The sequence below is a fragment of the Rathayibacter sp. VKM Ac-2857 genome, assembly GCF_013205025.1.
In the GTDB taxonomy this organism is placed as follows: Bacteria; Actinomycetota; Actinomycetes; order Actinomycetales; family Microbacteriaceae; genus Rathayibacter.
On sequence record NZ_JABMLE010000002.1, the window covers coordinates 669,656 to 726,269 of the forward strand.

Genomic DNA, 56,614 nt, shown 5'->3' on the forward strand with positions numbered 1-56,614 from the left:
CAGCGACGGCTGTGCTCCCGAGTGCTCGTCGCGCAGCGACGGCCCTGCCGCGAAGGCTCGTCGCGCAGCGACGGCTGTGCTCATCAGGCTCGTCGCGCAGCGACGGCCCCCTCCCCCGTCAGTACCGATCTGCGGGTGCTGGTGGGTGTGATCGCAAGGCGGAGGAGGGGTGCGTAGCGGGAGCTACGGACCCCGACGACAACGCCGCGAGCGCGCCCGCCAGCGCCCGCAGATCACATGCCGGTGTCGAGGCCGGAGTAGGCGTGGAGCCCCTTGAAGAAGACGTTGACGACGCCGAAGTTGAACATGACGGCGGAGAAGCCGATGATCGCGAGCCAGGCGGAGGGCGTGCCGCGCCAACCGCGGGTGGCGCGGGCGTGGATGTAGCCGGCGTAGATGGTCCAGATGATGAAGGTCCAGACCTCCTTGGTGTCCCAGCCCCAGTAGCGGCCCCACGCCTTCTCGGCCCAGACGGCGCCGGCGATGAGGGTGAAGGTCCAGAGGATGAAGCCGATGATCGTCACGCGGTAGGCGAGGTTCTCGAGCGTCAGCGAGCTGGGCAGGGTGCGCAGGAAGCGGAGGACCGAGGGGGCGCTCTCGCCGCTGGTCTCCCTCCGCGACTGGAGCAGCTGGGTGACGGAGAGGGCGAAGCCGAGGGCGAAGAAGGCGGTGCCGAGGATCGCGACGAGCACGTGGATGACGAGCCAGTAGGACTGGAGGGCCGGCGGCAGCGGGACGACGGCCACGTAGTAGTTGACGGTGGCGACGCCGAGCAGCACCAGGACGAGGCCGGTGATGAACGCGCCGAGGAAGCGGAGGTCCCAGCGCAGCTGCACGGCGAGGAAGACGCCGATGATGAGGACGGTCCCGGTGATCGAGAACTCGTACATGTTCGCCCACGGCACGCGGCCGGCCGCGATGCCGCGGAGCACGGTGGCGCCGAGGTGCAGGACGAAGGCGAGGAGCGTGAGCGAGAAGCCGATCCGCATCGCCTTCGAGCGCGACGGCGCGTTGTAGACCTCGTCCTCGACGCGGCTGCCGAGGCGGGAGAGCGTCGCGGTGCGGCCGTTGCCCCCGGCCGAGGCGGAGGCGACGGTGGCCCGTCCGCTCGCCGCGCGGTCGGCGGCGGCACTGGAGGCGACCCGCTCGGCCTCGCGGACGACCTCGATCGATTCGCCGTCGGCGACCGACGAGCGCCGGGCCAGGTCGATGGCGAAGAAGATGAAGGCCAGGGCGTAGATGCCCATGGCGGAGTAGAGGCACAGCACGGAGTACTGCGAGAGGGTCTCGATCACCCCTCCAGGGTAAGCGACGGCGCCGCGAGGCGCCCCTGCACACATGCACAGGTTGGATCACTTGACCGCGGCCGCCGCGGAGTCCGGTGCCGGCCGGTGTCAGGACCGGCCGGCGGCAGGACCGGCCGGCGTCAGGGCTGGTCGAGCGGGGCGTGCCGATCGGCGATCGTCCGGACCGCGCGCGTCAGCTGCGGGTCCTCGCCGCGGGCGAGCCCGGCGTACTCGAGCGTCAGCCCGCCGTCCGCCCCGCTCGTCGCCTTCACCCACACCCGGCGCCGCGGCACGAACAGCGAGGTGAGCAGCCCCGCGAGCACGAGGATCGCGAAGAGCAGCACCCAGCCCTGGGTCGCGTCGTGGTGGATGTCGAACGAGGCGAAGCGCTTGACGCTGTCGGTGCCGACGACGGAGGTGTCCGCTCCGACGTTCTCGAAGGTCACCGTGCCGAGGCCGTTCGGCAGGTCGGCGGAGTCGCCCGGCTTGAGCGTGATCGACGCCACCCCGGTCGTGCCGCCGGTGAGCCGGGTCAGCGTGTCGGTGTTCAGCACGTAGACGGAGGTCGGCACGCCGCCGTCGAGGCCGAGGTCGCCCTCGAACACGTTGAGCGAGAGCACCGGGTACTGCAGGTCCGGGAAGATCGATGTCGATGCTCCGGAGGGCAGCTCGTCCTGCGTCGGGTAGAAGAAGCCGGTGAGGCCCACCTGCTCCGCGAGGCCGTCGGTCACCTTGACGACGCCGACCGAGGTGAGGTTCGCGTCCTGCGGGAGGAACGGCACGGAGTCGGTGAAGATCGCCTTCCCCGAGGGGTCGCGCACCGTGATCGTCGGCGCGTAGCCGTTGCCGAGCAGGTAGACGTTGGTGCCGCCGACCGCGAGCGGGTCGTTGACCTTGATCGTCTCGTCGGAGGAGTCGCCGTCGCGCTGGGTGGTCGTCACGTGCGCCGTGAAGTCGACCGGCTGGCCGAGTGCCTGCTGGTTCCGCTCCTCGTACTCCACGTCGAGCGAGTCGAGGGTCAGCTGGTACGGGTCGAGCTGGCTGCTGTCGAAGAACCGGCCCGGGTTGAACGAGTCGTAGCCGGCCAGGTTGTTCGCGAAGCCCTGCGAGCCCTCGACCAGCACGCGCTGGCCGCTGTAGCCGAAGCCACCGCCGATGCCCACGGCGACGAGGATGCCGACCAGGGCGGAGTGGAAGACGAGGTTGCCGGTCTCGCGGAGGTAGCCGCGCTCGGCCGAGACGCTCGACCAGCGGCCGCGCGGGTCGTCGTGGCGCTCGGTGCGGTAGCCCGCCCGGCGCAGGACGGCCTGCGCGGAGGCGATCGCCTCCTCCTCGCTCGCACCGCCGACCTCGCGGACGGTGTAGCCGGCCAGGCGCTGGAGGCGGGCGGGAGTGCGCGGCGGGCGCGAGCGCATCGCCTCGAAGTGGTGCTTCGTCCGCGGGATGATGCAGCCGATCAGCGAGACGAACAGCAGCAGGTAGATGCTCGAGAACCAGGCCGAGGTGTAGGTGTCGAAGGCCTGCACCTTGTCGAGCAGCGGCGCGAGGTCCGGGTTGTCGACGAAGTACTGGGTGACGCCGTTGGGGTCGGAGGAGCGCTGCGGCACGAGCGAGCCCGGCACCGCCGCGATCGCGAGCAGCAGCAGCAGGAACAGCGCGGTGCGCATGCTGGTGAGCTGGCGCCACATCCAGCGGACCCAGCCGGTGAAGCCGAGGGTCGGCTGCGTGATCGAGCCGTCGGAGTCGAAGTGGTCGGCCGGGCGGAAGGACGCGTCCGCCTTCTGCTGGGTCGCGTCGGCGCCGGCCGAGGCGTCGGCGCTCGAGCCGGACTCGGTGCTCGAGCCGGGCTCAGAGCGCGGGCTGGAAGCCATTGATCACCTCGAAGAGGGCGCCGTACACGAGGGTGTTCCACAGGCCCGTGACCATCAGGACTCCGATCAGGACGAGGGCGACGCCGCCGGCGATGTTGATCGCGCGGATGTGGCGCTTCACGAACGCGAGGGTGGTGGTGACCCAGCTGAAGCCGAACGCCACCAGGAGGAAGGGGATGCCGAGGCCGAGGCAGTAGACGACCGTCAGCAGCGCGCCGCGCCAGGGCGAGCCGGCACCGTAGCTCAGGGCGAGGATCGAGGTCAGCGTCGGGCCGAGGCAGGGGGTCCAGCCGACGCCGAAGACGATGCCGAGCAGCGGTGCGCCGATCAGCCCGGTCGCCGGGCGGAACCCGGGCCGGACCGTGCGCTGCAGGAAGGAGAGCTGGCCGATGAAGACGAGCCCCATCGCGATGACGAAGACGCCGAGCACGCGGGTGATGACGTCGGCATAGGCACGCAGCCAGAAGCCGATCGAGCCCGCGGCGACTCCGAAGAGCACGAAGACCAGCGAGAAGCCGAGCACGAACAGCAGCACGCCCAGCACGACCCGGCGGCGGCCCCGGGCGGCGCGCTCGCCGGCGTCGGTGAAACCGCCGACGTAGGCGAGGTACCCCGGGACGAGCGGGAGCACGCAGGGCGACGCGAACGAGACCAGCCCGGCCAGCAGCGCGATCGGCACCGCGAGGAGGAGCTGGCCGCTGATGACGACCTCGCTCACCGCGCTACTCCGACTCCGCGAGCGTGTCGCCCACGAGCGTCGAGAGGATCGACGCCTCCTGCAGCTGGCCGAGGATGCGCGAGGCGACCCGGCCCTCCTTGTCGAGGACGATCGTGGTGGGCACCGCGTTCGGCGGCACCTCGCCGGTGAAGGCGAGCTGCACCGAGGAGTCGGTGTCGACGATCGAGGGGTAGGTGAGTCCGTAGTTGGCGGAGAAGGCGGCGGCCGTCGGCGCCTGGTCGCGCACGTTCACGCCGACGAACGAGACGTCCTGGTCGGCGAACTCGGTGTTGACCGTCTCGAGATCGGCCGCCTCGGCACGGCAGGGAGCGCAGCTGGCGTACCAGAAGTTGACCACCACGACGCGGCCGGCGAGGTCGGCGGAGTCGATGGTCGCGCCGTCCTCGTCGGTTCCGGTAAACTCGATCGCCTCGCCCCGCTGGTCGACGGGGACCTCCTTGATCGTGCCGTCGCCGGAGATGAAGCCGTTGTTCGTGCCCTGGCGGTAGTCCTCGGCGAGCTTGTCGCGGGTGCAGCCGCTCAGCGCGAGGGCGCCGACGAGCACGAGCACGCCGAGCGCGCGGGTGCGGCGCATCAGACGGCTCCGACGTCGGTCGCGAGGCCCTGGAGGCCGGCCGCCGGGTCGGAGTAGCCGACCTCGACGAAGCGGTCGCCCCGGCGCTCGAAGGTGGTGATGCTCGAGAGCGCGCAGCGGCGCTTGCGCGGATCGTGGAAGAGCTTCTCCCCCGCGATCGCGCGGTGGGTGGTCCAGATCGGCAGCTGGTGGCTGACGAGCGCGGCGTCGCCGGAGGCGGTGCCCTGCCAGGCGGACTCGAGCGCCGCGTACATCCGCGCCGAGATGGAGAGGTAGGGCTCGCCCCAGCTGGGCTCGAACGGGTTGCGGAGCAGCGGCCAGCTCCGCGGATCCTTCAGCGCCGAGTCGCGGGAGCCGACGCGCTTGCCCTCGAAGCGGTTGGTCGGCTCGATCAGGCGCTCGTCGATCGCGATCTCGAGCTCGAACGCCTGCGAGATCGGCTGGGCCGACTCCTGGGTGCGCTGCAGCGGCGAGGCGAAGAGCGCGGTGACGGGGCGGCGGCGCTCGAGCAGGTCGTCGGCGGCGGCGCGCGCCATCCGGTGCCCGAGGTCCGAGAGCCGGAAGTGCGGGAGTCGCCCGTAGAGGACCCGGTCGGGGTTGAACACCTCGCCGTGCCGCACGAGATGGATCTGATCGGCAACCACGAGCGTCAAGTGTACGGAACGCCGCGTGGAGGAACGCCGGGAAAGGGACGACCGGTCCGCACCTGTGCCGATGCTCACCCGGCGGTCAGCGCCGTGCGGTCAGCGCCGTGCGGTCAGCGCCGTGCGGTCAGCGCCGTGCGGTCAGCGCCGCGCGCTCACCGCCGCGGAGAGCCGCCGCACGAGGGAGCCGGGCAGGTGGCGCACCACCGAGATCGGCACGCCGAACCGCCAGGACGGGATCGAGACGACCGAGCCGCGCGCGACGTCGCGCAGGAACTCCTCGACTACCGCGTCCGCGTCGAGCCAGAGGAAGGAGGGGATCGAGGCGGTGTCCATCGCCGCGCGCTCGTGGAACTCGGTGCGCACCCAGCCCGGGCAGAGCGCCGCGACCCGCACGCCGGTGCCGCGCAGCTCCACCGCCAGCGACTGGGTGAAGGCCGTCGCCCAGGCCTTGATCGCCGAGTACGGCCCGAGGTGCACGAAGCCGGCGACGCTCGACACGGTGAGGATCGCCCCGCGCCCCCGGCCGACCATTGCCTGCGCGGCGGCGCCGGACAGCACGGACACGGAGCGGACCATCACCTCGAACGCCTCGTCCTGCGCCGCGACGTCGGGCTCGGCGAAGCTGCCGTCGATCCCGAAGCCGGCGTTGTTGACCAGCACCCGGACGGGCCGCTCGGGGTCGACGAGCCGGACGCGCACCCGCTCGACGTCCTCGCGGTCGGAGAGGTCGGCGGGCAGCACCTCGACGTGCGGGGCGCCGAGCGCGCGGAAGGCGGCGGCCGCCTGCTCGAGCCGGCCCCGGTCGCGGGCGACGAGGACGAGGTCGAAGCCCCGGCGGGCGAACGCGCGCGCGAAGGCGGCGCCGATGCCGGTGGAGGCTCCGGTGATCAGTGCGGTGCTCATGCGGGCGACGCTACCGCGCCGCGGACCGCCGACCGGCCGGCACGTCCGCGCTCGGCTCGCCGGTCGACAGCCGGCCGTCCCGCATCGTCGCGACGCGGTCCAGCCGTGGGAGGTGCGCCTCCTCGTGGGTCACCAGGAGCGTGGCCGTGCCGCGCTCGCGGGTCAGGCGGACGATCAGATCGATGATCGCCGCGCCGCGCTCGGTGTCCAGGGCGCTCGTCGGCTCGTCGACCAGCAGCACCGACGGCGCGTTCATCAGCGCGCGGGCGATGTTCACCCGCTGCCGCTGGCCGCCCGAGAGCTGCGCCGGGCGGGCGTGGGCGCGGTCGGCCAGACCGACCTCCGCGAGCAGCTCGTCCGCCCGCGCCGACGCCGAGCTCCGCCGACGGTCGCCGAGCCGGTCCATCACGAGCAGCTGCTCGCGAGCGGTCAGCGCCGGCAGCAGATTGGCCTGCTGGAAGACGATGCCGATCCGCGAGCGGCGCAGCCGGGCCGCCCCCGACCGGGACAGGCGCGACACGTCGTCGCCGTCGATCAGCACCCGGCCGGAGTCCGGGCGGATCAGCGTCGCCGCCAGGGCGAGCAGGCTGGACTTGCCGGAGCCGCTCGGCCCCGTCAGCCCGGTCACGGTGCCCGGCCGGCAGTCGAGGTCGGCCCGGTCGACCGCGGTGAGCCGCGAGCCGCCGTCGTCGAAGGTGAGGGTGGCGTCCTGCAGTTCGATCATCGTGCACTCCCGAGGGCGGTGAGGGGGTCGGTGGAGACGACGGCGCGCAGGGCCGCGGCGGCGCCGAGCAGTCCCAGCGCGATCATCAGGGCGGCCGGCGCCAGCGTGGTGACGGGGCTGAGCAGGAACGGGAGGGCGGAGCCGGCGAGGCTCCCGAGCCCGACCACGGCGAGCAGCCCCGCTCCCGTCCCGGCGATCAGGACGACGAGGGCCTGGCCGAGGGAGTCGCGGAGCAGCGAGCGGGTCGACGCGCCGAGGGCCTTCAGCACCGCGATGTCGCCGGAGCGCTGCATCGTCCAGACCGTGAAGAACGCTCCGACGACGAGCGCGGCGATCCCGAAGAGCATCGCGACCATCAGCAGCAGCGAGCCGATCTCGGACCGGAACGAGCCGATCGCGGTGAGCGCGGCGAGCGGGGCGCGGGAGATCGTGCCGGTCGCCGCCTCCCCCGCCGCCCAGTCCGGCGAGCCGCGCACTGCGAGGACGGTCGCGTCGGCGGGCGTGCCGAGCGAGGCCGCGAGCGCCTGCCAGGCGGCGAGCGGGAGGCGGACGACGGGCGTGTGGCTGTACCAGTCGTCGCCGCCGATCGAGGAGACGACGGCGGAGGTCCCGGCGATGCGCACGGTGTCCCCGACTCCGACGCCGAGCGCTCTCGCCGCCGGGGCCGAGAGCGCGATGCCGCCCGGATCGGCGGGAGCCCCGAGCGCCGCGTCGACGCCGAGGACGGCGACCGCGACCCGCGCCCCGCCCGCCTCCGCCCGCGCCTGCAGCACGCCGAGCGGCTCGACGGACGCGATGCCCGGCAGCGCCGCCCACTCCGCCTCCTGCTGCGCGGTGACCGAGGAGTCGGCGAACGAGGGCGCGTCGTCGCCGGCCGAGAAGACCAGGCGGTCGGCGGGGACGCCGAGCACCGCCGAGACGTTCTGCAGGGCCAGCCCGCCGGTCAGGCCGGAGAGGAACCCCACCAGGAGGGTGAGCAGCGCGACCACCGCCCCGATGAGCAGGAATCGGCCGCGTGCGGAACGCAGCTCGCGCCAGGCGACGAACACGGGGACCTCCAGGGAGTCGATGCCGCGGGATCGGCGGCCCCTCCAGCCTGGAAGCGCGACGGATCCGGCGCATCGTGCGGCCGATCGGGGCCGCCGCCCGTTCTTCGAGGGACGACCGCCTCCTCCTTTCGCACGATGACAGGCAGCCCCGCGGTGCGTAGCGTTCCCCCGTGCCGCACACCCCGCTCGCCCCCGTCCTGGCGGGACTGCGCGCGGGACTGCACCTCCTGGTCGGCGGCCTGCTCGCCCTGGTCGCCGTGCGCACGCTCGTCGAGCCCGGCCCGCGCACCCCCGCGGTGCTCCTGCTCTGCCTCGTGCTGCTCGCCGCGTACCTCGCCGGGCCGCGCTGGACCGCCCGCTCGCCACGCCGCGGAAGGCTGTGGCTCGCGGGCGTGACGGTCGCCTGGGCCGCGCTCGTCCTGCTCGAGTCCGACGCCGCCTACCTCGCGTTCCCGCTGTTCTTCCTGGCGATGCACGTGCTCCCGCCGCGGACGTCGGTCGCGGCGGTGCTCGGCCTCACCGGCATCGCCGTCGCCGCCCTCGGCTGGAGCGACCGCTGGAGCATCGGCGGAGTCGTCGGCCCGGTGATCGCCGCCGGCATCGCGATCCTGATCGGCCTCGCCGCGCGCGCCCTCGCCCGGGAGGCGCGCGAGCGGGAGGAGCTGCTCGCCGAGCTCCTCGCCACCCGCGACCGGCTCGGTGCGAGCGAGCGCGCGGCCGCCGTCGCCGAGGAGCGCTCGCGGCTGGCCCGCGAGATCCACGACACCGTCGCGCAGGGCCTCTCCAGCATCCAGATGCTGCTGCACGCGGCCGAGCGCGCGGACCCCGGACGGCCGGGCATCGAGCACGTCCGGCTCGCCCGGGAGACGGCCGCCGCCGATCTGGACGAGACCCGGCGCTTCATCCGCGAGCTCGCCCCGCCCGCGCTCGACGACGAGAGCATCGACGGAGCGCTGCGGCGACTGGCCGCGACGCACTGGGAGCGCTCGGGGGTCGCGGTGACGGTCGACGCCGAGGACGGTCGCGCCCTGTCGATGCAGACGCAGACGGCGCTGCTCCGGCTCGCCCAGGGCGCGGTCGCGAACGCGCTGCAGCACGCGGGGGCGAGCACGGTCGCGCTGACGCTGCGCAGCGACGGGCACACCGCCCGCCTCGAGATCGCGGACGACGGGACCGGCTTCGATCCCGAGGCGGCCGCCCCCTCGGCCCGGCCGGACTCCTTCGGCCTGCGGGCGATGCGCGAGCGCGCCGAGCAGCTCGGCGGGCGGCTGGACGTCGACTCCTCGCCGGCCGGGACGACGGTCCGCGCCGAGCTCCCCGCGGGAGGCGCCCCGTGATCCGCGTGCTGCTCGTCGACGACCACCCCATCGTCCGCGCCGGGCTGCGCGCGCTGATCGGCGCGGAGGACGGGCTGACCGTGGTCGGCGAGGCCGGCTCCCCCGCGGAGGCGATCGACGCCGCCGCCCGCCTGCACCCGGACGTGGTGCTGATGGATCTGCGCTTCGGCGCCGACCGCGAGACCGGCGTCGACGCGACGCGGGCGCTGCGGTCCTCCGCCGAGCCGCCCTCCGTCCTCGTCCTGACGACCTACGACACCGACGCGGACATCCTGGGCGCGGTGGAGGCCGGCGCGAGCGGCTACCTGCTCAAGGACGCGCCGCCGGAGGAGCTGCTCGCCGCGATCCGGGCGGCCGCCGCCGGCGAGAGCGCGCTCGCCCCCGCCGTCGCCGCGCGATTGTTCGAGCGCCTCCGCTCCCCGGTCGCACGGCTCAGCGCCCGCGAGACCGAGGTGCTCGCCCTCGTCGCGCAGGGCTTCAGCAACACCGAGGTCGCCGCCCGGCTGTTCGTGACCGAGACCACCGTCAAATCGCACCTCGCGCACGTGTTCGCGAAGCTCGGCGTCGCCTCCCGCACCGCGGCGGTCTCGGCCGCGCGCCGCTCGGGCGTGCTGCGCTGACCCCCCGGCGGACCCCGCGGGTAGACTCCCCTACCGTGACCGACGAGACCCGCCTCCCCCGAACCACCGTCAGCAAGCTCGCCGCCCTCGAGGACGGCCCGGTGCGCGTCGCCGGCTGGGTCGAGACCGTGCGCGATCAGAAGAAGGTGCAGTTCGTCGTCCTCCGCGACGAGTCCGGTGCCGTGCAGCTGGTGAACCCGGCCGTCCGCGAGGCGGTCGAGGGCGACGACGCCTCCGCCGCGAAGCTCGCGATCACCGAGGCGATCTCCGGACTCGCGCAGGGCTCGTTCGTGAGCGTGACCGGTCAGCTCAAGCACGACGAGCGCGTCAAGCTCGGCGGGCTCGAGGTCAAGCTCGAGACGCTCGAGATCGTCAGCGCGTCGATCCCCGAGGCGCCGATCGCGCCCGACTCCGGCATCGACAAGCGGATGGACTGGCGCTTCCTCGACCTGCGCCGCCCCGAGCAGAACCTCATCGCCCGGGTGCAGACCACGTTCGAGCACGCGCTGCGCACGTACTGGATCGAGCACGACTTCATCGAGATCCACACGCCGAAGCTGATGGCGAGCGCCTCCGAGTCGCGCGCCGAGCTCTTCGAGGTCGAGTACTTCGAGACCAAGGCGTACCTCGCGCAGAGCCCGCAGTTCTTCAAGCAGATGGCGCAGCCGGCCGGCTTCGGCAAGGTCTTCGAGGTCGGGCCCGCGTTCCGCGCCGACCCGAGCTTCACCTCGCGGCACGCGACCGAGTTCACCAGCGTCGACGCCGAGGTCTCCTGGATCGACTCGCACGAGGACGTGATGGAGCTGCACGAGCAGCTGCTCGTCGCCGGCCTCACCGCGGTCGTCGAGAAGCACGGCGAGGCGATCAAGGCCCTCTTCGACATCGACCTGCGCGTGCCCACCACGCCGTTCCCGCGCATCCCGCTCGCCGAGGCCAAGCGGATCGTCGCCGAGCGCGGCTACGAGGTTCCCCGCGCGGACGACGACATGGACCCCGAGGGCGAGCGCCGCATCGCGGCCTACGTGCAGGAGGAGTTCGGCCACGACTTCGTCTTCCTGACCGACTACGCCTCGAGCATCCGGCCGTTCTACCACATGCGCCGCGAGGGCGACGGGACGATCACCAACAGCTACGACCTCATCTACAACGGCGTCGAGATCTCCACCGGAGCGCAGCGCGAGCACCGCGTCGACGTCCTCGTCGAGCAGGCGCGCGAGAAGGGCCTGGAGCCGGAGGAGCTCGAGTTCTACCTCGACTTCTTCCGCTACGGCGTCCCCCCGCACGGCGGCTTCGGCATGGGCCTCTCCCGCGTGATCATGCTGATGCTCGGCCAGGCCAACCTCCGCGAGGTCACCTACCTCTTCCGCGGCCCGACCCGCCTGCTGCCGTAATCCCTGGCGGAGCGGGGTCTCGATACGCCGCTGCGCGGCTACTCGACCAGCAAGAAGGAGCGCGTGCGCCCGCTTCATTTTGTGCGGGAGCGCCCGCTCCATAGTGCGCGCGGGCGTCCGCTCCACAGTGCGCGCGAGCGCCCGCCCTCACTGCGCGGGCGTCCGCGCCATGCCGCACGCGGGCGTCCCTTTCATGCTGATCGAGTAGCCCTCGCAGAGGGCGTATCGAGATCCACCACCGTCAGGACGCTGAGTCTGCAGACCCGTCCTGCTGGTGACGGCGGGTCTCGATACGCCCCTGCGAGGCTACTCGACCAGCATGACGCGGCGCAGCCGCGTCCTTTCCCTGACCACCGAACGACGGTGGGTCTCGCTACGCCGCTGCGCGGCTACTCGGCCAGCATGCGGACGCGCGTCAGCGGGGCAGGCGCTCGTACGGGACCCGGCGGCTGAGCCAGGCGAGCAGGCCGGCGACGAGCGCCGCGACCGCCGCCGGCACGAGCAGCAGCCAGAGCGCCGAGGTCACGACGACGAGCGCGAGCGCGACAGCGGCGACTCCCGCGCCGATCGCGAAGTTCCAGCGCACGTCGGTCACCACCCCGCCTTGCGGTCGCGCCCACAGCACGACGAGAGCCGTCGCGATCGGCCCGAGCAGCAGTCCGAGCACGAACCAGCGCCAGCGCGAGCGGCCCTTCTGCTCGGCGAGACCGGCCGTGACGATCGCGAGTCCGAACCAGAGCCAGCCGGAGTCCTGGGTGAGAGTCATGCCTGGAGCCTAGGGCGCGGGCAGGATCACCAGGTCGAGGTAGTCGGTCAGGCACGCGACCATGTCGACCGCGTCGTTGTCCAGCAGCCACTGCAGCTGGATGCCGTCCCAGAGCGCGATGATCGACGCGGCGACCCGGTCCGGATCCGCGCCCTCGCGCAGCCGCCCCTCGGCGCGCAACTCGCGGAGCTGCCCGGCGTAGTCCGCGCGCAGCCGCTGGAAGCGCGAGGCGAAGAAGTCGCGCCCCGGGTGCTCGTCCGTCGTCGATTCCCCGCAGAGCACCGCGTAGAGCTCGATCACCCCGGGCGCCGTCTCGTTGTAGCGGGTCTGGCGCACGATCCCCTCGACGAGCCCCTCCTCGGGATCGGCGGGCGTCGATCCGTCGCCCGTGATCAGGTCGCGGTGCTGCAGCACGGCCAGGAGCAGGTCCGTCTTGGACGGGAAGTAGTGCAGCAGGCTCGTCTGGCTGAGCCCGACCCGGTCGGCGACGTCCTGCAGCGAGCCCCGGGCGTAGCCGCGGGCCGCGAAGACCGCGTGCGCCGCCTCGATGATTGCGCGCCGGCGCTCGGCCGACTTCGCGTAGGGGCCTCGGCGCGCACTCCGGGTCGGGATCGCCTCCGTCATCCGCCGCTCCTCGCCCTCGAAGTGCCGGCTGCGCAGCCGGTCGATCGCTCAGCGTAGCGCGCGCTCGGGGCGGCCGAGCGGCCCCGGCCACCAATTTCGAGTAAGCACTCGAAATTGTGATAGCGTCCGGAACAGCCGGGCGGACTGGTCCCGGACTCCACCACGATGAAGTGAGGGACACATGCATCCGTTCACACGACGGCAGCTGCTCGCGGCCGGACTCGGCACCGCGGCACTCGGCGGCCTCACCGCCTGCTCCACGCCCGGCACCGTCTCGGTCAACGCCGGCGCGGCGATCCCGGCGGCGACCGGGCCGATCCGCCTCCAGTACTGGGCCTGGCTCAAGGACCTGCAGAAGGTCTGCGACGTCTGGAACGCCTCGCACCCCGAGGTCCAGGTCGACGCGGTCTGGATCCCCGGCGGCAACGCGGGCGGCTACCAGAAGCTCTACTCGGCCCTCGCGGCCGGCGGCGGCCCCGACCTCGGCCAGGTCGAGATGCGCTCGCTCCCCGAGTTCCTGCTCGTCAACGGCCTCGTCGACCTGAACCGCTACGGAGCGAAGGACTACGCCGACCTCTACGACCCCACCCTCTGGGGTCAGGTCAGCTACACCGGCGGCGTCTACGGGATCCCGCAGGACAGCGGCCCGATGGCGCTGTTCTACCAGCCGGAGATCTTCGACAGCGTCGGCGCCGAGACGCCCACCACCTGGGACGACTGGGCCGCGGTCGCGACCGAGCTGCGCGGCGTCGACTCCTACATCGACTGCTTCCCGCTCGCCGACGCCTCCGTCTTCGCCGCCTTCGCGACGCAGGCCGGCGCGCAGTGGCTGAAGGCGGAGGAGGACGGCTGGGTCATCGACATGACCGACGAGGCGACGACGAAGGTCGCGTCCTTCTTCGACTCCGCGATCGACCAGGACCTGGTCGAGGTCGGCTACGGCGCCTACTCCCCCGCCTGGTTCGCGGCCGCCGCGAACGGCGGCATCGCCTCCTGCACCACCGCGAGCTGGGGGGACGCGCTGATCGAGGGCGTCAGCGGGGGCGCCGGCAAGTGGCGCGCGGCGCCGATGCCGGTCTGGGAGGGCACGGGCTACGGCTCGAGCTTCCTCGGCGGCTCGACGGCCGCCGTCTTCGCGAACAGCAAGCACCCCAAGGAGGCGCTCGAGTTCGCCGTCTGGATGACCACCTCGCAGGAGGGCATCGACGCGATGATCGCGAACAGCGGCATCGGCTGGTCGCCGGCGGTCGGCGAGATCGGCTCGGTCCGGAAGGGCCCGAGCGAGTTCTTCAGCGGGCAGAACTACAACGAGGACGTCTTCGTCCCCGCCGCGACGGAGCAGAACCCGGACTGGTCCTGGTGGCCGGTCACCCAGCAGTCGTTCAACATCCTCAGCGACGGCTTCCGCAAGAAGGCGTCCGGGCTCTCGCTCGTCGACGCCGTCGCGCAGGCGGAGCAGCAGATCATCACGGTCTTCCAGAACAAGGGCCTCAGCATCAGGAAGGCCTCCGCATGACCACCACGACCTCCCCCGCCGCCGCCGCGGTCGCCGCCACCAGCCGCACGCCCGGCGCCTCGAAGCGGAGCCGCTCGGTCACCCGCGCCCCGTGGATCCTGCTCGCGCCGTTCCTGGCGCTGTTCGTCCTCACCTTCATCATCCCGATCGTCGTGGCCATCGGCTCGAGCTTCACGAAGGTGACCCGCTCGGGCCTCTTCGGCGAGGCGGGCGTGACCAGCGGCTTCGCCGGCTTCGACAACTACGCCCAGGCCCTCGCCGACGGCAACTTCATCGCCTCGATCGGCCGGATGTTCCTCTTCGGCATCGTGCAGGTGCCGATCATGATCGCGCTCTGCACGGTGCTCGCGCTGATGCTCGAGTCCGCCTCGGCGCGCTTCCCCGGCTTCTTCCGCGCCGCGTACTTCCTGCCCTACGGCGTGCCGGGCGTCATCGCCACGATCCTGTGGTCCTTCCTCTACGTGCCCGGGCTCAGCCCGATCATCGACGCGGCGAACGTGGTGGGCCTGGACCCCGACTTCCTCGGCGCGAACTCCGTGCTCTGGTCGATCGCGAACATTTCGCTGTGGAGCTACACCGGCTACAACATGCTGATCATCGTCGCTCAGCTGAAGTCGATCCCGGTCGAGCTCTACGAGGCCGCGAAGGTCGACGGAGCCTCCACCTGGCGGGTCGCGCGCAGCATCCAGCTGCCGCTGATCCGCCCGGCCCTCGTGCTCACGACGATCTTCTCGATCATCGGCACGCTCCAGCTCTTCGCCGAGGCGCAGGTGCTCAAGACGGTCGCGCCCGCGATCGACAGCCAGTACACGCCGAACCTCAGCGCGTACACCACCGCCTTCGCCTACAACGACTACAACGTCGCCGCCGCGCAGGCCGTGCTGATCGCGCTGGTCGCGTTCGCCCTCTCCTTCACGTTCCTCTCGATCTCGAACAGGAAGTCCTCATGAGCACGACGGAGCGCGCCACCGCCGATGCGCCCACGACCACCGGCATCGTCACCGCCGAGCGCCCGGCGAAGGCCGGCCGCGGCCCCGACCGCTCGGCCGGGCGCAACCGCGCCTCGACGATCATCGTCACCGCGATCCTCGTCGTCGTCGCGATCTACTTCCTGATCCCGGTCTACTGGGTCGTCGTCGCCGCGACGAAGACCACCGGCGACCTCTTCGCCACCTACGGCTTCTGGTTCGCGCCGACCTTCGCGCTCTGGGACAACCTGGGCCAGGTGCTGACCTACGACGGCGGCATCTTCGTCCGCTGGTTCCTCAACTCCGTGCTCTACGCCGGGGTCGGCGCACTGCTCGCGACCTACCTCGCGGCCGCGGGCGGCTACGCGCTGGCGAAGTACGAGTTCAAGGGCAGCAAGCTGGTCTTCGGCACGATCCTGGCGGGCGTCCTCGTCCCCGGGACCGCCACCGCGCTCCCCCTGTTCCTGCTCTTCAGCCAGATGGGCATCGCGAACACCTACTGGAGCGTGCTGATCCCCTCGCTGGTCTCGCCGTTCGGCCTGTTCCTCTGCCGGATCTACGCGCAGGCGACGGTCGACACCGCGATCATCGAGGCCGCCAGGATCGACGGCGCGAGCGAGCTGCGGATCTTCCACACCCTCGGGCTGCGGATCCTCACGCCGGCGCTGGTCACCGTGTTCCTCTTCCAGCTGGTCGGGATCTGGAACAACTACTTCCTGCCGCTCGTGATGCTCTCGGACACCGAGCTCTTCCCGATCACCCTCGGCCTGAACAACTGGCTCAGCCAGGTGGACCGGCTGCCCGAGTTCTACGAGCTCACGACCGGCGGCGTCCTGCTGTCGATCATCCCGCTCGCCATCGCCATGATCGTGCTGCAGCGCTTCTGGCGCGGCGGCCTGACCGAAGGATCCGTCAAGTGACCCTCGCCCCGACGTCCTCGCACTACCTCACCGACACCGGACCGGGCTCCGGCCGGCGCCGCGCCGCCCGCTCGTGGCTGCACTCGGACGCGCCGACGCTCTCGCTCGACGGGGACTGGCGCTTCCGCCTGCTTCCCGCCGCGCCGGGCACGCCGGGTGGCACCGACGCACTGCCCGAGGGCGAGGGGGTGGACGACGTCGGGGCCGAGTCCTTCGACGACTCCGGCTGGGACGTGCTGCCGGTCCCGTCGCACTGGGTCCTCCAGGGCGACGGGCGCTACGGACTCCCCGCCTACACGAACGTGCAGTTCCCCTTCCCGACCGAGCCGCCGTTCGTCCCCGACGAGAACCCGACCGGCGACCACCGCCGCAGCTTCGAGCTGCCGGAGTCGTTCGCCGGCGCCGAGGCGGTCGTGCTCCGCTTCGACGGGGTCGAGTCGCGCTACCGCGTCTGGGTCAACGGCGTCGAGATCGGCGTCGGCTCCGGCAGCCGGCTCGCGCAGGAGTTCGACGTCACCGAGGCGGTGCGGCCCGGTGAGAACCTCGTCGTCGTCCGCGTGCACCAGTGGTCGGCCGCCAGCTACGTCGAGGACCAGGACCAGTGGTGGCTGCCGGGGATCTTCCGCTCGGTGCAGCTGATCGCCCGCCCGGTCGGCGGCATTGAGGACGTCTTCGTGCGCGCCTCCTTCGCCGCCGGCGCGGGCCGGATCGAGACCGAGCTGACGGCGGGCGACGCGGCCTTCCCGGTCACCCTCCGCGTCCCCGAGCTCGGCATCGAGACGGTCTGGGCGAGCGCCGGCGAGGTCGCTCCGATCGAGGTCCCGGCCGTCGAGCCGTGGTCCGCGGAGGCGCCCCGCCTCTACGACGCCGAGGTCGCCTCCTCGGGCGAGACGGTCTCGCTCCGCCTCGGCTTCCGCACCATCGAGATCCGCGGCGACCGTTTCCTCGTCAACGGCGAGCGCGTCGTCTTCCACGGCGTCAACCGCCACGAGACCCACCCGGACCGCGGGCGCGCCTTCGACGAGGAGTTCGCCCGCGCGGACCTCGCGATGATGAAGCGGTTCAACGTCAACGCGATCCGCACCAGCCACTACCCGCCGCACCCGCGCCTCCTCGACCTGGCCGACGAGCTGGGCTTCTGGGTGATCCTCGAGTGCGACCTCGAGACCCACGGCTTCGAGCGCTACGGCTGGAAGGGCAACCCCAGCGACGACCCGGCCTGGCGCGAGGCGTACCTCGACCGGATCGAGCGCACCGTCGAGCGCGACAAGAACCACCCGAGCATCGTGATCTGGTCGCTCGGCAACGAGGCCGGCACCGGCGCGAACCTCGCCGCGATGTCGGCGTGGGTGCACGGCCGCGACCCCGAGCGCCCCGTGCACTACGAGGGCGACTACACCGGCGCCTACACCGACGTGTACTCGCGGATGTACTCGTCGATCCCCGAGACCGAGCAGATCGGCCGCGACGACTCGCGCACGCCGCTCCTCGGCTGCACCGCCGGCGAGTCGGCGCGCCAGCGCTCGAAGCCGTTCCTGCTCTGCGAGTACGTGCACGCGATGGGCAACGGCCCCGGAGCGATCGACCAGTACGAGGACCTCGTCGACCGCTACCCGCGGCTGCACGGCGGCTTCGTCTGGGAGTGGCGCGACCACGGTCTGCGCGCCCGCACGCCCGAGGGAGTGGAGTACTACGCCTACGGCGGCGACTTCGGCGAGGTGGTGCACGACGGCAACTTCGTGATGGACGGCATGGTCCTCTCCGACGGCACGCCGAGCCCGGGGCTGTTCGAGTGGAAGCAGATCGTCGCGCCGGTGCGCGTCACGGTCGAGGCGGACGCCGTGCTGGTGGAGAACCGCCGGCACGACGCGTCGACCGCCGACCTGCGCTTCGCCTGGCGGGTCGAGCTCGACGGCCGCGTCACCGCGGAGGGCGTGCTCGATGCTCCGGCGATCGCGGCGGGCGACTCCGCACGCCTCGCGCTGCCGTCCTTCGACGTGCCGGCCGGCGGCGAGGCGTGGCTGAGCGTCGACGCGGTCCTCGCGTCGAGCACCGTGTGGGCGGAGGAGGGGCACGTGATCTCCACCGGTCAGCGCCGCCTCTCCGCGCTCGCACCGATGCCCACCTGGGCGCGCTCGCCGCGGAGCGGCGCCTCCGTCGAGGGCGCTCTGGGGCTCGCGATCTTCAGGAACGGGCGGCTCACTTCGCTGGCCGGGCTGGCGGTCGCCGGCCCGCGCGCCGAGCTCTGGCGCGCGCCGACCGACAACGACGAGGGCGACGGCTTCCCCGCGTACACGGTCGGGGATCCGCGGGCCGGGAACGGCAACGGGGTGCCCGCTCCGTCGTCCGCCGCGGTCTGGCGCGAGGCGGGCCTGGACCGGCTCGTCGGCCGGGTGGAGTCGGTCGGCACCTCGTCGGGCGTCCGCCGGCGGACCCGCTGGTCGGCCGCCGACCTCGACGCGGCGCTCCTGGTCGAGGAGCAGTGGAGCCTCGACGGCGACGCGGTCGTCCTGCGGGTCGACCTGGTGCCGACCCGCGGCTGGGGCTCGGTCTGGCCGCGGCTGGGCATCCGGTTCGACCTCCCGGCATCGGTGGACGGCGCGGAGTGGTTCGGCACCGGTCCGCGGGAGTCGTACCCGGACAGTCTCCGTGCCGCCCGGGTCGGCCGCTTTTCGGCCGGCATCGACGAGCTGAAGACGGAGTACGCGCGTCCGCAGGAGAACGGGCACCGCAGCTCCGTCCGCGAGCTGATCCTCCGAGAGGGCGGGAGCGACCGCCTCCGCATCGAGGCGGCCCCCGACCTGCACGACCGGCTGCCCGGCTTCACGCTCGCGCGCCACACCGCGCACGAGCTGACGGCCGCCGGGCACCCGCACGAGCTGCCCGCCTCGACCCGCTCGGTGCTCACGATCGACGCCGCCCAGCACGGCCTCGGCTCGCGCGCCTGCGGCCCGGACGTCTGGCCCGACTTCCAGCTGCGCCCCGAGGCGCGCACCATCCTGCTGCGCTTCACCGCGGCCAGCTGATCGAGCGCGCAGCGGGCGCCCCATGCTGATCGAGTAGCGCGCGCAGCGGGCGTATCGAGATCCCCCACCGAACGACACCGGGTCTCGATACGCCCTCCGGGCTACTCGACCAGCAAGAAGGACGGCTGCGCCGCGCTCCCCCGCCATGCTGACGGCTGCGCCGCGCACACCCCTGCATGCTGATCGAGTAGCCCGCGCAGCGGGCGTATCGAGATCCCCCACCGTCAGCACCCGGGTCTGCAGACCAGCCGTGCTGACGACGACGGGTCTCGATACGCCCCTGCGGGGCTACTCGACCACCATGGGCCCCCTGCGGGGCTGCTCGACCAGGACGGGGGTGCGCATCCCCCGACGCCCTCTTCCGGACATGTCCGCTAGCGGCGCTTGCGGCACGCGGGCCCGACTCCGGACACTGGATCCTGCCTGGTCGGCGCAGAACGACCACTCGGGGCGACCCGAACCCTCCCCGAGTGGTCGGGACCCTTCCCGGCGCCTGGGCCGCGGAGCGCGGATCGGACCTGCGCCGCTGGACCTCGGCCGGTCCGTCCGGGGCCGCTCGGCCTCCCTCCGCCGACCAGGCTGCTCCCAGCTCGGAGAGCGTGGGCGCGGCGCCGCGATCAGGCTGTCGTCGCGCACCGGGATCCCGCGGTCGTCACCGGGCGCCCCGGTGCAACGGAGGCGCGGCTCACTGCTCCGTCGGGTGCGGGAGCGGCCCGCCGATGAGCAGGTCGTCGTTCTCGCGGCGGCGGCGCAGGACGACGGCGGTGACGAGTCCGGCGATCAGCAGTGCGACGAGCACGCCGGCGCCGATGGTGAGGCCGACCCCGGCCGAGAGCCCGCCGGTGCTGGCGGCCGCCGGCGGCACGGTGCCGGCCTTCGCGGTCGTGATGGCGATGCCGCAGACCTGCGCGGCGTCGGGCGCCGTCGCGGTGGAGCCCTCCTCCGGGTAGGCGACGGTGACGGCGGCGGTGCGCTTGCTGACCGAGCCGACTGCGACGAGGCAGTAGACCTCCGCCGTGGGCTCCGCGACGATCGCGTCGCCGAGGTCGAGGTCGGACCAGCCGAGCGCGTCGACGCGGACCGAGAGGTCGCCGGCCGCGAGGTCGGCCTTGACGCCGGCCGTCGTGAAGGCGCCGACCGTGACGCTCTCGACCGGGCCGAAGCCCCACACCGCTCCGCGCGGCGTCGCCGCCTCGGAGCTGGAGGCCTCGCGCGGCTCGACGAGGATGCCGGGAGCGGAGGAGGCGATCAGAGCGAAGGTCGTGGTCGCGGAGGAGCCGCGGTCGCCGGAGACGGTGATCGTGTAGGTGCCGATGGAGAGGAGCGCGGCGGTCGGCACGGTGGCCGATCCGGTGCTGGTCGTCTCGCCGTCCTGGCGGTTCTCGATCGTCAGCGGAGTCTCGGTGCCGGCCGGCGCCTTGAGCGTCGCGGTGGCGTTCTCCTCGCGCTGGAAGCCGGCGTAGGCGATGCCCACCCCGTAGAAGCGGGCGAGGTCGACGGTGAGCGCGCCGGGGTCGACGCCGGCGTCGCGGGTGAGGAACACCGAGACGGCGGGGGCGCCGGCGGTCTCGGTCCCGGGGACGGGAGCCGCCGCGGGGTCGGCCGCGGAGGTCGAGAGCAGGGTCCGTCCGGGCGCGGAGGCACGGGGCGGCGTCGCTCCGGCCTCGGTCGTCGTGGTGCCGCCGGCACTGCCGCTGCCGCCGCCGGTCGAGCCGGAGTTGGAGCCGCCGGTGCTGCCGCCGCCTGTCGAGCCGCCGCCCGTGGAACCGCCACCGGTGGAACCGCCCCCGGTGGAGCCGCCTCCGGTCGAACCGCCCCCGGTGGAGCCGCCTCCGGTCGAGCCGCCACCCGTGGAGCCGCCGCCGGTGGAGCCGCCACCCGTGCTGCCGCCGCCAGTGCTGCCGCCACCCGTTGAGCCGCCGCCGGTGCCGGGCGACGAGTTGCCGCCGCCCGTTGCAGGGGTCTCGTTGCCGCCGGTGCCCGGGCTGCCTGCCCCGGTGCCCGGAACAGGGACGGGTTCGCTCGACGGGTCCTCATCGGGGATCCCCTCGACAGGAGGGGCTGTCGTCTCTTCGGGCGCGGGGTCCGGGACCGGCTCGGTGGTCGGCTCACCGCCGCCAGCACCCGGGTCCGGCGACGGCGACTGCTCTTCCGGAGGCGTCGTCTCCTGAGACGCGCCCGGCACAGTGTCAACGGGCCCCTCCGGAGCCGTGCCGACACTCGTCGCCGGGTCGGGGAGGTTCTCCGCCTGGGCCGAGGCGGGCAGCGCGAGGCCGGCGAGGAGCAGGGCGAGCGCGAGCGCGGAGGCCGTGGAGCGGCGACGCTGCTGCAGCAGACGCTGTCGAGACATGGATGTTCCTCCCCGCGAGACGCCGAACGCACCCCGAACGTGGGGAGCGAGCCTCCCCGTGAAGAGACTATGCGCGAACCGCGAGCACTCGCAGGTACTCCGGTCCCCCATCCGAGGGCCCTTCTACAACATTCGCATCACGGCCGAAGCGCGCGAAGGCGCCGCGGTCAGGCGCGCTCGAGCAGCGCCCGGCGCAGTCGTGCCGGATCCACGCGCCAGTAGGTGTGCACGCGTCCGTCGATGAGGACGACCGGGATCTCCTCGACGAACCGCTCGTGCAGCTCGGCGTCGTCGAGGATCGAGGCCTCGGCGAGCGAGACGGTCGGGGCGCCGGGCTCGCCCTCGAGACCGGCCAGGACCCCCTGAACCACCGTGCGCGCGTCGTCGCAGAGGTGGCAGCCGGGCTTGCCCACGAGAGTCAGCGCCACGTCCATCCGACCAGTTTAGCCGGGGCCACCGCGGACGACGCGGAGCGGACAGCACCCCGAAACGCAGACGAGCGCCCGACCCCAGAGGGGCGGACGCTCGAAGGGGAAGAGGCGCGAGCCTACTTCTTGTTGCGACGCTGGTGACGAGTCTTGCGAAGCAGCTTGCGGTGCTTCTTCTTCGCCATACGCTTGCGACGCTTCTTGATGACAGAACCCACGAAGACCTCACAACGTTCAGGGGGCCGACCGCCCGACGGACGGCCGCTTACGAAAAACTGGCTCCCGCGAGCTTACACGACGCGGCCCCCGGCGAGAATCCGCGTCTCACGCCCCGTCCGGACGAGCCGCGCGGCCGCCTCACTTGCGGATGCGCAGCGCCTCCGCCACCTTCGTCGCTCCCTCGCTCACGCCGCGCTGGATGTCCTGCACCACGGCGCTGACCTGGTGGGTCCGCTCGGCGAGCGCCCGGCCGAGCGACTCGGCCCGCGCGGCAGCCGCCGCGTCGAGCCCGGCGCCGCTGTCGCCCTCGTCGGCCGCGCCGAACGGCAGCAGCCAGTCCTCGACGGCGACGAGCGGTGCGTACTGCAGTGCGTAGATGCGGTGCTGCCCGCTCTCGCGGACGGTGACGAGCCCCGCCTCGCGCAGCACCTTGAGGTGCTTGGAGACCGTCGGCTGGCTGAGCTCGAGCTTCGCGACGATGCGCGAGACGCTCATGCCGCCGGCGCCCCCGGCTCCCTCGACCCGCTGCTCCAGCAGGAGGGAGAGGATGTCGCGGCGGGTGCCGTCCGCGATCACCGCGAAGATGTCAGCCATGCCCCCAGGGTAGCCAGCGGCCTCCGCGCGGGGCAGGGTGTCGCCCGTGCGTATGCCGCGCGGCGCATGGCGTCCCGCCGACCCGGTCGCCGGCCGTCGTGCGGGTAGCATGGCCGCGATCGAGTGGAGGATCCGCCGTGGTGGTTCGGCAGCAGTTCCGCAGCCCCGTGGGCGTCTCACCGGCCTCGCCGTGGTCGAGCTTCGCCCGGGCCCGCGACCTCGTCGACGACTTCGCCGGCCGCTCGCCGTCGCGCTTCGCGATCATGATCTTCTCGGCGCTGATCCTGGTCTTCACCCTGCTCTTCTCGCTGCCGGTGTCGAGCACGACCGGCACCGTCACTCCCCTGCACGACGCCTTCTTCACCGCGATGTCGGTCATCTGCGTCACCGGCCTCGCCACGGTCGACATGGCCACGCACTGGTCGGCGTTCGGCCACTCGATCGTCTTCATCGGCGTCAACATCGGCGCCCTCGGCGTGCTGACGCTGGCCTCGATCATGGGCCTGGCCATCTCGCGCCGGCTCGGCCTGCGCGCGAAGCTGATGGCCGCGAGCGACTCGAACCCGCTCCGCATCCACTCCGGCCCCGTCGCCGAGGGTCAGGCCGTGCGGCTCGGCGAGATCGGCGGGCTGCTCGCGACGGTCGCGATCAGCGCGGCCGTGATCGAGATCGTGGTCGCCCTGCTCCTCTTCCCGCGGATGCTGATCGACGGGATCCCGATCGGCGAGGCGATCTGGCACTCCTTCTACTACTCCGCGATGGCGTTCACGAACACCGGCTTCGCCCCGAACGCCGCGGGCCTGACGCCGTTCGAGGACGACTACTGGTTCCTCGGGATCCTGATGATCGGCGTCTTCCTCGGGTCGATCGGCTTCCCCGTGATCTACGCCTTCTCCCGCGGCTGGCGGCGCCCGCGCAAGTGGTCGGTGCACGTCAAGCTCACGCTGGTCACCTCGCTGATCCTGCTCGTCGCGGGGGCCGTGCTCTACATCGTGCTCGAGTTCGACAATCCGACGACCTTCGGCACCCTCGACGCCGGCGACACCGTCTTCCAGTCCTTCTTCCTGTCGACGATGACGCGCTCGGGCGGCTTCTCGACCATCTCGATCCCGGACCTCAACGGCTCCAGCCTGCTCGTCACCGACATGCTGATGTTCATCGGCGGCGGCTCGGCCTCGACGGCGGGCGGCATCAAGGTCACGACGCTGGCGATCCTCTTCCTCGCGGCGTTCGCCGAGGCGCGCGGCAACAACGACATGGAGGCGTTCGGCCGCCGGATCCCGAACGACGTGCTGCGCCTCGCGGTCTCGGTCGTGCTCTGGGGAGCCACCACCGTCGCCGTCTCGTCGGTCCTGATCCTGCACATCACCAAGGCGCCGCTCGACCACGTCCTCTTCGACGTGATCTCGGCGTTCGCGACCTCCGGCCTGTCGACCGGGCTCACCGCCGAGCTGCCGACCTCCGGCGTCTACGTCCTGGCGCTGACGATGTTCATGGGCCGCGTTGGTACCGTGACTCTCGCTGCCGCGCTCGCTGCGAGCCAGCGCAGGCAGTTGTTCAGACGACCGGAAGAGAGGCCCATCGTTGGTTGACCGCATCAGGTACGACGCCCCGGTGCTGGTGATCGGCCTCGGTCGCTTCGGTGCCGCCACGGCCGGCCAGCTCGACCGCCTCGACCGCGAGGTGCTCGCGATCGACGCCGACGCCGGCCTCGTGCAGAAGTGGTCCGAGCGGGTCACGCACGCGGTCCAGGCCGACGCCCGCTCGCTCGACGCCCTCGCCCAGATCGGCGCGCAGGACTTCCAGGTCGCCGTCGTCGCCGTCGGCTCCTCGATCGAGGCGTCGGCGCTGATCACCGCGAACCTCGTCGACCTCAAGATCCCGCAGATCTGGGCCAAGGCGATCTCGCGCTCGCACGGCAAGATCCTCGAGCGGATCGGCGCGAACCACGTGATCTACCCCGAGGCCGAGGCGGGCGAGCGCGTCGCGCACCTGGTCTCGGGCCGGATGCTCGACTTCATCGAGTTCGACGACGACTTCGTGCTGGCCAAGATGTACCCGCCCAAGCCGATCCGCGGCCTGACCCTCACCGAGTCGGGTGTGCGCCGCAAGCACCGCGTCACCGTCGTCGGCGTGAAGAGCCCCGGCAAGCCGTTCACCTACGCGACCGAGCAGACCGTCGTCTCCAACCACGACCTCATCGTCGTCAGCGGCACCCCCACCGACATCGAGCGCTTCGCGGCCCTCGGCTCCTGACCCGCTCGACCCCCTTCGCGAGATGCCACTTATGAGCTCCCGACACGGCGTGTCGGGCTCATAAGTGGCATCTCGCGGGGAGAGGGCGGGCGTCAGGAGGCGGCGAGCTCTCGGGCGCGGGCCAGGGCCGCGTCGGTGGCGCGGGTGAAGAGGGCGGCGAGGTCCGCCTCCTGCAGCACGGCGATCGCGCGCTCGGTCGTGCCGTTCGGGCTGGTGACCCGGCGGCGCAGCTCGGCGGGCTCCTCGCCGGAGTGCACGAGCAGCTCGGCGGCGCCGCGGAAGGTGCCGGTCACCATGGTCGCCGCCTGCTCGGGCGTGAAGCCCTTCGCGAGTGCCGCGGCGGTCAGCTCCTCGACCAGGAGGAAGACGTAGGCCGGCCCGGATCCCGAGATCGTCGACAGCGCGTCGAGCTGCGACTCCGGCACCTCCACCACCTCGCCGACGGTCTCGAACAGCCGGCGCACCAGCGCCAGGTCGTCCGCGCTCGAGCGGGTGCCGGCGCTGAGGCCGGTGACCGCGCGGCCCACGACGGCCGGGGTGTTCGGCATCGAGCGGAGCACGGCGACCGAGGCGGGCAGGTGCGCCTCGAACGTCGCGACGGTCACTCCCGCCGCGACGCTGACCACGACGGTCCCGGGGGCGAGCGCGTCGGCGATCTCGTCGAGCAGCGCGGGCACCAGGTGCGGCTTCACGGCCACCAGCACGACGGCGGCGCCCTCGACCGCGCGCCGGTTCGCCTCCGGGTCCTCGGCGGTCGCGAACGCGGTCACCACCGGGTGGCCGCTCCAGCGCGCCGCCTTCTCCGCGTCGCGGTTGGTCACGCGGACGCCGCCCTGCACCTCCACGCCGGGAGCGAGCAGACCGCTGAGGATCGCGCCTCCCATCGAGCCGAGTCCGAGGACGGCGATGGACGGGAGCTGCACGGGTGCGTCGGTCATCCGCCCATCGTACGAAGGCGCCTCCGCCGAAAGGGCGGGCCACTCCGGAGCGGGAGGCCGCCGCCCGGCGCCCGCCTCCTAGGATGGGCCGACCACCCCCGAGCACCAGGCACCCCGACGAGTCACCCCGAGGAGACCACGTGAGCGCATCCGGAGGCGGTTCCGCCATCATCGCGGCGCTGGCCGCGAACCTCGGCATCGCCCTGACCAAGCTCGTCGCCTGGTTCTTCTCCGGCTCGGCCTCGATGCTCGCCGAGGGCGTGCACTCGCTCGCCGACTCCGGCAACCAGCTGCTGCTCCTGCTCGGCGGCCGCAAGTCGCGCAAGGCCGCCGACGAGGAGCACCCGTTCGGCTACGGCCGCGAGCGCTACGTCTACGCCTTCGTCGTCGCGATCATCCTCTTCTCCGTCGGCGGTGTCTTCTCGATCTACGAGGGCGTCGAGAAGATCGCCGAGCCGCACGAGCTCGAGAACGCCTGGCTGCCGATCCTGGTCCTCCTCGTCTCGATCTGCCTCGAGGGCTACTCGCTGCGCACCGGGGTGAAGGAGTCGAACAAGGTCCGCGGGCAGCAGTCCTGGCTGCAGTTCATCCGCCGGGCGAAGGCGCCGGAGCTGCCCGTCGTGCTGCTCGAGGACGTGGCCGCGCTCACCGGTCTCGTCTTCGCCCTGCTCGGCGTCGGCCTCTCGGTGATCACCGGGAACACGGTCTTCGACGCGATCGGCACGATCATGATCGGCACGCTGCTGGTCGTCGTCGCGATCGTCCTCGGGGTCGAGACCAAGAGCCTGCTGGTCGGCGAGGGCGCGACCCCGGCCGACGCCGCGGCGATCCGCACGGCCATCGAGGCGGGCGCGGACGTCGAGCGGATCATCCACATGAAGACCCTCTACCTCGGCCCTGACGAGATCCTCGTCGCCGCCAAGCTCGCCTTCCCCGCCGCCGAGACCGTGACCGAGCTGGCCGCGGGCATCGACGCGACGGAGAAGCGCATCCGCGACGCGGTTCCGGCCGCCCGCGTCATCTATCTCGAGCCCGACGTCGACCGCGGAGCGACGCCCCCCGCGCAGGAACCGACCGCCTCCACGGGGAGCGCCGGCTGATGCGCCGCGTCCTAGCCATCGTCAACGAGCGCGGCGCCGGGCTCGGCGCCCTCGAGCCGATGCTGCGCGACCGGGGCTTCAACGTGGACGCGGTCGCGGGCACCGACCTCGACTCCGTCGACATCCTCGCGCCCGACCTCGTCGTCACCCTCGGCTCGAGCGCCGGCGTCTACGAGACCGCCCGGCACCCCTTCATCTCGCCCGAGATCGCCCTGCTGCAGGACCGGCTGCACCACCGCCGCCCGACCCTCGGCGTCTGCTTCGGCGCGCAGCTGATCGCCGCCGCGCTCGGCGAGGAGGTCCGGCCCGGCCCGACCCGCGAGGTCGGCTTCCGCGGCATCGTGGCGACGGAGGCGGGACTGGACTCGCCGCTGCGGCACCTCGCCGACGTCCCGGTGATGCAGTGGCACAGCGACACCTTCGACCTGCCCGCGGGCACGACGCTGCTCGCCTCCTCCCCCGCCTACGCCGTCGAGGCCTTCGCGATCGACAACTGGCTGCTCGGCGTGCAGTTCCACCCCGAGCTCACCGCCGACCTGGCCGCGCGCTGGCTCGAGGGCGACGCCGACTACGCGGCCGGAGCCGGCTACGGGCACGAGCAGCTCGACGACGACGTGCGCGAGGGCCGGTTCGAGCGGATGCGGGCGGCGACCGAGGCCGCGCTCGGCGAGTGGGTCGGCGCGCAGGGCTGACCCGGGCCCGCGATTCTCAGCGCTTCGCCGCGAAGAAGTCGAGCAGCAGCCGCGCACCCTCGTCGGCGCGCAGCCCCGGGTACACCTCGACCACGTGGTGCAGGCGGCGGTCGCGGAGCAGGTCGTGCACCGAGCCGGCCGCGCCCGCCTTCTCGTCCCACGCCCCGAAGACGACGCGGTCGAGCCGGGAGGCGAGGATCGCCCCCGCGCACATCGCGCACGGCTCGAGCGTCACCACGAGGGTGCAGCCCGCGAGCTGCCAGTCGCCGCGAGCGGCGGCCGCCTCGCGCAGCGCGACGACCTCCGCGTGCGCCGTCGGATCCGTGCGGAGCTCGCGCTCGTTGCGCCCGCGTCCGATCACCGCGCCGTCGGGATCGACGACCACCGCGCCGACCGGGACGTCGCCCCACTCGGCGGCCCGGCGCGCCTCGTCGAGCGCGAGCCGCATCCAGGCGTCGGCCTCGGGAGGGAGGGGGAGGTCGCTCTCGCGCATCGCGCCCCCTCCGGCCGGCTCCGGCCGACTCCGACCGGCAAGTAGATTGAGCTTATGCGCGTCCATGTAGCCGACCACCCGCTGATCACGCACAAGCTCACCGTGCTGCGCGACAAGCGCACCCCCTCCCCCACCTTCCGGCAGCTCGCCGAGGAGCTGATGACCCTGCTCGCCTACGAGGCGACCCGGGGCGTCCGCACCCGCACCGTCACCATCGAGACGCCGGTCACCACGACCACCGGTCTCGCGCTGAGCGACCCGCAGCCGCTGGTCGTCCCGATCCTGCGCGCGGGCCTCGGGATGCTCGAGGGCATGGTCAAGCTGATCCCGACCGCCGAGGTCGGCTTCCTCGGCATGGCGCGGAACGAGGAGACCCTCGAGCCGACCACCTACGCCGAGCGCCTCCCCGACGACCTGTCCAACCGCCAGTGCTTCGTGCTCGACCCGATGCTCGCCACCGGCGGCTCGCTGATCGCGGCCATCCAGTTCCTCTTCGACCGCGGCGCCGAGGACGTCACCGCCGTCTGCCTGCTCGCCGCCCCCGAGGGCCTCGCGGCCGTGGAGAAGGCCTTCGTCGGCAAGGACGTGACCATCGTCCTCGGCTCGCTCGACGAGAAGCTCAACGAGCTCGGCTACATCGTCCCCGGCCTCGGCGACGCGGGCGACCGTCTGTACGGGCTCGCCGGTTGAGCCGTTCCGGGCGCCCTCCGCGGCGCCCGGAGCGCGCCAGTGTGCGCGGATCTGTTGACGGGGTCCGCCACCATCCGCTTTACTTTCGACCATGACTGACAACGCGCACGCCCTGACCTCCCTTGAGGCCATCGGGGATGCCGGCATGATGACGGCCGACGGCCTCGTCCTGCGCTGTCGAATGTGCGCCTGAGGATCCACCCTCGCCGGTTCTCCGCACAGCCTCCGCCCCGATCGCACTGATCGAGCCGATCCTCTGATCGGCCGGGCGCCGCAGGCGCGGTGAACCCCTGGATGCCCCGCATCCGCCCCTGCCGGCCCGCACCTCGTGTACCGGCTCTCGCGCGCACACCCGGATCCGCTCCCCGGACACTCGTCCCGGATCCGACCAGCCCAAGGATTCGTCATGTCCCTCCTCCACGCCCGTCCCGTCTCCGCTCCCACCGAGGCCCCGCGCCTCCAGGCCGCCCCCGAGCCCGCGCCCACCGCTCCCCGGCTCCGCGCCGTGCCGCAGGGCACCGAGGCCCGCGGCTTCGCCCTCTACGTCGGCATCGACGAGGCCAAGGCCCGCGCCGCCGGCATCGACCTCGGCCGCCTGGTCGAGGAGCTCAAGCGCGTCACCGCCGAGTTCGCTCCGGACGCCGAGACCTACGCGTCCGTCGCCCTCGCTCCGCAGGGTGCCGGCGGACGCGACGTCGACGTCGTCCGCCTCGCCCTCCAGGACCCGGCCGCCGTCGCCCGCCGCCGCTCCGAGACCGAGCCCGACCTCGACCGCGCGCCCGGCGGCGTCGTCATCGACATCTCGCGCAAGCGCGTCATCCTCGACGACGAGACCACCGCCCTCACCTACAAGGAGTTCGAGCTGCTGCAGTACCTCGTCCTCCGCGAGGGCCGCACCATCGAGCGCGCCGAGCTGATCTCCTCCCTCTGGGGAGCCGCCGACGACGACGCCCCCAACGAGCGCACCATCGACGTCCACGTCCGCCGCCTCCGCGCCAAGCTCGGCCGCTACGAGGACATCGTCCGCACCGTCCGCGGCGTCGGCTACCGCTTCGACCGCCACGCGGACGTCGCCATCCGCTACGCGTCGACCCCCAGCCCCGACCTGTTTTGAATTGCTGCGCGAGCGCGAGCGCTCGCTCCGCCGCGGTCGGCTCCGCGGGTGGTCGCGTTCCATAGAGCGTCCTGCGTACGGCTCGTGAGAAACGCTGGCACGCGTTTCTCACCGAACGCCTCGCAGAGGGCGGCTTGTCGTTCGGCCCGAGTCGGACGAGGGGGCGGCGGCACCGCATGCTGGTCGAGTAGCCGCGGGACGCGGCGTATCGAGACCCACCCACGTTCTGAAGGGTGGATCTCCCACGAAAGATCACCTTGCACGCAGGGGGAAGCCATGCTGATCGAGTAGCCCGCGCAGCGGGCGTATCGAGATCCACCAGCGTCAGAAGTCGAGTCTGCAGACCCGCCCTGCTGAGGACGGCGGGTCTCGATACGCCCCTGCGGGGCTACTCGACCACCATGAAGGGCCGCCGCCGCGTCCTTTGCGTCGCCACCGAGACGCGAAGCGGCCTGGCCGCTCGATACGCCCGCGGAGCGGGCTACTCGATCAGCATGCAGCCGCGGTGGGCCAGCAGGGGGCGGCGCTCCGCGCGCCCGGGAGCACCGCGTTCAGCCCGCCGAGGTGGCGGATTCATGGTGGTCGAGTAGCCGCGCGACGCGGCGTATCGAGACCCGGTCCGGTGCTGCGGCGGCGTCGGGACGGCGGCGCGAAGGGGTCACAGGGAAACGTCAGGAAATCGGTCCTTGCGGCGTTACCGATCCGTTATATAGTTCAAGTGCGTCGACCGTTTGCTGTGGCGGGAAGCGCGAGAAGTGATTGCAGGACACTCTTGGTGCAAGGGAATGAAGGCCGGCCGCTCGCCTCAGCGGCCGGCCTTCTGTCGTTCCCGGCCTGATCACCGCCTCCGTGCGACGCCCTCCGCCCCGCTCCGCGCCCCTCGCGCCGGACGGGCGTCGAGACGCCGTATCCTGAACGGAACACAAGGAGGATGCGTGAGCTCGAGACGTGCGGTCGCCGCGTGGGAGTCGCTGTTCCGAGCGCAGGTGCACGTGATGCGGGCGCTGAGCACCGACTTCCCGTCGAAGGAGATCTCGCTCAACGAGTACGACGTCCTCTTCAACCTCACGCTGCAGCCCGGCCGCCGGGCCCGCCTCCGCGACCTCAACAAGCACGTCCTGCTGACGCAGCCGAGCGTCAGCCGGCTGATCGACCGCCTGGTCGCCCGCGGCTGCGTGACCAAGAGCGAGGACCCGACCGACGCCCGCGGCACGGTCATCCAGATCACGGACGAGGGCTACGCGCTCTTCCGGCGCGTGGCGATGACGCACATGCAGACGATCTCGGACCACGTCGGAGCGGCGCTCGACGACGACGAGCTCGACCAGCTGACCGCGCTCTGCGACAAGCTGCGCGACCGGGTCGCCTCCGCCTGACGACCCCCGCCCGCCGCTAGCACGCACCGCCGCCGCGCGGCCAGCACTTCGCGCGGGCGCCGCACTCGCGGATCATGGAGGCACCATGAGCAGCTCCTCCCCCACCCTCGTCTGGCTCCGCGACGACCTGCGTCTCGCCGACAATCCGGCTCTGCGGGCCGCGATCGACCGGGGCGGCCCCGTCGCCGTCTGCTACGTGCTCGACGAGGAGTCCGACGGCATCCGCCCGCTCGGCGGCGCGGCCCGCTGGTGGCTGCACGGCAGCCTGCTCGCCCTCGCGGGCGATCTCGAGGAGGCCGGGGCGTCCCTGATCCTCCGCCGCGGACCGGCCGAGGCCGTCGTCCTGCAGCTCGCCGAGGAGCTCGGAGCGGGCGCGGTGCACTGGAACCGCCGCTACGGGAAGGCCGAGCGGACGGTCGACGCCGCGATCAAGGAGGCGCTCCGCGACCGCGACGTCGAGGCCGAGAGCCACCAGGGCTCGCTGCTCTTCGAGCCGTGGACCGTGCAGACCGGCGGAGGCGGCCCGTACTCCGTCTACACGCCGTTCGCCCGCGCCTGCCGCAACCGCGACACCCCGCGCGCACCCCTTCCGCGACCGCGCGAGATCGACGGCGTCGGGACGACCGCGGCCTCCGACGACCTCGACGACTGGCAGCTGCTGCCGACCAGCCCCGACTGGGCCGGTGGCCTCCGCGAGCGCTGGGTGCCGGGTGAGAAGGCGGCGGCGAAGCGGCTGCGCGCGTTCCTCGCGGAGCAGCTCGACGACTACGCCGACGACCGGGACCTGCCGGCGCAGGACGCGACCTCGAACCTGTCGCCGCACCTGCGCTGGGGCGAGATCAGCCCGTTCCAGGTCTGGCACGCGCTCGAGGAGGCGCACGCGAAGGGGCAGCACCGCGGCGAGGGCAGCGACCGCTTCCTCGCCGAGGTGCTCTGGCGCGAGTTCTGCTACCACCTGCTCTTCCACTGGCCCGACCTCGCGACCGCGAACTTCGACTCGCGCTTCGACTCCTTCCCCTGGGGCCACCCGGGCGAGGACAGGATCGACGCCTGGCACCAGGGCCGCACCGGCTTCCCGCTGGTCGACGCGGGGATGCGCGAGCTCTGGAAGACCGGCTACATGCACAACCGGGTCCGAATGGTCACCGCCTCGTTCCTGATCAAGAACCTGCTGGTCGACTGGCGGGTGGGCGAGGACTGGTTCTGGGACACGCTCGTGGACGCCGATCCGGCGAGCAACGCCGCGAACTGGCAGTGGGTCGCGGGGTCCGGCGCCGACGCGTCGCCGTTCTTCCGCGTCTTCAACCCGGTGACGCAGTCGAAGAAGTTCGACCCCGAGGGCGGCTATCTGCGCGAGTACGTCCCGGAGCTCGCCGAGCTCGACCGCACCGTGATCCACGAGCCGTGGACGCTCGGCGACACGCTGACGCCGGAGGCGGACGGCTACCCCGCGCCGATCCTCGACCTCAAGGAGACCCGGGTGCACGCCCTGGACGCGTTCGCCGTCATCAAGAGCGCGAAGCGGGACATCTCGCGCCGCGACTCCGACGACTGAGCGCTCGGATCGCTGCGCCCCGGCCCTAGATGTACATCGCGGGGTCGATCCAGAAGGCCGGATCCGCGAGCGCGCCCTCGGCGCGGCCCAGCGCGCGCAGATCGCGGGCGGGGATCCCGACCAGCACGGCGCCGTCCGGGGCGTCCTTCACGACGACCGCGTTCGCGCCGACGCTCACGTCCGAGCCGAGCACGATCGGACCGAGGATCACGGCCCCCGCGCCGACGACCACGCGGTCGCCGAGCGTCGGGTGGCGCCGCTCGCGCTTCGCCGACTTCCCGCCCAGGGTGACGGAGTGGTACAGCATGCAGTCGTCGCCGATCCGCGCGGTCTCGCCGATCACGACGCCCATGCCGTGGTCGATGAAGAGCCGGCGGCCGATCGTCGCGCCGGGGTGGATCTCCACTCCGGTCGCCGCGCGGGCCGCCTGCGCGAGCAGCCGGGCCGGCAGGCGCGCGCCGCGTCGCCACCAGCGGTGCGCGAGGCGGTGCACCCAGACCGCGTGCAGCCCGGGGTAGGCGAGCACCACCTCCGCCGCGCTGCGCGCCGCCGGGTCGCGCAGGCGCGCCGCCGCGACGTCCTCGCGCAGGCGTGCGAGGGCGGTCGGCTGTCCGGCCACGCCGCGACGGGGTCCGGCGGGGCTCAGCTGCGGAGGTCCTCGTAGAGCACCGTCGAGATGTACCGCTCGCCGAAGTCGCAGACGATCGCGACGACGGTCTTGCCCGCGTTCTCGGGGCGCTTGGCCACCTCGAGCGCCGCCCACATGATCGAGCCGGAGGAGATGCCGCCGAGGATGCCCTCCTGCGCGGCCATCGCGCGCGCGACGCGCACCGAGTCGTCGAGCGTCACGTCGATGATCTCGTCGTAGACCTCGCGGTCGAGGATCGCGGGAACGAAGTTGGCGCCGATGCCCTGGATCTTGTGCGGGCCGGCCGTGCCCTGGGTGAGCAGCGGCGAGTCGATCGGCTCGACGCCGATGATCTGCACGCCGGGCTTGCGCTCCTTGAGGACCTGGCCGACGCCGGTGATGGTGCCGCCCGTGCCGATGCCGGCGACGAAGACGTCGACCTCGCCGTCGGTGTCCTCCCAGACCTCCTCGGCGGTGGTGCGGCGGTGCACCTCGGGGTTGGCGGCGTTCTCGAACTGGCGGGCGAGCACGGCGCCGGGCGTCTCGGCGACGATGGCCTGCGCCCTCTCGACCGCACCGCGCATGCCCTCGGAGCCGGGGGTCAGCACGATCTCGGCGCCGTAGGCGCGCAGCAGGACCCGGCGCTCGACCGACATGGTCTCGGGCATCGTCAGGATCACCTTGTAGCCGCGGGCCGCGCCCACCATCGCGAGGGCGATGCCGGTGTTGCCGCTCGTGCCCTCGACGATCGTGCCGCCGGGCGGCAGCTCCCCGGAGGCCGCGGCGGCGTCGATGATGGCGACGCCGATGCGGTCCTTCACGCTGTTCGCCGGGTTGTAGAACTCGAGCTTGGCGAGGACGACGGCGCTGTCCGCGCCCTCGAGGCGGTTGATGCGGACGAGCGGGGTCCTGCCGACGAGCTGCGTCACGTCGTCGTGGATGCGTGCCATGGTGGTGTGCTTTCTGCCGGGGCCGACCGCCCCGGGGCCCCGGGGCGACTGGTGGTGCGGTGATGCCGACGCTCCCCTCGCGGGGACGCACCCTCCACGATACGGAAGCGGCGTCCCCGGAGGCGCCTTCCGACGGTCAGGCGCGCCGGATTCCCACCTCCGGGTCGCCGCCTCTGTCGGGGTCGCGGACGCCTCGTCACAGGTGCATCTCGTCCTCCAGGAGGACCCCCTCCTCCCGGGCGCGTCGCGTACCATGACGGAGGGGGATCGCACGACCGGCGCGACGACCCGCCACCCTGCATTCGCGCGGCACGACCGCGCCGGAAGGACCTCCCGCTCCATGGCTCTCCCCACCGCATCCCGCAGCTCCGCTCGACCGCTGGGGATGTCGTTGCGGGCAGTGCTGGGCTTCATCGGGATGAGCGCCGTGGCGGGCGTCCTGATCACCGTCGGCGTCACTCCGGCCCTCGCGCTGACGGGACTGGCGACCAGCAACACCATCGGCATGTTCCAGAACCTGCCCGGCTACCTCGACGCCGGCCAGCTGATGCAGCGCACCAACATCTACGCGGGTGACGGCACCACCCTCCTCGCCTCGGTCTACAACCAGAACCGCGTCGAGGTCGGCTGGGACGAGGTCGCGCAGACCGCGAAGGACGCCGCGGTCGCCGGCGAGGACCCGCGCTTCTACGAGCACGGCGGCATCGACCTGCAGGGCACGCTCCGCGCGCTCGCCGTCACGCTGACCGGCGACGACCTGCAGGGCGGCTCGTCGATCACGCAGCAGTACGTCAAGAACGTGCTCGTGCAGAAGGCCGAGTCGATCACCGACGAGGCCGAGCGCGACGCCGCCTACAAGCTCGCGACCGACCCGACCCCCGAGCGCAAGCTCAAGGAGATGCGCCTCGCGATCGGCCTCGAGAAGGAGTCCTCGAAGGACGACATCCTGCTCGGCTACCTCAACATCGCGCTCTTCGGCGGCACGGTCTACGGCATCGAGGCGGCGGCCAACTACTACTACGGCATCCCCGCCAGCCAGCTCTCGACCTCCCAGGCCGCGTCGCTGCTGGCGATCGTCAACAACCCGTCGAAGTTCCGCTTCGACGACCCGACGGACGAGGCCAACGGCGCCGCGAACGGCTACGCCGCGACCAAGGAGCGCCGCGACTACATCCTCACCGAGGAGCTGAAGTACTCGAAGATCAGCCAGGAGGTCTACGACGCGGCGATCGCCGAGCCGATCACGCCGAACATCACGGAGCCCTCCACCGGCTGCGCGACCGCGGGCGACGCCGCGTACTTCTGCGACTACGTGCTCAACGTGCTCCGCAACGACACCGCGTTCGGCGCCACCGACGACGAGCGGTACCAGCGGATCCGCCAGGGCGGATTCGACATCGTCACGACGCTCGACCTCGACATCCAGCAGGTCTCGCAGGCCGCGCTGAACGCCTACATCCCCCCGACCGACCCGCGCTTCGAGATCGGCGCCACGGCAGCCTCGATCGAGGCCGGGACCGGCCGCGTGCTGTCGATGGTCCAGAACACGAAGTACAGCCAGGACGAGGAGTTCCTCGCCGCGAACCCCGGCTACAGCGCGATCAACCTCAACGTCGACCTCGCGATGGGCGGCGGCTCCGGCGTGCAGACCGGCTCGACCTACAAGGTCTTCACCCTGGCGCAGTGGCTCGAGTCGGGGCGCACGATCAACGAGTCGTTCCCGTCGCCGACCTCCGGGTTCAGCTCCTACCCGCAGAAGTGCAACGTCGACAACAAGGGCTACTACTACGGCAGGTTCTCGCCGAAGAACGACGACTCCTCCGAGAACGCGAGCTCGATGACCGCGCTCGCCGCGACGACGAACTCGATCAACACCGGCTTCATGGGCATGGCGCAGCAGCTCGACGTCTGCGACATCCGCACCACGGCCGAGTCCTTCGGCGTGCACCGCGCCGACGGCGGTGAGCTGGCCAGCGGCCCGGCCTCGGTGCTCGGCACGAACGAGATCGCGCCGCTGACCATGGCCACCGCCTACGCCGGCATCGCGAACGACGGGACGACCTGCTCCGCCGTGGTGATCGACAAGATCACCGACGCGAGCGGAGCCGCCGTCGCGGTCCCCTCGGCGTCGTGCACCCCGTCGGTCTCGGCCGACGTCGCCCACGGCATGCAGTACGCGATGCAGCGCGTGATGACCTCGGGCACCGGCTACGCGTCGAACCCCCGCGACGGCATCGAGCACATCGGCAAGACCGGCACGACCGACTTCGCGGCCGACGTCTGGACCGCCGGCGCCAGCAAGGCGGCCTCGCTGGCCGTCTGGGTCGGCTCCATCAAGGGGTTCGACGACAACACGAAGATCAACCTCCGCAACGTCAAGGTCTCGGGCGAGGCGGGCACGATCCAGGCCGCGCAGTCGCGGCACGCCATCTGGAAGCCGATCATGACGGCTCTGGACCAGAAGTACGGCGGCGACGACTTCACCGACCCGCCCGCCTCGATGCTCGCCTCGTCGCCGCGGAACGCGACGCTCGCCGAGGTCCCGGACGTGACCGGACTGACGGTCGAGGCGGCGACCGCCACCCTCACCGCCGCGGGCTTCTCCGTCGGGATCACCGAGCCGGTCGGCTCCGCGTCGATCCCCGAGGGGTCGGTCGTCTCGACGACGCCCAGCGCGGAGGAGACGGCCCTTCGAGGAGCCGTGATCCCCCTCCAGGTGAGCAACGGGGTCGCTCCGAAGAACACCAGCGACATCTCCGACATCGACGGGGACCTGATCGAGTAGCGAGCCCTCTTCGGCGGGTCCCGGAGTGGGCCGGCACCGAGGATTCCGCGCCGCTGCGGACGACGCCCGGGCGCGCCTGGGCGGGGATGTCGGAGACGTCGCCTAGGGTGCTGGTGCACCGAGAGGATCCATCCTGAAGCGACCGAACGTCCCCGTCTTCCAGCCCCGTCGCACCGTCCACGGGGCTCTCGGCGCGCTGTTCGGGTTCGTGATCGTCAGCGTGCTGGCCGGGCTGCTCGCGACCGTCGTCGTGGCGCCGGCCGTCGCCCTCACCGGAGCGGCCACCTCGGGCACGATCTCGGCGTTCCAGTCGCTGCCGAGCTACCTCGAGGTCGGCGAGCTGATGCAGAAGACGGACGTCTACGCGGGCGACCCGGACGACCCGACGCTCCTCGCCTCCTTCTACGACCAGAACCGCATCGAGGTCTCCGCCGATCAGATCGCCGGCTCGGTCACCGACGCGCTGGTCGCGAGCGAGGACCCGCGCTACTACGAGCACGGCGGCATCGACCTGCAGGGCACTCTCCGCGCGGTCGCGAGCACCTACCTCCTCGACGCGGCGCCCCAGGGCGGCTCGTCCATCACGCAGCAGTACGTCAAGAACGTGCTGGTCCAGAAGGCCGAGTCGATCAGCGACGAGACCGCGCGCGACGAGGCCTACGCCGAGGCGACCGCGACGACACCCGAGCGCAAGCTCAAGGAGATGCGCCTCGCGATCGGGGTCGAGAAGGAGTACTCGAAGGACGAGATCCTCCTCGGCTACCTCAACATCGCCCTCTTCGGCGGCACCGTCTACGGCATCGAGGCCGCGGCGGAGTACTACTTCGGCGTCCACGCCGCCGATCTCTCGGTCGGGCAGTCGGCCGCGCTGCTGACGATCGTGAACAACCCGGAGAAGTTCCGCTTCGACCGCCCCGACGACCCCGCGAACGGCGAGGCGAACGGCTACGCGGAGACGACGAGCCGGCGCGACTACATCCTCGACCGGATGCTGGAGTACGGGAAGATCGACGCCGCTACCCGCGACGCCGCGAAGGCCGCGCCGATCGAGCCGAGGATCACTCCCCCGTCGACCGGCTGCCAGACCGCGGGCAGCGCCGCCTACTTCTGCGACTACGTCTCGCACGTCCTCCGCGACGACCCCGCCCTCGGCGCCACCGACGACGAGCGCTACGCCGCCCTCAAGCGCGGCGGCCTCAAGGTCTACACGACGATCGACCTCGGGCTGCAGGAGACGGCTCAGGCGCTGATGGACGAGCAGATCCCCGCCTCGGACCCGCGCTTCGACGTCGGCGCGACCGCCGTCGCGGTGCAGACGGGGACGGGGAAGGTCCTGACGATGGTGCAGAACAAGCGCTACAGCCAGGACCCCGAGGTCATCGCGAGCGGACCGGAGTACTCGGCGATCAACCTCAACGTCGACGCCGCGATGGGCGGCGGCAACGGCTTCCAGCCCGGCTCCGGCTACAAGGTCTTCACCCTCGCGGAGTGGCTTCGGTCCGGACACACGCTGCTCGAGCAGTTCGATTCGAAGCGGAAGAACTGGACCGGCTACACCGACAGCTGCGAGGGGACGCAGGACTACGCCTCCTACAACCCGAAGAACGCCGGAGACGGCGGCTACTCCGACACGCAGACCGCGCTGAACTCGACGATCTGGTCGCTGAACACGGGCTACACCGGGATGTCGCACCTGCTCGACCTCTGCAGGATCCGCACGACGGCCGAGGCCTTCGGCATCCACCGGGCGGACGGCGGTGCGCTGAGCCAGTCGGCCGCGTCGGTCATCGGCACGAACGAGGTCGCGCCGATGACGATGGCCGTCGCCTACGCGGCGATCGCGGACGACGGGATGCGCTGCACCCCCGTCGTGATCACCGAGATCACCGGTCCGGACGGCGTCTCGATCCCGCCGAGCGAGTCGGAGTGCACGAGGGCGGTCTCGTCGTCGGTCGCCCGCGCGATGCAGTACGCGATGCTCAAGGTGACCGCGGAGGGCACCGGCACGCAGGCCGACCCGAAGGACGGCGTCCAGCACATCACCAAGACCGGCACCTCGGACAACTCCGCCGACACCTGGGCACTGGGCGCGTCGAGCTCCGTGTCGCTCGCCGTCTGGGTCGGCAGCATCAGGGCTCAGGACAGCGGCTCGCGGGTCAACCTGGAGTCGATCGACTTCGCGAGCGGCTGGGCGCCGGACGCGCGCCACCGGATCTGGAAGCCGCTGATGACCGAGATCGACTCGCTCTACCGAGGGTCGGACTTCGCGGCCGCCGACCCGGCGCTGATCGCGGCGCCGCAGGTCGTCGTGCCCGACCTGTCGGGGCGCAGCAGCGACAGCGCGATCCGGACGCTCACCGACGCCGGCTTCACGGTCGGGTCGACCACGCAGGTGGACTCGACCCAGCCGCAGGGGGCGGTCGCCGGCACGGTCCCTGCCGCGGGCACGACGGTCGACAAGGGGTCCGTCGTCGGCATCACCCTCAGCACCGGCACTCCGCCCGCCGCCACCTCGCCTCCGCCCGCCGCCTCGCCGCCCACCGGCTGACGCCCGCCCGCCGACGCCTCGACGAGGAGCGGACCCGCGACACGCCGAGACGACGGAGGGAACCGTTCCGCCCGATCGGACATCTCTGAGCATGACCGCTTCCTCACCGCCTCGAGAAGCCGGAGTGTCGTGGGCGACCGCGCTCTCGGGTGACCCCGACGACTTCGGCCGCCTCTACGACGCCTTCCGGCAGCGCGTGTTCTGGCACGCGCTCCGCCACACTCGCGCCCTGCACGACGCCGAGGACGTGGCGGCGCTCGTCTTCCTCGAGGCGTGGCGCCGCCGGGCGTCCGTCCGGCTCGTCGACGGGTCGCCGCTCCCCTGGCTGCTCGCCACGACGAACAACGTCGCGAGGAACGCCGGGCGGTCGGCGCGCCGACACCGACTGGCCCTCGGGCGCCTGCCCGAACCGGAGCACCAGGGCGACTTCGCCGGCGACTCCGACCGGCGGATCGACGACGAGCCGCGACGCGAGGCGATCCGCCTGGCGTTCGGAGCTCTCGGCCTCCGCGACCAGGACGTGCTGTCGCTGTGCGTGATCGCCGAGATGCCCGTCGCCGGCGCCGCCGCGGTGCTCGGCATCCCCGAAGGAACGGTCAAGTCCCGGCTCTCCCGGGCCAAGGGGAAGCTCGCCGGGCTGATCTCCGATCTCACCGCCGACGCAGCCACCGATGGAGGTGCACGATGAACGACAAGCCCGTGATCGATCCGGAGCGCGACCGCGCCTTCCGCCGCATGATCGTCGAGAACGCCCGTGCCGACCGGGCTCGACGGCCGCTGCGCCACCGCGCCTCCTTCCTCGTCGGTCTCGTGACGGCGGCCGTGCTGCTCTCCGGCGGCGGGGTGGCGGTCGCCCTGACCGGCGCGTTCGACCTCCCGGAGCCGGCGCCGGCCGAGACGGCGACACCGGACCCCGTCCCGACGCCGACCGAGACGCCGACGGCCTCGGCTACTGCCGCGCCCGCTCCGGCGCCCGCCCCCGTGGCGACGGAGACCACGGCCGCCGACCTGTCCGCCTGGGTGATCGGCTTCGACGGCATCGGGCCCATCGTGTTCGGCGAGAGCAGCGAGTCCGCCTCCGCGGCGCTCGACACGACCGCTCTCGTGCCGTACGACTTCGGGATCGAGGAGTGCCGCTCGGATCGGCGGGATTCCGCAGAGAACGCCATGGCGTGGATCATGGCGTCCTCAGATGAGCCGGGCAGGGTCACCCTCCTGAACGTCTTCGGCTACGGGGTCGACGCGACCCGGGCGGCGGCCGCGTTCCCGCGTACGGCGGAGGGGATCGGGATCGGCTCGACCGAGCAGGAGCTCCTGGCGGCCTACCCGGGGATCGCCGCGGCGGATCCGGTCGCCGGTGACGCCCTCTACGCGCTGAGGGACGGCTCCGGGCGGACCCTGTGGTTCCGGATCGCCGCCGATCAGGGGACCGTGGTGGACATCACGCTGAACGAGCAGCCGGTGCTGACGATCGGCGGCTGCGGGGCGTGAGGCCGGTGGCGGCGCGGCTCGAGGTCGGAGCTGCGCCGCCGCCGGGAGGCCGAGGCCGGCGTCCGGGGACTCTCAGTGGTGGAAGCGGTGCACGACCGCGTGCCCCTTGCCGCGGCCGATCAGCCAGCGGTTGACCGGGGTCGTGACCACGAAGGCCAGGGCGAGCGAGCCGGCGAGGGAGCCCCAGAAGAGGCCGCTCGCGAGGCCCGCGTCCATGGCGCCGGGGATGGACAGCATCGCCGTGTTGTCGATGACCTCCATCACGGCGATCGAGACGGTGTCGGCCGCGAGGGCGATGCCGACGGCGGCGCGCCAGGAGACTCCCGCGCGCAGCACGCCGCGCATCGTGAGGGCGTAGCCGAAGACGAAGGCGAGCACGATCGAGAGCACGACCGTGCCGAGGACGGGCAGCCCGAGCGCGGTGCCGAGCACCATGCCGAGGACCTCGCCGATGGCGCAGCCGGTCAGGCAGTGCAGGGTCGCCGCCGCAGCGGTCCGCCAGGACGTCGTGGCGGAGCCGGAGTGCGTGCTGTGGTCGTGCGGGGTGGCGGTCATGGGTGCTCCCTCGGTGTCGGTCACCGAGGTGCAACATACCCCCCGGGGGTATATTCCCGAGGCGGCCGAATCCCCGCGACTGAGGGGGTCAGAGCTGGACGGCGGCGGCCGGCAGGAGGCCGAACTCGACCAGCTCGGCGTCGGTGAGGAGGCGGCTGCGGATCATGAAGCGCTTGCCCTCGGGCGCCTCGACGCTGAAGCCGCTCCCCCGCCCGTCGACCAGGTCGACGGTGAGATGGGTGTGCTTCCAGTACTCGAACTGCGTCCGCGACATGTAGAACTCGATTGGCTCGAGCCCGTCCACGTGCAGCGTCTCGACGAGGACGTCGGACGCTCCGGTGCGGAACATCCCCACCGGGAAGCACATCGGCGAACTGCCGTCGCAGCACCCGCCGGACTGGTGGAACATCAGCGGGCCGTGCAGCGCGCTCATCCGCTTCAGCATGCCGGCCGCGGCCTCGGTCACGTCGACTCGCGTGCTGTCCATGGGCGGTGTCCTCTCGGTGGTGCGTGTGTGTGCTGTGGGTCCCTCAGGAGAGATCACTCTGTCGGTGCGGGGAAGCCCTCCCCCCTGCTGATCGAGTAGCTCGCGAAGCGGGCGTATCGAGCGGAGGGGGCGCCTCCGGCGCCGGCGCAGGGCGAGCAACAGACCGACGTCCTTGCGGTGGTGGGTCTCGATACGCCCCTGCGGGGCTACTCGACCAGCATGCGTGCGGGTGTCTCTTCCAAGTAGATCCACCAGTGCCCGAAGGACGAGTCTGCAGACCCGCCCTGCTGATGACAGCGGGTCTCGATACGCCCCTGCGGGGCTACTCGACCAGCATGAAGAAGGACGCCGCTGCGTCTTTCTCCTCATCACCGCTGCGCGGGTTCCTCGAGCGTGGACTGCGAAGCGAAGCGAGGCCTTCGTGCTCCCGCACGTGCTGGTCACGTGGGTCTCGATACGCCCGCTGCGCGGGCTACTCGACCAGCATGTTCGCCTGAAGTGCGAGGCGGAGCGAGAGCGTCGTGCTCCCGCATCTGCTGGTCACGCGGGTCTGGATACGCCCGCTGTTCGCGCTACTCGACCAGCATGCTCAGCAGGGGAGAGCGCGAAGCGCGAATTCGCGTGCCAGCGGATTCGCGGAGTGCGACGCTCCCCGCTCCACCCGCGCAACCACGCGGCCGAGCCGACCGCGGCGGTGATGACGAGCGGAGCGAGGAATCGCCGCACAGCGGCTCAAAAGAAGCCCATGGGCCCTTCCGCGTAGGACACCAGGAGGTTCTTCGTCTGCTGGTAGTGGTCGAGCATCATCTTGTGGTTCTCGCGGCCGATGCCGGACTGCTTGTAGCCGCCGAAGGCCGCGTGCGCGGGGTACTGGTGGTAGGTGTTCGACCAGACGCGGCCGGCCTCGATGGCGCGGCCGGCGCGGTAGAGCTGGGCGCCGTTGCGGCTCCAGACTCCGGCGCCGAGGCCGTAGAGGGTGTCGTTGGCGATGGCGATGCCGTCGTCGAAGTCCTCGAACGAGGTGAGGGCGAGGACGGGACCGAAGATCTCCTCCTGGAAGATGCGCATGGAGTTGCGCCCCTCGAAGACGGTCGGGTTGACGTAGTAGCCGCCGCTGAGCTCGCCGCCGAGGTCGGCGCGGTCACCGCCGATGAGCAGCTTCGCACCCTCCTGCTTGCCGATGTCCATGTAGGAGAGGATCTTCTCCAGCTGGTCGTTGGAGGCCTGGGCGCCGATCATGGTCGAGACGTCGAGCGGGTTGCCCTGCTTGATCCGGCCGACGCGCTCGAGTCCGTCGCCGACGAAGTCGTCGTAGATGGACTTCTGCACGAGGGCGCGGGAGGGGCAGGTGCAGACCTCGCCCTGGTTGAGGGCGAAGAACGAGAAGCCCTCGAGCGCCTTCTCGTAGAAGGAGTCGCGCTCGGCGGCCACGTCGGCGAAGAACACGTTGGGGCTCTTGCCGCCCAGCTCGAGCGTGACGGGGATGAGGTTCTCGCTCGCGTACTGCATGATCAGGCGACCGGTGGTCGTCTCGCCGGTGAAGGCGATCTTGCGGATCCGCGGGTGCGAGGCGAGCGGGGCGCCGGCCTCGATGCCGAAGCCGTTGACGATGTTGAGCACGCCCGCGGGCAGCAGGTCGTGGATCAGGTCCATCAGGACGTGGATCGACGCGGGGGTCTGCTCGGCCGGCTTGAGGACGATGCAGTTGCCGGCGGCGAGCGCCGGCGCGAGCTTCCAGACCGCCATCAGGATCGGGAAGTTCCAGGGGATGATCTGGCCGACCACGCCGAGCGGCTCGTGGAAGTGGTACGCGATGGTGTCGTGGTCGATCTCGGAGACGCCGCCCTCCTGGGCGCGCAAGGCGCCGGCGAAGTAGCGGAAGTGGTCGATCGCGAGCGGGATGTCGGCGGCGAGGGTCTCGCGCACCGGCTTGCCGTTCTCCCAGGTCTCGGCGACCGCGAGGAGCTCGAGGTTCGCCTCCATCCGGTCGGCGATGCGCAGCAGCACGTTCGAGCGCTCGGCGGGGCTGGTCTTGCCCCAGCTCGGGAACGCCTTCCAGCCGGCCTCGACCGCGCGGTCGATGTCCTCGGCGGTGCCGCGGGCGATCTCGCAGAAGGGCTTCCCGGTGATCGGGGTGATGTTCTCGAAGTACTGGCCCTTCGCGGGGGCGACGTACTCGCCTCCGATGAAGTGGTCGTAGCGCGAGCGGAACGAGGCGACGGATCCCTCCGTGCCCGGGTTGGCGTAGACCGTGGACTCCGGTTCCTTCGGTGCCTGGTCGGCTACCGGGTCGGCGTACAGCGTCATGTGGACCTCCATCGACGTCGTTGTCGGGTGAGTGCGGGGTGTCGCGCTCGATCCGACCGTACGTCGCTGGAGGTTGCACACCGTTGCACGGGCGCGCGGCGCCGGAGGCGGCGGCGGAGCGCGGGTCAGCGCTGCTCGGCCTCGAGCTCCTCGAGGTGCGCGACGATGCCGGCGCGGCGGGGCGAGCGGCGCGGCAGGATCCGCAGCAGCTCGGCCCAGACCTCGGCGTCGTCGTGGCCGTCGGGCCCGTGCGCGTAGGCGAGCAGCGTCTCGGCAGCGGCGCTCGTGAGCACGGTGGCGCGGACGCGGGCGCGCACCTCGTCGGCGATCGCGCGGACGCCCGGGGCCTCGGAGCCGGGCAGCGGGGCGCCGGCGTAGGCGTCGAGGGCGAGCCGGTGCGCGCCGCGGTCGAGCAGGCCGACCACCTGGCGCGCGTCGAGGTCGACCGGGCTGGCGAGACGGTACGGGCGCGAAAGCGGCACCAGCCGCGGGAGGCGCGGCTCGAGGATCCGGCGCAGGCGCACCATCTCGGCGCGCACGGTGACCACCGCGTCCTCCCGCCCGTAGAGCAGCTGGGCGAGCGCCTCGGCGGACAGGCCCGCGCGGTGCCAGGCGAGGAGGGTGAGGATCTCCGCGTGCCGGGTGGAGAGCTCGAGCTCGACGCCGTCCGCGGTGACGACGCCGGTCTCGCGGCCGAGGACGCGCAGGCTCGGCGCGCGGGCCGCCGCCGGACGGGGTGGAGAGCGGCGGGGCTGCGCACGGCGGGGGCGCTGCAGCCGCTGCACCATCAGCTGGCTCTCGACGGCCGCCGCGGTCGCCTCCATCAGCGGGAGGGTCTGCGGGGCGACGACCTCGGCGCCGCCGGTGATGTCGATCACCCCGAGGATCTCGTGGGTCTCGGGGTCGTGGATCGGCACCGCGGTGCAGCTCCACGGGTGCACGAGGGAGGCGAAGTGCTCGGCGCCGTGGATCTGCACGCCGTGGTCGAGGACGAGGGCGGTGCCCGGGGCGGAAGTGCCGACGTCGGGCTCGGCCCACGCCGCGCCCTCGACGAAGAGCATCCGCTCGGCGGAGCTCTTCAGCGCCTGGTCGCCGTCGATCCAGAGCAGCCGCCCCAGGGCGTCGCCGACCGCGACGAGCACGCCGCTGTCTTCATCCGCGTCGCGGACGAGGAGGCGCCGGATGACGGGCAGCACCGAGGCGAGCGGGTGGCCCATCCGGTACTCGCGCAGCTCGTCGCTCGAGAAGGACAGCGGCGCGGTGAGGCGCTCGGGATCGAGGCGGTGGCGGCGTGCCCGCTCCCAGGAGGCCTCGACCAGCGGGCGGCGGCGACCGCTGCCGGGCAGGGCGAGCCAGGGGTTGGTCATCGGATCCGCCCCTCGTCTGCGATCGGTGAGGCGCTCGGGCGCCGCGGCAGGGCAGAGGCTACTCCGCGAGTCTCGACGGCGCCTCAGGTGCGATGACCCCGGGCCTGCCGCGGCGGGCGCTCCCCCGGCGCGCGGGCAGCGCCAGGAGCAGCACGGCGAGCACGAGCACGGCGATGCCGGCGACGGCGTCGGGGGTCAGCCGCTCGTCGAGCAGGGCGACGCCGAGGAGAGTCGCGGTGGCGGGCTCGACGAGGGTGAGGGTCGACACCGTGGCGGCGGGCAGGAGACGGAGTCCGCGCGCGAAGAAGGTGTAGGCGACCGCCACGGTCACCACGCCCAGCCAGAGCACGGCGGGGACGGAGCCGGCGAGGCGCGCGGGGTCGCCCGCGAGCAGGATCGGCAGCGCGAGCAGCGCGGCCGTGCCGAACTGGGCACCCATCACGGCGGCCGGGCTGAAGCCGCGCTCGAGCAGCAGCTTGCCGCAGACGGCGTAGAGCGCGTAGGCGGCGCCCGCACCGGTCGAGCCAGCGAGACCCAGTGGGGAGACTCCGCCCGCCGCGCCGCCCGTGAGCAGGCCGGCCAGCAGCACGACGCCGATCGCGGCGAGCGCCGTCGAGACGAACCAGCGCGGGCTCGGGGCGGAGCGCAGCAGGAGCCACTCGAGCAGTCCGGTGAAGGCGGGGGCGGAGCCGAGCGCGACGATCGTGCCGACCGCGACTCCGTTCTCGGCGGTGCCGGTGAAGAAGGCGGGCTGGTAGGCCGCGACGCCGGCCGCGCCGAGGAGGACGAGCAGGACCGTCGAGACGCGCGGTCTCCGCATCGCGCGGCGGGGGGCGCGCACCGTCTCGACGCCGAGCAGGGCGGCCAGCAGCGCACCGCCGAGCACGATCCGGGCGGCGCCGAGCGGCAGCGGATCGACGCCCTGCGCGCCGAGCGACTGGGCGGTGCCGGTGGTGCCGAAGCAGACCGCGGCGAGGAGGATCGCGGCGACCGCGGATCGGCGAGACCCCATCTCCGCCCCGTCCCGCGGCCGGGCGGCGCGCGGGCTCCAGTCTGGCAGCGGCGGACCTCCCGCCGTTCAGGTTCCGGGCCCAGGATGGCGGTACGGTCGAAGCGAAGGCGGGTGGAGCATGGGCATCGCGGAACCGTTCGACGTCGAGAGCTACCGTCGCAGCGCGCACGGCAGCCTCCACGACCACTTCTCGATCCGCGAGTTCGAGGAGGCACCGCTGGATCGCGAGGCGATCGTGGCGTCCGCCTACCTCCGGGCTCTCGAGCACGCCGCCGTCGTGCGGGTGCTGCCGCTCGCGCGGGCGCATCCGGACCCGCGGGTGCGGTCGTTCGCGACGACCTGGGCCGCCGAGCGGCACCGGATCGCCGACGCGCTCGGCGAGGTGCTGGCGGCCTCACCGCGGATCCGCGGCATCGACACCGGCCCGGCCGAGCCCCTCCCCCGGCCCCGGCTGCTGCGCGACCGGTCCGCGCGGCTGCTCGCGGGGCCGATCGCCCTCGCGCTGGCGGTCGACGCGCAGATCGCGCTGCACGCCTACCGCCGGCTCGCGCGGCTGTCGCTGCACCCCGAGATGGAGCGGCTGGCCGAGACGATCGCGGCGATCCTGGAGCGGCACGCCGACTTCTTCGGCGAGCTCGCCGGGGACTCGATCGGCCGGCCGCTGCGGCGCCGGATCGTCGCCGCCGCCGTGCTCGCCGCGGTGCGGCTGCCGGTCGGCGAAGCCGCGCTGCCCGAGGAGCTGGCTCGCGAGGGACGCGAGCTGGTCTTCGGCCGCGACGACGGCGGCCTCGACGGGATCGACGCGGGCGTCGTCGCGCTCTACGCGCTGCCCTGCACGGCGGCCCGGCGGCTGCTGCAGCCGCACCGCACGCTGCCGCTGCGCGCGGCGGTGCAGGCGGGGCGGGTCGGTGCCGACGTGGTGGCGGGGGTCCGGGAGCTGCGGCTGCTGATCGCGGACTGAGGCGGCGGCGACCCCGGGAGCCGAGGTGCTCGCGGGCGGTCTCCGCGCTACGCGGATTCCCGCCGGACGAGGCTGACGGGCAGGATCGTCTGCCGGTCGACCTCGCGAGCCTGCATGACGGCGACGACGGTCTCGGCGGCGATGCGGCCCATCTCCGCGAGGGGCTGGCGGACGGTGGTGATCGTGGGGTCCGTGGTGGTCGCGATGGCGACGTCGTCGAAGCCCACGACCGAGACGTCCGTCGGAACGTGTCGTCCGGCTGCCTGGAGGACGTGGATCGCGCCGTGCGCCATGAGGTCGGAGGAGGCGAAGACGCCGTCGAGGTCGGGATGGCGCTGCAGCAGACGCACCATCGCCGTCACGCCGCTCTCGACCGTGAACGCGCCGTGCGCGAGGGGCGTGTAGTCGATGCCCAGATGCTCCAGTTCGTCGCGCCAGCCGCGCAGCCGCTCACGAGCGGGCTTCATGTCGTGGGGGCCCATGATGATGCCGAGTCTGCGACGGCCGGCATCGGCCAGTGCTCGTGCGGCGAGCCGTCCGCCGCCGTAGTTGTCCGCGTCGATCACGATCGCGTCGTCCGCGAGATCGACGCGCGGCCGTCCCACCCATGCGATCGGCGCGGGAGAGTCGGCCAGCTCCTGAGTCACCTGCGTCATCTCGTTCTGCAGGATCACGACAGCCCCGTCGACCACGCGCGTGCGGAGGAGCCGGGCGACGCGCCCTCTGTCGTCGTAGTCCGCGGGCAGCAGGACCGGCTGGACTCCCTGCGCGTGCAGGCTCGCCGCGGCGCCCTTCAGGACCGCCGTGAGGATCGTCCCGGGCAGGCGGTCGAGATCCTCGAAGGCGACGATCAGCGCGATCGAGCCCGCGCGTCCCCCGCGCAGCATGCGCGCGGCGCCGTTCGCCTCGTAGCCCAGCTGCTTCGCGGCGCGCGCCACGGCGGCGGTCATGCCGGCGTCGACGTTGGTCCGGCCCGCGAGCACGCGCGCGGCGGTCGCGCGGGACACCCCCGCGACGCGCGCGACGTCCACCAGTGTCGGTTCGGCCATCGCGTGTCCTTCTGCTCGGGAGGAGCGCTCGCCACGGCGGTGACAGGACTCCTCTCACCCGGGATCGCCCGTCGCGGCGGTGCGAGAGGGCCACGGGTGACGTCCACGTGCTCCAGGGACACAGGATGTCAGAGTTTGCGCAACGCCGGACACGCCAGGAGGTCGCGGACGACGCCACGGCCCGGTTCGCCTGATGTCGGACGCCGCTCCGCCGAAACGCCCATGTCACCTGCCTGGGGTACGGTGACCGCCGGGGTTCCGGAGGAGACGCATGCGCAGGGCAGGACGGGTGGCACGGCGCCTCGGCGTCGGCATCCTCGGCGCGCTCGTGCTCGCGGTCGGCGCGGGGATCCCGGTCTACGTGCTGCCCCCGGTCGATCCGGTGCCGGAGCACGCGGACGCGGTCCTCGTCCTCGGGCCGCCCACCCGCGCGCGCACCGAGCTCGGCCGCGATCTCGTCGAGGCGGGAGTGGCCGACACCCTGGTGATCTCGGTCTGGGCCTCCGACCTCGCCGCGGCTCCGGGCGAGAACGACGTGGTGGCCTGCGACGAGCCGGACATGGAGGTGATCTGCTTCACCGCCGAGCCCGGGACCACCCAGGGCGAGGCCCGCGCCCTCGCCGACGACGCGCGGGCCGACCACTGGGACAGCGTCGTCGTCATCACGCAGACCCCGCACATCGCCCGGGCACGGCTGCTGCTCGACCGCTGCTTCCACGGCGAGCTCTCGATGGTGTCCTCCGGCGAGCCGTACACGCTCGGCGACTGGGCGTACGAGTACGTGTACCAGACCGGGGCGTTCGCGAAGGCGCTGGTCGCCCCCGGCTGCTGAGCCGGCCCGCCGACCCCGCCCGCCGACCCGGCCCGCTGAGCCGGCTCGCCGACCCGGCCCGCCGATCAGCCCAGCAGCTCCCGCACGTCCTCCGCGGTGATGCCGCCGGTCGCCGCCGCGCCGTCGTCGGACATGACGGCCGCGAAGAGCGCGGCCTTCGCCTCCTTGAGCGCCATCACCTTCTCCTCGATGGTGTCCTTCGCGACGAGCCGGTAGACCATCACCGAGCGGGTCTGGCCGATCCGGTGCGCGCGGTCGACGGCCTGCGACTCCGTCGCCGGGTTCCACCACGGGTCGAGCAGGATGCAGTAGTCGGCCTCGGTGAGGTTGAGGCCGAAGCCGCCCGCCTTGAGCGAGATCAGGAACACGCCCGCGTCGCCCGAGCGGAAGCGGTCGATGACCTCGTCGCGCTTCTTGGTCGCTCCGTCGAGGTAGGCGTACTCGACGCCGGCCGCGTCGAGCCGGCCGCGCACCCGGCCGAGGAAGCGGGTGAACTGGCTGAAGACCAGCACCCGGTGCCCCTCGGCGAGCGCGTCGGCGAGCAGCTCGTCGAGCAGGTCGAGCTTGGTCGACGGCACCGTGGCGTGCGCCTCGTCGACCAGGGCCGCGTCGAGCGCGACCTGGCGGAGCACCGTGAGGGCGCGGAAGATCGCGAAGCGGTTCTTCTCGAAGTCGCCGATCAGCCCGAGCACCCGCTGCCGCTCGCGGGCGAGGTAGGTGTCGTAGACCTTGCGCTGGCGCGCGCCGAGCTCGACCTCGATGGTCTGCTCCTGCTTGGGCGGCAGCTCCGTGGCGACGAGCTCCTTGGTGCGGCGGAGCATCAGCGGGCGGATGCGGCGCCGCAGCTGGCTGAGGCGCTCGGTGTCGGCGTCGCGCTCGATCGGCTTCTGGTAGTACTCGGCGAAGCCGGCCGGCGAGGGGAAGAGGCCCGGAGCGACGATCGACAGCAGCGACCAGAGCTCCATCACGTTGTTCTCCATCGGCGTGCCCGTGATGGCGAGCTTGAACGGCACGTCGAGGCGCCGTGCGAGCTGGTGGGTGGCCGACTGGCGGTTCTTGACGAACTGCGCCTCGTCGAGCAGGAAGCCGGACCACTGGATGCCGGCGTAGGACTCGTAGTCGAGGCGGAAGAGGGCGTAGGAGGTGACGACCAGCTCGGCCTCGCCGATCATCGTCGTCAGCGCCTTGCGCTTCTTCTTCGAGGTCTCGTCGACGCCCACCACGCGCAGGTCCGGAGCGAAGCGCTTGGCCTCGCCGACCCAGTTGGGCACGACGCTCGTCGGGGCGACGACGAGGAAGGGGCGCGGCGAGGTGCCGGCGCTCGCGGCGGCCGCGCGCTGCTCCTGCATCACCCGGGTGACCAGCGCGAGCGACTGCACGGTCTTGCCGAGGCCCATGTCGTCGGCGAGCACGCCGCCGAGCTGGTTGTCGTAGAGGAAGGAGAGCCAGTCGTAGCCGAGCTGCTGGTACGGACGCAGCTCGACGGCGAAGCCCTCGGGCAGGGCGCGCGACTCGAGGGCGCCGGTGGCGGTGAAGCCGGAGAGGCCCTCTACCGAGCGGCGCCAGGCCGCGGCCTGCGCCTCGACGACGCCGAGCTCGACCAGCTCGTCCCAGAGCGAGGACTGGAAGCGGCTGATCCGGAGCGTCTCGCTCGGGTCGTCCGAGAGCTCGCGCGCCTCGGCGATCAGCTCGCGGAGGCGGCCGAAGCGCTCGTCGTCCAGGGCGAAGTAGACGCCGCTGGGCAGCACCATGTACTCGTCGCCGCGGGCCAGGGCGAGGAAGATCTCGGCGAGCGGGACCGCCTCGTCGTTGACCGTGACCGAGATCTCGAGGTTGAACCAGTCGCGGCTGTCCGGCTGGGCGACCGTCTGGACGGCGACGACCGGGGCCGTCTCGGCCTCGCGGTACTCGACGCGCTGGCCGATCTCCTCGATCTCGACGGTGCCGAGCTCGCGCAGGCGCTCGACCTCGCCGGTGAGGAAGCCGACTGTCTGCATGCCGCGCAGGTCGAAGGTGGGGCGGAGGCGGCGGCTCGAGGGCGAGACCAGGGCGGGCGTCGACTCCGGGTCGATTCCGGCGCCGCCGAGCGAGTCGAGGATCCGCTGCTCGGCCTCGGCGTCGCGGTAGCCGGACTCGTCGTCCAGGCGCAGCGGCAGGCGCTCGGCCTCGGTGCCGCGGCCGCCCTCGATCCCGTAGCGCCACCACCAGGAGCCGCGCAGGCCCGCGCCCTCGGTGTGCTCGAGGGTGAGGCCGAGCCGCGGCTCGGGGACGGGCGGCGCCTCGAAGGAGCCGTCGCGCGACACGATGTCGAAGAGGCGGTGCAGGCGCTGGTAGTGCTCGGTGAGGAAGGCCGACTCCTCCTGCTCCGGGATGCGGATCGGCTCGTTGCTCCAGAGGAAGGTGCGCGCGGAGGAGACCAGCGGCGCGGCGAAAGGCACGAGCGTGACGGCCTTGCCGCGCAGCTCGTCCCCCTCGTCCCAGGTGTAGAGGCCGACGGCGGGGTCGCCGATGAAGCCGAAGTGCTCGGGCGCCGGGTGGTCGCCGATCGCGACGAGGGAACGCAGCTCGAGGCCGGCCGGCGTGCGGGTGACGTCGATCGAGGCGGTCGCGGTGGTGTCGAGGATCTTCAGCGGGGTCTGGTCGCGGTCGCCCATGACGAGGCCGATGCCGGCGCGGACGGCGCCGTGCAGGGCCGCCCAGATCGCCTCGCTCCGGCACTGGTCGAGGTAGAGCCAGGTGTCGGGCGAGTAGTAGCTGGAGGCGCTGTGCCCCGAGAGCAGGCCCTGCATCTCGCGGACCACGTCGATCTGGCGCTCGTCGTAGTCGTGGCTGTAGTGCAGGTAGCCGAGGTCGCGCCAGCTGGTGCCGGTGCGGACCCAGCGGTCGCGGTCGCCCATCCGCACCGGGCGGACGCCGAGGCGCGGGCGCGGCTCGGGCGGCGGCCGGTAGCTGTTGTAGCGACCGGGCGGGCGGCGCACGGGCTCGCCGGGGAGGAGCTCGAACTGGAGGCCGAGCGGGATGCCGGAGTGCGAGCGCTCGGCGCCGGCGAGCAGCGGCGCGAGGGCGCTGCGCCACTCCGGGACCGCGTCGACGGCGGCCTCGCCGGGGAACGGACCGCTCAGGGCGCCCTCGCGCTCGCGGCGCAGCGCCTCGATCAGGACGGCGGCGACGTGCTTGCACTCGTGCTTGACCGGGCAGCTGCAGGCGCCGCCGAGGAGGATCGAGTGATCGCCCTCGTCGCGCAGCTGCACGCTGACCGCGTAGGGCGAGCGGCCGGAGCCGCGGACCTGGCCGAAGAGCCGGGTGCGGCCGCCGAACCACTGCAGCTCGGCGACGCGGCCCTCGTCGGCGTAGGCGACGCCCTTGTCGAGGGCGGCGGTGCCGACGAGTCCCCGGACGTCCTGCTCGCTGAACGGCTCGCGACCCGCTTGCCCGGGCGCGGCCGAGGGCGGCAGCACCTCTTCGGGGGGACTCCGGCGGGCCATGGACCTCACGCTCTCCGCGCACCGACCGGAGCGCATCCGTCCATTCAACCCGATTCCGGAGGCGCCGGGAGCCGCGGGGCGGGATCCGTGCCCTCGGCGCACGCTCCTACGATGGACGGATGCCCCGCCTGTCGATCGTCTCGGCGCACACCTCGCCCCTCGAGCAGCCCTCGACCGGCGACGCCGGGGGGATGAACGTCTACCTCGCCGGGGTGCTGCCCGAGCTCGCGGCGCTCGGCTGGGACGTCACTGTGCTCACCCGCGGCGAGGGCCTGCGGCGGCTCGCGCCGGGCGTGGCGGTGGTGGGCGTGCCGGTCGAGGCGGCGGACAAGTACGCGCTCGCCGCGTCGGCGCCGACCTTCGCGGCGGCGGCCGGGGCCGCGGACGTCGTGCACTCGCACTACTGGGTGTCGGGGCTCGCCGGGGCGCTGACCGGCGTCCCGCACGTGCACTCGATGCACTCGAACTCGCTGGCGAAGAACGTGCGGCTGGTGCCGGGCGACGTGCAGGAGCCGGAGGAGCGGATCCGCGCCGAGCGCTCGGTGCTGGGCTCGGCGGACGCGGTGGTGGTCGCGGGGGCGTCGGAGCGAGCGGACGTCGTGGACGGCTACGGGGTGGATTCGGCGCGCGTGGTGGTCGTGCCGCCGGGGGTGGATGCGCGGTTCTCGCCGGGTGCCGGCGAGCGTGCGCGGGAGATCGTGCTGCTCGGGCGGGTGCAGCCGCTGAAGGGGCAGCTGCTCGCGGTGCAGGCGCTGGCGCGGATCCCGGCGGACGAGCGGCCGCTGCTGCGGCTGGCGGGCGGGCCGGCGCCGGGGCGCGAGGGCTACCTCGAGGAGGTGCGCGTGGCGGTGCGGGACCTCGGCGTGGACGAGTGGGTGCGCTTCGAGGGCGTGGCCGACCGGGAGACGGCGGCGGTGCTGCTGCGGGGGGCGCGGCTCGCGCTGGTGCCGTCGGCGGCGGAGACGTTCGGGCTGATCGCGCTCGAGGCGGCGGCGAGCGCGACGCCGGTGCTCGCGCGGCGGACGACCGGGCTGGTCGACGCGGTGCGCGACGGCGAGAGCGGCGTGCTGATCGACTCCGGCGACCCCGGGGTGTGGGCGGCGGAGATCCGCCGGCTGCTGGCCGACGACGCCGAGCGCGCGCGGCTCGGCCGCGGCGGCGTGCAGTGGGCGGCGGCGCACACCTGGGCGGCGGCGGCGGCGCGCCTGGACGCGGTGTACCGCGGGCTGCTGCGGCACTGAGGGCGGGCCGCGCTGCATGCTGATCGAGTAGCCCTCGCAGAGGGCGTATCGAGATCCACCGTCGTCCGGTGGGCGGGTCTCGATACGCCGCTGCGCGGCTACTCGACCAGCATGGACGCGGCGGGCCGCCCTCCTCATCGAGCGGGCCGCGCTGCATGCTGATCGAGTAGCCCTCGCAGAGGGCGTATCGAGATCCACCGTCGTCCGGTGGGTGGGTCTCGATACGCCGCTTCGCGGCTACTCGACCAGCATGCAGGGGCCGCTGCGCGGCTCCTCCGCAGGCGGGGCCGCAGCGCGGCTCCTCACGGGGCGGTCAGTCGGCGATGGCCGTCGCGCCCGGGTCGAAGTGGGCGCCGCGGGTGGAGCGGTACCAGGGGGCCAGGCGGTCGGGCGAGACGGCGACCATGGCGGCGCCGGTGAAGCCGGCGTCGTTGCCGAAGCGGGCGGAGACGATCTCGGTGCCGAGGTCGAGGAAGCGGGCGAACTCGTCGAAGACGTGCGCGGCCGCTCCGCCGATCACGAAGAGCTGCGGCGAGAGCAGCATCTCGAGGTGCCGGTAGTAGACGTTGAGGCGGCCCGCCCACTCCTCGAGGGTGATGCCCTCGCGGCGGACGGCGGAGAAGCCGACGCGCGGCTCGAAGTCGGGGCCGTCGATGTGCACGTGGCCGAGCTCGGAGTTGGGGATGACCTCGCCCTCGTAGACCAGCGCGGTGCCGATCCCGGTGCCGAGCGTCGTCAGCAGGCAGAGGCCCTCGCGGTCGCGCATCGCGCCGAACTCGCGCTCGGCGACGCCGGCGGCGTCCGCGTCGTTGACGACGACGACGTCCACGCCGGTCGCCTCGGACAGCAGGGCCTGCGCGTCGATCCCGACCCAGCGCTGCGAGACGTGGGTGGTCTGCCGCACGATGCCGCCGCGGACGATGCCGGGGAAGCCGACGCCGACGGGGGTGCCCGCGATCGGCGAGACGTCGCGGACGATGCCGGCGATGGCCGCGGCGAAGTCCTCGGGCTCCTTGCCGACCGGGTTCGCGACGGCGAAGCGGCGGGCGGCGCGCTCGCCGGTGGTCACGTCGACGAGGGAGGCCTTGATCGAGGTGCCGCCGATGTCGACGCCGACGGCGAAGCGCGGGAGGAGGCCGTCCTGGGGCTGGGTCACGGGTGCTCCGTCTGGGAAGTGGTGGCGAGGACTGACCTCGGGCTCGCGGGAACGCGGACGGCTCGTCGGATCGCGGGATCCTGACGAGCCGAAGGCGATTCTACGAGCCCGAGGTCGGAGCCGGCTCGGAGGTGGCGGCGAGGGCGTCCAGGAGGTAGGCGATCACCGGCTCGTAGAGGTGCACGGCGAGGCCGTCGTCGATCGGGACGACCACCTCGATCGAGCCCTGGGCCTCGGCCACGAAGACGGCGGGGTCGTTGCAGTCGGCGATCGCGATCGTCGGGAGGCCGCGCCGCCCGGAGGCGCCCGCCCAGCCGTGGTCGGCGACGACGAGGTCGGGGCGGATCCCGAGCGCCTCGAGCTCGTCGAGCAGGGCGTTCATCGGCTCGGCCGAGTGGGTGTGCTGGAGGCTGCCGCCGCGGTAGGCGCAGGTGACGCCGCCGGTGCACCAGAGGCGCTGGTGCTCGTCGGCCAGGGTGACCCGGATGCCGTCGGGGCGGGCGAACGGGAGGGTGTTCACGTCGATCACGCGAGCGCCCGCCGCCGTCGCGGCCGCGGCGAGGCGGCGGTAGACGTCGAGCAGGGTCGCGGGGTGCGCGGTGGCGAAGAGGATCAGCGCGCCCTCCTGCACCGCCCGGGCGAAGCGGTCGCGGTAGGCGTCGAGCGCGGCGACGGTCAGTGCGGCGTCGATGCGGTCCTGGCCGTGCTCGAAGGCGGGGTCGGTGCTGATGCCGACCCGCTCCCCCATCAGCGCGAGCAGGCTCTCGACGTCCCAGTGCTCGGCGACGTCGACGCCGTAGAGGTGGGCGGGCTCGCGGGCGGCCAGGCGGCGGAGGTTGCCGAGGTTGCTCGCGCGGCCGGTGAGGACGGCGCCGGTGAGGAGCGACTCGTCGAGGAGCGCGGCGAGCGCGGCGGCGGACAGCGGCATGCGGAGGGGCCTTCCGGTGGGGGTCCCTCGAGCGTAGTTCGAAAGTCGTGCTTGACGAGTGACAGT

The 56,614-nt window shown here is 72.6% G+C and carries 49 protein-coding genes; 22 read left to right on the top strand and 27 right to left on the bottom strand.

Features of this window, described 5'->3' with window-relative positions:
* Positions 1–233: 233 nt before the first annotated feature.
* From ccsB to HQQ86_RS10480, 8 genes are all read right to left on the bottom strand, one after another.
* The gene (gene ccsB, locus HQQ86_RS10445) at positions 234–1,247 is read right to left on the bottom strand and encodes a c-type cytochrome biogenesis protein CcsB (protein WP_173288766.1); all 1,014 of its coding nucleotides are present in this window, start codon (positions 1,245–1,247) and stop codon (positions 234–236) included.
* Between the two features lie 179 nt (positions 1,248–1,426).
* Positions 1,427–3,157, bottom strand: coding sequence for a cytochrome c biogenesis protein ResB (locus HQQ86_RS10450; protein ID WP_173288024.1), 1,731 nt, complete (start codon positions 3,155–3,157; stop codon positions 1,427–1,429).
* The gene (locus HQQ86_RS10455) at positions 3,135–3,875 is read right to left on the bottom strand and encodes a cytochrome c biogenesis protein CcdA (RefSeq protein ID WP_173288025.1); all 741 of its coding nucleotides are present in this window, start codon (positions 3,873–3,875) and stop codon (positions 3,135–3,137) included. The genes HQQ86_RS10450 and HQQ86_RS10455 overlap by 23 nt, the downstream gene beginning before the upstream one ends.
* Before the next feature lie 4 nt (positions 3,876–3,879).
* Complete coding sequence (locus HQQ86_RS10460) at positions 3,880–4,470, bottom strand: TlpA family protein disulfide reductase (RefSeq protein ID WP_123736780.1); 591 nt, start codon at positions 4,468–4,470, stop codon at positions 3,880–3,882.
* Positions 4,470–5,114, bottom strand: a complete 645-nt coding sequence (locus HQQ86_RS10465; protein WP_173288026.1) for a histidine phosphatase family protein — start codon at positions 5,112–5,114, stop codon at positions 4,470–4,472. Before HQQ86_RS10465 ends, HQQ86_RS10460 begins: the two co-directional genes overlap by 1 nt.
* A 141-nt stretch (positions 5,115–5,255) precedes the next feature.
* Entirely contained in the window at positions 5,256–6,020 is a 765-nt protein-coding gene (locus HQQ86_RS10470) for an SDR family oxidoreductase (RefSeq protein ID WP_173288027.1), read from the bottom strand.
* A 10-nt stretch (positions 6,021–6,030) separates the two neighbouring features.
* Positions 6,031–6,744, bottom strand: a complete 714-nt coding sequence (locus tag HQQ86_RS10475; RefSeq protein ID WP_173288028.1) for an ABC transporter ATP-binding protein — start codon at positions 6,742–6,744, stop codon at positions 6,031–6,033.
* Positions 6,741–7,793: an ABC transporter permease gene (locus HQQ86_RS10480; protein ID WP_173288029.1), complete on the bottom strand. Its 1,053-nt coding sequence runs from the start codon at positions 7,791–7,793 to the stop codon at positions 6,741–6,743. Before HQQ86_RS10480 ends, HQQ86_RS10475 begins: the two co-directional genes overlap by 4 nt.
* A gap of 170 nt (positions 7,794–7,963) precedes the next feature.
* Between HQQ86_RS10480 and HQQ86_RS10485 the strand changes: the two genes are divergently transcribed.
* Genes HQQ86_RS10485 through aspS form a run of 3 tightly spaced genes read left to right on the top strand, consistent with a single transcriptional unit; the run spans position 7,964 to position 11,141 of the window.
* Positions 7,964–9,130 carry a sensor histidine kinase gene (locus HQQ86_RS10485; RefSeq protein WP_173288030.1) on the top strand — a complete coding sequence of 389 codons (1,167 nt, stop codon included), beginning with the start codon at positions 7,964–7,966 and terminating at the stop codon, positions 9,128–9,130.
* On the top strand, positions 9,127–9,750 hold the full coding sequence (locus HQQ86_RS10490) for a response regulator transcription factor (RefSeq protein WP_173288031.1): 624 nt from the start codon (positions 9,127–9,129) through the stop codon (positions 9,748–9,750). Before HQQ86_RS10485 ends, HQQ86_RS10490 begins: the two co-directional genes overlap by 4 nt.
* Positions 9,751–9,785: 35 nt before the next feature.
* Entirely contained in the window at positions 9,786–11,141 is a 1,356-nt protein-coding gene (aspS, locus tag HQQ86_RS10495) for an aspartate--tRNA(Asn) ligase (RefSeq protein WP_367948616.1), read from the top strand.
* Positions 11,142–11,556: 415 nt separating this feature from the next.
* On the opposite strand, the gene HQQ86_RS10500 is transcribed toward aspS, so the two are convergent.
* Together HQQ86_RS10500 and HQQ86_RS10505 are read right to left on the bottom strand one after the other, a co-directional pair.
* A complete protein-coding gene (locus HQQ86_RS10500; protein WP_173288032.1) occupies positions 11,557–11,907 on the bottom strand; it encodes a hypothetical protein in 351 nt (116 codons plus the stop codon).
* A gap of 9 nt (positions 11,908–11,916) precedes the next feature.
* The gene (locus HQQ86_RS10505; RefSeq protein ID WP_173288033.1) at positions 11,917–12,531 is read right to left on the bottom strand and encodes a TetR/AcrR family transcriptional regulator; all 615 of its coding nucleotides are present in this window, start codon (positions 12,529–12,531) and stop codon (positions 11,917–11,919) included.
* Positions 12,532–12,712: 181 nt separating this feature from the next.
* On the opposite strand from HQQ86_RS10505, the gene HQQ86_RS10510 reads away from it, so the two are divergent.
* Genes HQQ86_RS10510 through HQQ86_RS10525 form a run of 4 tightly spaced genes read left to right on the top strand, consistent with a single transcriptional unit; the run spans position 12,713 to position 18,961 of the window.
* Positions 12,713–14,047, top strand: coding sequence for an extracellular solute-binding protein (locus HQQ86_RS10510; protein WP_173288034.1), 1,335 nt, complete (start codon positions 12,713–12,715; stop codon positions 14,045–14,047).
* The gene (locus tag HQQ86_RS10515) at positions 14,044–14,997 is read left to right on the top strand and encodes a carbohydrate ABC transporter permease (protein ID WP_173288035.1); all 954 of its coding nucleotides are present in this window, start codon (positions 14,044–14,046) and stop codon (positions 14,995–14,997) included. Before HQQ86_RS10510 ends, HQQ86_RS10515 begins: the two co-directional genes overlap by 4 nt.
* Positions 14,994–15,935, top strand: a complete 942-nt coding sequence (locus HQQ86_RS10520; RefSeq protein WP_123705362.1) for a carbohydrate ABC transporter permease — start codon at positions 14,994–14,996, stop codon at positions 15,933–15,935. The genes HQQ86_RS10515 and HQQ86_RS10520 overlap by 4 nt, the downstream gene beginning before the upstream one ends.
* Complete coding sequence (locus tag HQQ86_RS10525; protein ID WP_173288036.1) at positions 15,932–18,961, top strand: glycoside hydrolase family 2 TIM barrel-domain containing protein; 3,030 nt, start codon at positions 15,932–15,934, stop codon at positions 18,959–18,961. Before HQQ86_RS10520 ends, HQQ86_RS10525 begins: the two co-directional genes overlap by 4 nt.
* Positions 18,962–19,646: 685 nt before the next feature.
* Here HQQ86_RS10525 and HQQ86_RS10530 read toward each other — a convergent pair.
* The 4 genes from HQQ86_RS10530 to HQQ86_RS10545 all read right to left on the bottom strand — a co-directional run bounded on the left by HQQ86_RS10530 (position 19,647) and on the right by HQQ86_RS10545 (position 22,552).
* Positions 19,647–21,311 carry a hypothetical protein gene (locus HQQ86_RS10530; RefSeq protein ID WP_173287563.1) on the bottom strand — a complete coding sequence of 555 codons (1,665 nt, stop codon included), beginning with the start codon at positions 21,309–21,311 and terminating at the stop codon, positions 19,647–19,649.
* A gap of 167 nt (positions 21,312–21,478) precedes the next feature.
* On the bottom strand, positions 21,479–21,745 hold the full coding sequence (locus HQQ86_RS10535) for a glutaredoxin family protein (protein WP_173288037.1): 267 nt from the start codon (positions 21,743–21,745) through the stop codon (positions 21,479–21,481).
* Between the two features lie 113 nt (positions 21,746–21,858).
* Positions 21,859–21,957 (bottom strand): AURKAIP1/COX24 domain-containing protein, encoded by a 99-nt coding sequence (locus HQQ86_RS10540; protein WP_003792170.1) that lies wholly within the window; start codon positions 21,955–21,957, stop codon positions 21,859–21,861.
* Positions 21,958–22,096: 139 nt separating this feature from the next.
* Complete coding sequence (locus HQQ86_RS10545; protein ID WP_173288038.1) at positions 22,097–22,552, bottom strand: helix-turn-helix transcriptional regulator; 456 nt, start codon at positions 22,550–22,552, stop codon at positions 22,097–22,099.
* Between the two features lie 260 nt (positions 22,553–22,812).
* On the opposite strand from HQQ86_RS10545, the gene HQQ86_RS10550 reads away from it, so the two are divergent.
* Entirely contained in the window at positions 22,813–24,144 is a 1,332-nt protein-coding gene (locus tag HQQ86_RS10550; RefSeq protein WP_367948655.1) for a TrkH family potassium uptake protein, read from the top strand.
* Positions 24,137–24,808 carry a TrkA family potassium uptake protein gene (locus HQQ86_RS10555; RefSeq protein WP_173288039.1) on the top strand — a complete coding sequence of 224 codons (672 nt, stop codon included), beginning with the start codon at positions 24,137–24,139 and terminating at the stop codon, positions 24,806–24,808. The genes HQQ86_RS10550 and HQQ86_RS10555 overlap by 8 nt, the downstream gene beginning before the upstream one ends.
* Before the next feature lie 92 nt (positions 24,809–24,900).
* On the opposite strand, the gene proC is transcribed toward HQQ86_RS10555, so the two are convergent.
* Positions 24,901–25,746: a pyrroline-5-carboxylate reductase gene (gene proC / locus HQQ86_RS10560; protein WP_173288040.1), complete on the bottom strand. Its 846-nt coding sequence runs from the start codon at positions 25,744–25,746 to the stop codon at positions 24,901–24,903.
* Between the two features lie 140 nt (positions 25,747–25,886).
* Between proC and HQQ86_RS10565 the strand changes: the two genes are divergently transcribed.
* Together HQQ86_RS10565 and HQQ86_RS10570 are read left to right on the top strand one after the other, a co-directional pair.
* Positions 25,887–26,846 carry a cation diffusion facilitator family transporter gene (locus HQQ86_RS10565; protein WP_173288041.1) on the top strand — a complete coding sequence of 320 codons (960 nt, stop codon included), beginning with the start codon at positions 25,887–25,889 and terminating at the stop codon, positions 26,844–26,846.
* Positions 26,846–27,538: a gamma-glutamyl-gamma-aminobutyrate hydrolase family protein gene (locus HQQ86_RS10570; RefSeq protein WP_173288042.1), complete on the top strand. Its 693-nt coding sequence runs from the start codon at positions 26,846–26,848 to the stop codon at positions 27,536–27,538. Before HQQ86_RS10565 ends, HQQ86_RS10570 begins: the two co-directional genes overlap by 1 nt.
* Before the next feature lie 16 nt (positions 27,539–27,554).
* Here the strand turns inward: HQQ86_RS10570 and tadA are convergent, their stop codons facing one another.
* Positions 27,555–28,031 (bottom strand): tRNA adenosine(34) deaminase TadA, encoded by a 477-nt coding sequence (gene tadA / locus HQQ86_RS10575; RefSeq protein WP_254071987.1) that lies wholly within the window; start codon positions 28,029–28,031, stop codon positions 27,555–27,557.
* Between the two features lie 54 nt (positions 28,032–28,085).
* On the opposite strand from tadA, the gene upp reads away from it, so the two are divergent.
* The 4 genes from upp (at position 28,086) to HQQ86_RS10595 (ending at position 32,766) form a co-directional block, all read left to right on the top strand.
* Entirely contained in the window at positions 28,086–28,721 is a 636-nt protein-coding gene (upp, locus tag HQQ86_RS10580; RefSeq protein WP_123446624.1) for a uracil phosphoribosyltransferase, read from the top strand.
* A 406-nt stretch (positions 28,722–29,127) separates the two neighbouring features.
* Positions 29,128–29,835 carry a winged helix-turn-helix domain-containing protein gene (locus tag HQQ86_RS10585; RefSeq protein WP_173288043.1) on the top strand — a complete coding sequence of 236 codons (708 nt, stop codon included), beginning with the start codon at positions 29,128–29,130 and terminating at the stop codon, positions 29,833–29,835.
* Between the two features lie 995 nt (positions 29,836–30,830).
* Positions 30,831–31,211, top strand: a complete 381-nt coding sequence (locus HQQ86_RS21265) for a MarR family winged helix-turn-helix transcriptional regulator (RefSeq protein WP_254072064.1) — start codon at positions 30,831–30,833, stop codon at positions 31,209–31,211.
* Positions 31,212–31,296: 85 nt separating this feature from the next.
* Positions 31,297–32,766 carry a deoxyribodipyrimidine photo-lyase gene (locus HQQ86_RS10595; RefSeq protein ID WP_173288045.1) on the top strand — a complete coding sequence of 490 codons (1,470 nt, stop codon included), beginning with the start codon at positions 31,297–31,299 and terminating at the stop codon, positions 32,764–32,766.
* 25 nt (positions 32,767–32,791) lie between these two features.
* On the opposite strand, the gene epsC is transcribed toward HQQ86_RS10595, so the two are convergent.
* On the bottom strand, positions 32,792–33,385 hold the full coding sequence (epsC, locus tag HQQ86_RS10600; RefSeq protein ID WP_173288046.1) for a serine O-acetyltransferase EpsC: 594 nt from the start codon (positions 33,383–33,385) through the stop codon (positions 32,792–32,794).
* 23 nt (positions 33,386–33,408) lie between these two features.
* Positions 33,409–34,344, bottom strand: a complete 936-nt coding sequence (cysK, locus tag HQQ86_RS10605; protein WP_173288047.1) for a cysteine synthase A — start codon at positions 34,342–34,344, stop codon at positions 33,409–33,411.
* Between the two features lie 385 nt (positions 34,345–34,729).
* Between cysK and HQQ86_RS10610 the strand changes: the two genes are divergently transcribed.
* The 4 genes from HQQ86_RS10610 to HQQ86_RS10625 all read left to right on the top strand — a co-directional run bounded on the left by HQQ86_RS10610 (position 34,730) and on the right by HQQ86_RS10625 (position 41,168).
* Positions 34,730–37,129 carry a penicillin-binding protein gene (locus HQQ86_RS10610; RefSeq protein WP_173288048.1) on the top strand — a complete coding sequence of 800 codons (2,400 nt, stop codon included), beginning with the start codon at positions 34,730–34,732 and terminating at the stop codon, positions 37,127–37,129.
* Positions 37,130–37,337: 208 nt separating this feature from the next.
* Positions 37,338–39,677, top strand: a complete 2,340-nt coding sequence (locus HQQ86_RS10615; protein WP_173288049.1) for a penicillin-binding protein — start codon at positions 37,338–37,340, stop codon at positions 39,675–39,677.
* Between the two features lie 124 nt (positions 39,678–39,801).
* A complete protein-coding gene (locus HQQ86_RS10620) occupies positions 39,802–40,365 on the top strand; it encodes an RNA polymerase sigma factor (RefSeq protein ID WP_367948617.1) in 564 nt (187 codons plus the stop codon).
* A complete protein-coding gene (locus tag HQQ86_RS10625; RefSeq protein WP_173288051.1) occupies positions 40,362–41,168 on the top strand; it encodes a hypothetical protein in 807 nt (268 codons plus the stop codon). The genes HQQ86_RS10620 and HQQ86_RS10625 overlap by 4 nt, the downstream gene beginning before the upstream one ends.
* A gap of 72 nt (positions 41,169–41,240) precedes the next feature.
* On the opposite strand, the gene HQQ86_RS10630 is transcribed toward HQQ86_RS10625, so the two are convergent.
* The 5 genes from HQQ86_RS10630 to HQQ86_RS10650 all read right to left on the bottom strand — a co-directional run bounded on the left by HQQ86_RS10630 (position 41,241) and on the right by HQQ86_RS10650 (position 46,896).
* On the bottom strand, positions 41,241–41,723 hold the full coding sequence (locus HQQ86_RS10630) for a DUF4396 domain-containing protein (RefSeq protein ID WP_173288052.1): 483 nt from the start codon (positions 41,721–41,723) through the stop codon (positions 41,241–41,243).
* 88 nt (positions 41,724–41,811) lie between these two features.
* Entirely contained in the window at positions 41,812–42,210 is a 399-nt protein-coding gene (locus HQQ86_RS10635; protein WP_173288053.1) for a DUF779 domain-containing protein, read from the bottom strand.
* Positions 42,211–42,942: 732 nt separating this feature from the next.
* Entirely contained in the window at positions 42,943–44,517 is a 1,575-nt protein-coding gene (locus HQQ86_RS10640; protein WP_123447035.1) for an aldehyde dehydrogenase family protein, read from the bottom strand.
* 125 nt (positions 44,518–44,642) lie between these two features.
* On the bottom strand, positions 44,643–45,884 hold the full coding sequence (locus HQQ86_RS10645; protein ID WP_173288054.1) for a helix-turn-helix domain-containing protein: 1,242 nt from the start codon (positions 45,882–45,884) through the stop codon (positions 44,643–44,645).
* Positions 45,885–45,942: 58 nt separating this feature from the next.
* On the bottom strand, positions 45,943–46,896 hold the full coding sequence (locus HQQ86_RS10650; RefSeq protein ID WP_173288055.1) for a DMT family transporter: 954 nt from the start codon (positions 46,894–46,896) through the stop codon (positions 45,943–45,945).
* Positions 46,897–47,014: 118 nt separating this feature from the next.
* On the opposite strand from HQQ86_RS10650, the gene HQQ86_RS10655 reads away from it, so the two are divergent.
* The gene (locus HQQ86_RS10655; protein ID WP_173288056.1) at positions 47,015–47,857 is read left to right on the top strand and encodes a ferritin-like domain-containing protein; all 843 of its coding nucleotides are present in this window, start codon (positions 47,015–47,017) and stop codon (positions 47,855–47,857) included.
* Between the two features lie 47 nt (positions 47,858–47,904).
* Here the strand turns inward: HQQ86_RS10655 and HQQ86_RS10660 are convergent, their stop codons facing one another.
* On the bottom strand, positions 47,905–48,906 hold the full coding sequence (locus tag HQQ86_RS10660) for a LacI family DNA-binding transcriptional regulator (protein ID WP_173288057.1): 1,002 nt from the start codon (positions 48,904–48,906) through the stop codon (positions 47,905–47,907).
* 271 nt (positions 48,907–49,177) lie between these two features.
* Between HQQ86_RS10660 and HQQ86_RS10665 the strand changes: the two genes are divergently transcribed.
* Positions 49,178–49,738: a YdcF family protein gene (locus tag HQQ86_RS10665; protein WP_173288058.1), complete on the top strand. Its 561-nt coding sequence runs from the start codon at positions 49,178–49,180 to the stop codon at positions 49,736–49,738.
* Between the two features lie 65 nt (positions 49,739–49,803).
* On the opposite strand, the gene HQQ86_RS10670 is transcribed toward HQQ86_RS10665, so the two are convergent.
* Entirely contained in the window at positions 49,804–53,223 is a 3,420-nt protein-coding gene (locus HQQ86_RS10670; protein ID WP_173288059.1) for an SNF2-related protein, read from the bottom strand.
* A 119-nt stretch (positions 53,224–53,342) separates the two neighbouring features.
* Between HQQ86_RS10670 and HQQ86_RS10675 the strand changes: the two genes are divergently transcribed.
* On the top strand, positions 53,343–54,464 hold the full coding sequence (locus HQQ86_RS10675) for a glycosyltransferase (protein WP_173288060.1): 1,122 nt from the start codon (positions 53,343–53,345) through the stop codon (positions 54,462–54,464).
* 313 nt (positions 54,465–54,777) lie between these two features.
* On the opposite strand, the gene HQQ86_RS10680 is transcribed toward HQQ86_RS10675, so the two are convergent.
* On the bottom strand, positions 54,778–55,620 hold the full coding sequence (locus HQQ86_RS10680) for an ROK family protein (RefSeq protein WP_367948618.1): 843 nt from the start codon (positions 55,618–55,620) through the stop codon (positions 54,778–54,780).
* Between the two features lie 100 nt (positions 55,621–55,720).
* On the bottom strand, positions 55,721–56,548 hold the full coding sequence (locus HQQ86_RS10685; RefSeq protein ID WP_173288061.1) for a phosphatase: 828 nt from the start codon (positions 56,546–56,548) through the stop codon (positions 55,721–55,723).
* Positions 56,549–56,614: the final 66 nt, after the last annotated feature.

Bases quoted from the DNA above. Each gene is read 5' to 3' on its own strand.
- proC (WP_173288040.1), bottom strand. From the start codon at position 25,746: ATGACCGACGCACCCGTGCAGCTCCCGTCCATCGCCGTCCTCGGACTC.
- HQQ86_RS10655 (WP_173288056.1), top strand. From the start codon at position 47,015: ATGGGCATCGCGGAACCGTTCGACGTCGAGAGCTACCGTCGCAGCGCG.
- HQQ86_RS10685 (WP_173288061.1), bottom strand. From the start codon at position 56,548: ATGCCGCTGTCCGCCGCCGCGCTCGCCGCGCTCCTCGACGAGTCGCTC.
- HQQ86_RS10470 (WP_173288027.1), bottom strand. From the start codon at position 6,020: ATGAGCACCGCACTGATCACCGGAGCCTCCACCGGCATCGGCGCCGCC.
- ccsB (WP_173288766.1), bottom strand. From the start codon at position 1,247: ATGGGCATCTACGCCCTGGCCTTCATCTTCTTCGCCATCGACCTGGCC.
- HQQ86_RS10460 (WP_123736780.1), bottom strand. From the start codon at position 4,470: ATGCGCCGCACCCGCGCGCTCGGCGTGCTCGTGCTCGTCGGCGCCCTC.
- HQQ86_RS10635 (WP_173288053.1), bottom strand. From the start codon at position 42,210: ATGGACAGCACGCGAGTCGACGTGACCGAGGCCGCGGCCGGCATGCTG.
- HQQ86_RS10545 (WP_173288038.1), bottom strand. From the start codon at position 22,552: ATGGCTGACATCTTCGCGGTGATCGCGGACGGCACCCGCCGCGACATC.
- HQQ86_RS10585 (WP_173288043.1), top strand. From the start codon at position 29,128: ATGTCCCTCCTCCACGCCCGTCCCGTCTCCGCTCCCACCGAGGCCCCG.
- HQQ86_RS10535 (WP_173288037.1), bottom strand. From the start codon at position 21,745: ATGGACGTGGCGCTGACTCTCGTGGGCAAGCCCGGCTGCCACCTCTGC.
- HQQ86_RS10520 (WP_123705362.1), top strand. From the start codon at position 14,994: ATGAGCACGACGGAGCGCGCCACCGCCGATGCGCCCACGACCACCGGC.
- HQQ86_RS10650 (WP_173288055.1), bottom strand. From the start codon at position 46,896: ATGGGGTCTCGCCGATCCGCGGTCGCCGCGATCCTCCTCGCCGCGGTC.
- HQQ86_RS10570 (WP_173288042.1), top strand. From the start codon at position 26,846: ATGCGCCGCGTCCTAGCCATCGTCAACGAGCGCGGCGCCGGGCTCGGC.
- HQQ86_RS10510 (WP_173288034.1), top strand. From the start codon at position 12,713: ATGCATCCGTTCACACGACGGCAGCTGCTCGCGGCCGGACTCGGCACC.
- HQQ86_RS10500 (WP_173288032.1), bottom strand. From the start codon at position 11,907: ATGACTCTCACCCAGGACTCCGGCTGGCTCTGGTTCGGACTCGCGATC.
- HQQ86_RS10670 (WP_173288059.1), bottom strand. From the start codon at position 53,223: ATGGCCCGCCGGAGTCCCCCCGAAGAGGTGCTGCCGCCCTCGGCCGCG.
- upp (WP_123446624.1), top strand. From the start codon at position 28,086: ATGCGCGTCCATGTAGCCGACCACCCGCTGATCACGCACAAGCTCACC.
- HQQ86_RS10665 (WP_173288058.1), top strand. From the start codon at position 49,178: ATGCGCAGGGCAGGACGGGTGGCACGGCGCCTCGGCGTCGGCATCCTC.
- HQQ86_RS21265 (WP_254072064.1), top strand. From the start codon at position 30,831: ATGCGGGCGCTGAGCACCGACTTCCCGTCGAAGGAGATCTCGCTCAAC.
- tadA (WP_254071987.1), bottom strand. From the start codon at position 28,031: ATGCGCGAGAGCGACCTCCCCCTCCCTCCCGAGGCCGACGCCTGGATG.
- cysK (WP_173288047.1), bottom strand. From the start codon at position 34,344: ATGGCACGCATCCACGACGACGTGACGCAGCTCGTCGGCAGGACCCCG.
- HQQ86_RS10595 (WP_173288045.1), top strand. From the start codon at position 31,297: ATGAGCAGCTCCTCCCCCACCCTCGTCTGGCTCCGCGACGACCTGCGT.
- HQQ86_RS10675 (WP_173288060.1), top strand. From the start codon at position 53,343: ATGCCCCGCCTGTCGATCGTCTCGGCGCACACCTCGCCCCTCGAGCAG.
- HQQ86_RS10660 (WP_173288057.1), bottom strand. From the start codon at position 48,906: ATGGCCGAACCGACACTGGTGGACGTCGCGCGCGTCGCGGGGGTGTCC.
- HQQ86_RS10515 (WP_173288035.1), top strand. From the start codon at position 14,044: ATGACCACCACGACCTCCCCCGCCGCCGCCGCGGTCGCCGCCACCAGC.
- HQQ86_RS10625 (WP_173288051.1), top strand. From the start codon at position 40,362: ATGAACGACAAGCCCGTGATCGATCCGGAGCGCGACCGCGCCTTCCGC.
- HQQ86_RS10630 (WP_173288052.1), bottom strand. From the start codon at position 41,723: ATGACCGCCACCCCGCACGACCACAGCACGCACTCCGGCTCCGCCACG.
- HQQ86_RS10505 (WP_173288033.1), bottom strand. From the start codon at position 12,531: ATGACGGAGGCGATCCCGACCCGGAGTGCGCGCCGAGGCCCCTACGCG.
- HQQ86_RS10475 (WP_173288028.1), bottom strand. From the start codon at position 6,744: ATGATCGAACTGCAGGACGCCACCCTCACCTTCGACGACGGCGGCTCG.
- HQQ86_RS10640 (WP_123447035.1), bottom strand. From the start codon at position 44,517: ATGACGCTGTACGCCGACCCGGTAGCCGACCAGGCACCGAAGGAACCG.
- HQQ86_RS10450 (WP_173288024.1), bottom strand. From the start codon at position 3,157: ATGGCTTCCAGCCCGCGCTCTGAGCCCGGCTCGAGCACCGAGTCCGGC.
- HQQ86_RS10610 (WP_173288048.1), top strand. From the start codon at position 34,730: ATGTCGTTGCGGGCAGTGCTGGGCTTCATCGGGATGAGCGCCGTGGCG.
- HQQ86_RS10530 (WP_173287563.1), bottom strand. From the start codon at position 21,311: ATGTCTCGACAGCGTCTGCTGCAGCAGCGTCGCCGCTCCACGGCCTCC.
- HQQ86_RS10645 (WP_173288054.1), bottom strand. From the start codon at position 45,884: ATGACCAACCCCTGGCTCGCCCTGCCCGGCAGCGGTCGCCGCCGCCCG.